The 57,671-nt window shown below is 68.3% G+C and carries 49 protein-coding genes, 2 tRNA genes and 1 riboswitch (2 of these 52 cut by a window edge); of the genes, 27 read left to right on the forward strand and 24 right to left on the reverse strand.

The window, feature by feature from the left end; genetic code table 11:
• The 8 genes from AMYHA_RS08695 to AMYHA_RS08730 all read left to right on the forward strand — a co-directional run.
• Nucleotides 1-795, forward strand: the 3' portion of a protein-coding gene (locus AMYHA_RS08695; RefSeq protein WP_407919907.1) for a transglycosylase family protein. Its footprint begins 615 nt before the window's first position; 795 of the gene's 1,410 nt are visible here — the last part of the coding sequence; its start codon lies off the left edge, out of view; the stop codon is at nucleotides 793-795.
• A 104-nt stretch (nucleotides 796-899) separates the two neighbouring features.
• Nucleotides 900-1,874 carry a 16S rRNA (adenine(1518)-N(6)/adenine(1519)-N(6))-dimethyltransferase RsmA gene (rsmA, locus tag AMYHA_RS08700; RefSeq protein WP_034269831.1) on the forward strand — a complete coding sequence of 325 codons (975 nt, stop codon included), beginning with the start codon at nucleotides 900-902 and terminating at the stop codon, nucleotides 1,872-1,874.
• A 155-nt stretch (nucleotides 1,875-2,029) separates the two neighbouring features.
• Nucleotides 2,030-2,120, forward strand: a riboswitch (SAM riboswitch).
• Between the two features lie 173 nt (nucleotides 2,121-2,293).
• Nucleotides 2,294-3,328, forward strand: coding sequence for an ATP-binding cassette domain-containing protein (locus AMYHA_RS08705; RefSeq protein ID WP_084036990.1), 1,035 nt, complete (start codon nucleotides 2,294-2,296; stop codon nucleotides 3,326-3,328).
• Between the two features lie 142 nt (nucleotides 3,329-3,470).
• A complete protein-coding gene (locus AMYHA_RS08710) occupies nucleotides 3,471-4,433 on the forward strand; it encodes a 4-(cytidine 5'-diphospho)-2-C-methyl-D-erythritol kinase (RefSeq protein WP_034269834.1) in 963 nt (320 codons plus the stop codon).
• A 60-nt stretch (nucleotides 4,434-4,493) separates the two neighbouring features.
• Nucleotides 4,494-6,251 carry an ABC-F family ATP-binding cassette domain-containing protein gene (locus AMYHA_RS08715; RefSeq protein ID WP_034269837.1) on the forward strand — a complete coding sequence of 586 codons (1,758 nt, stop codon included), beginning with the start codon at nucleotides 4,494-4,496 and terminating at the stop codon, nucleotides 6,249-6,251.
• A 72-nt stretch (nucleotides 6,252-6,323) separates the two neighbouring features.
• Complete coding sequence (locus AMYHA_RS08720) at nucleotides 6,324-8,012, forward strand: fatty acyl-AMP ligase (protein WP_034269840.1); 1,689 nt, start codon at nucleotides 6,324-6,326, stop codon at nucleotides 8,010-8,012.
• A gap of 48 nt (nucleotides 8,013-8,060) precedes the next feature.
• Nucleotides 8,061-8,276 carry a ribbon-helix-helix domain-containing protein gene (locus AMYHA_RS08725; RefSeq protein ID WP_034276432.1) on the forward strand — a complete coding sequence of 72 codons (216 nt, stop codon included), beginning with the start codon at nucleotides 8,061-8,063 and terminating at the stop codon, nucleotides 8,274-8,276.
• On the forward strand, nucleotides 8,273-8,680 hold the full coding sequence (locus AMYHA_RS08730; RefSeq protein ID WP_034269844.1) for a PIN domain-containing protein: 408 nt from the start codon (nucleotides 8,273-8,275) through the stop codon (nucleotides 8,678-8,680). The genes AMYHA_RS08725 and AMYHA_RS08730 overlap by 4 nt, the downstream gene beginning before the upstream one ends.
• Nucleotides 8,681-9,171: 491 nt before the next feature.
• Here AMYHA_RS08730 and pth read toward each other — a convergent pair whose 3' ends face one another.
• From pth to AMYHA_RS08760, 6 genes are all read right to left on the reverse strand, one after another.
• Nucleotides 9,172-9,762, reverse strand: coding sequence for an aminoacyl-tRNA hydrolase (pth, locus tag AMYHA_RS08735; protein WP_034269847.1), 591 nt, complete (start codon nucleotides 9,760-9,762; stop codon nucleotides 9,172-9,174).
• A gap of 1 nt (nucleotide 9,763) precedes the next feature.
• Nucleotides 9,764-10,408 carry a 50S ribosomal protein L25/general stress protein Ctc gene (locus tag AMYHA_RS08740; protein WP_034269849.1) on the reverse strand — a complete coding sequence of 215 codons (645 nt, stop codon included), beginning with the start codon at nucleotides 10,406-10,408 and terminating at the stop codon, nucleotides 9,764-9,766.
• A 213-nt stretch (nucleotides 10,409-10,621) separates the two neighbouring features.
• Nucleotides 10,622-11,602, reverse strand: a complete 981-nt coding sequence (locus AMYHA_RS08745; RefSeq protein ID WP_034269852.1) for a ribose-phosphate diphosphokinase — start codon at nucleotides 11,600-11,602, stop codon at nucleotides 10,622-10,624.
• Nucleotides 11,599-13,089, reverse strand: a complete 1,491-nt coding sequence (gene glmU / locus AMYHA_RS08750; protein ID WP_034269855.1) for a bifunctional UDP-N-acetylglucosamine diphosphorylase/glucosamine-1-phosphate N-acetyltransferase GlmU — start codon at nucleotides 13,087-13,089, stop codon at nucleotides 11,599-11,601. Before glmU ends, AMYHA_RS08745 begins: the two co-directional genes overlap by 4 nt.
• Nucleotides 13,090-13,138: 49 nt before the next feature.
• Entirely contained in the window at nucleotides 13,139-14,773 is a 1,635-nt protein-coding gene (locus tag AMYHA_RS08755) for a GGDEF domain-containing protein (RefSeq protein ID WP_051400363.1), read from the reverse strand.
• 82 nt (nucleotides 14,774-14,855) lie between these two features.
• Nucleotides 14,856-14,927: transfer RNA gene (locus AMYHA_RS08760), tRNA-Gln, on the reverse strand.
• Between the two features lie 205 nt (nucleotides 14,928-15,132).
• On the opposite strand from AMYHA_RS08760, the gene AMYHA_RS08765 reads away from it, so the two are divergent.
• Nucleotides 15,133-16,086, forward strand: coding sequence for an acyl-CoA desaturase (locus AMYHA_RS08765; RefSeq protein ID WP_034276437.1), 954 nt, complete (start codon nucleotides 15,133-15,135; stop codon nucleotides 16,084-16,086).
• Nucleotides 16,087-16,275: 189 nt separating this feature from the next.
• Complete coding sequence (locus AMYHA_RS08770; RefSeq protein ID WP_034269858.1) at nucleotides 16,276-16,878, forward strand: TetR/AcrR family transcriptional regulator; 603 nt, start codon at nucleotides 16,276-16,278, stop codon at nucleotides 16,876-16,878.
• Between the two features lie 64 nt (nucleotides 16,879-16,942).
• Here the strand turns inward: AMYHA_RS08770 and AMYHA_RS08775 are convergent, their stop codons facing one another.
• Both AMYHA_RS08775 and AMYHA_RS08780 read right to left on the reverse strand, forming a co-directional pair.
• Nucleotides 16,943-17,362, reverse strand: coding sequence for a hypothetical protein (locus AMYHA_RS08775; protein WP_034269861.1), 420 nt, complete (start codon nucleotides 17,360-17,362; stop codon nucleotides 16,943-16,945).
• Nucleotides 17,363-17,499: 137 nt separating this feature from the next.
• Entirely contained in the window at nucleotides 17,500-18,696 is a 1,197-nt protein-coding gene (locus AMYHA_RS08780; protein WP_034276439.1) for a PQQ-dependent sugar dehydrogenase, read from the reverse strand.
• A gap of 178 nt (nucleotides 18,697-18,874) precedes the next feature.
• Between AMYHA_RS08780 and mfd the strand changes: the two genes are divergently transcribed.
• The 11 genes from mfd (at nucleotide 18,875) to AMYHA_RS25615 (ending at nucleotide 34,643) form a co-directional block, all read left to right on the forward strand.
• Complete coding sequence (gene mfd, locus AMYHA_RS08785; RefSeq protein WP_051400364.1) at nucleotides 18,875-22,435, forward strand: transcription-repair coupling factor; 3,561 nt, start codon at nucleotides 18,875-18,877, stop codon at nucleotides 22,433-22,435.
• A gap of 171 nt (nucleotides 22,436-22,606) precedes the next feature.
• Nucleotides 22,607-23,608 (forward strand): DUF3048 domain-containing protein, encoded by a 1,002-nt coding sequence (locus tag AMYHA_RS08790; protein WP_051399691.1) that lies wholly within the window; start codon nucleotides 22,607-22,609, stop codon nucleotides 23,606-23,608.
• A gap of 199 nt (nucleotides 23,609-23,807) precedes the next feature.
• Nucleotides 23,808-24,770, forward strand: coding sequence for a SurA N-terminal domain-containing protein (locus AMYHA_RS08795; RefSeq protein ID WP_157361960.1), 963 nt, complete (start codon nucleotides 23,808-23,810; stop codon nucleotides 24,768-24,770).
• Nucleotides 24,767-25,738 (forward strand): MazG family protein, encoded by a 972-nt coding sequence (locus AMYHA_RS08800; RefSeq protein WP_034269867.1) that lies wholly within the window; start codon nucleotides 24,767-24,769, stop codon nucleotides 25,736-25,738. Before AMYHA_RS08795 ends, AMYHA_RS08800 begins: the two co-directional genes overlap by 4 nt.
• A 45-nt stretch (nucleotides 25,739-25,783) precedes the next feature.
• Nucleotides 25,784-26,608: a hypothetical protein gene (locus AMYHA_RS08805; protein WP_051399693.1), complete on the forward strand. Its 825-nt coding sequence runs from the start codon at nucleotides 25,784-25,786 to the stop codon at nucleotides 26,606-26,608.
• 52 nt (nucleotides 26,609-26,660) lie between these two features.
• Nucleotides 26,661-27,128: a VOC family protein gene (locus tag AMYHA_RS08810; protein ID WP_034269870.1), complete on the forward strand. Its 468-nt coding sequence runs from the start codon at nucleotides 26,661-26,663 to the stop codon at nucleotides 27,126-27,128.
• A 180-nt stretch (nucleotides 27,129-27,308) separates the two neighbouring features.
• Entirely contained in the window at nucleotides 27,309-28,595 is a 1,287-nt protein-coding gene (eno, locus tag AMYHA_RS08815; RefSeq protein WP_034269873.1) for a phosphopyruvate hydratase, read from the forward strand.
• 6 nt (nucleotides 28,596-28,601) lie between these two features.
• Nucleotides 28,602-29,144: an FtsB family cell division protein gene (locus AMYHA_RS08820; RefSeq protein WP_034269877.1), complete on the forward strand. Its 543-nt coding sequence runs from the start codon at nucleotides 28,602-28,604 to the stop codon at nucleotides 29,142-29,144.
• Between the two features lie 109 nt (nucleotides 29,145-29,253).
• A complete protein-coding gene (locus AMYHA_RS08825) occupies nucleotides 29,254-29,754 on the forward strand; it encodes a DUF501 domain-containing protein (protein WP_034269880.1) in 501 nt (166 codons plus the stop codon).
• A gap of 68 nt (nucleotides 29,755-29,822) precedes the next feature.
• The gene (locus AMYHA_RS08830; RefSeq protein WP_034269883.1) at nucleotides 29,823-30,779 is read left to right on the forward strand and encodes a Ppx/GppA phosphatase family protein; all 957 of its coding nucleotides are present in this window, start codon (nucleotides 29,823-29,825) and stop codon (nucleotides 30,777-30,779) included.
• 261 nt (nucleotides 30,780-31,040) lie between these two features.
• Entirely contained in the window at nucleotides 31,041-34,643 is a 3,603-nt protein-coding gene (locus AMYHA_RS25615) for a S8 family serine peptidase (protein ID WP_051399694.1), read from the forward strand.
• Between the two features lie 219 nt (nucleotides 34,644-34,862).
• Here the strand turns inward: AMYHA_RS25615 and AMYHA_RS08840 are convergent, their stop codons facing one another.
• Entirely contained in the window at nucleotides 34,863-36,356 is a 1,494-nt protein-coding gene (locus AMYHA_RS08840; RefSeq protein WP_034276449.1) for a S10 family peptidase, read from the reverse strand.
• 32 nt (nucleotides 36,357-36,388) lie between these two features.
• On the opposite strand from AMYHA_RS08840, the gene AMYHA_RS08845 reads away from it, so the two are divergent.
• Both AMYHA_RS08845 and AMYHA_RS08850 read left to right on the forward strand, forming a co-directional pair.
• The gene (locus tag AMYHA_RS08845; protein WP_034269887.1) at nucleotides 36,389-37,261 is read left to right on the forward strand and encodes a uracil-DNA glycosylase; all 873 of its coding nucleotides are present in this window, start codon (nucleotides 36,389-36,391) and stop codon (nucleotides 37,259-37,261) included.
• A 58-nt stretch (nucleotides 37,262-37,319) separates the two neighbouring features.
• Nucleotides 37,320-38,675 (forward strand): NAD(P)/FAD-dependent oxidoreductase, encoded by a 1,356-nt coding sequence (locus AMYHA_RS08850; protein WP_051399695.1) that lies wholly within the window; start codon nucleotides 37,320-37,322, stop codon nucleotides 38,673-38,675.
• Between the two features lie 51 nt (nucleotides 38,676-38,726).
• Here AMYHA_RS08850 and AMYHA_RS08855 read toward each other — a convergent pair.
• Nucleotides 38,727-38,800: transfer RNA gene (locus AMYHA_RS08855), tRNA-Leu, on the reverse strand.
• A gap of 131 nt (nucleotides 38,801-38,931) precedes the next feature.
• Between AMYHA_RS08855 and AMYHA_RS08860 the strand changes: the two genes are divergently transcribed.
• Nucleotides 38,932-39,759: a rhomboid family intramembrane serine protease gene (locus AMYHA_RS08860; protein ID WP_051399696.1), complete on the forward strand. Its 828-nt coding sequence runs from the start codon at nucleotides 38,932-38,934 to the stop codon at nucleotides 39,757-39,759.
• Between the two features lie 142 nt (nucleotides 39,760-39,901).
• Here the strand turns inward: AMYHA_RS08860 and AMYHA_RS08865 are convergent, their stop codons facing one another.
• On the reverse strand, nucleotides 39,902-40,714 hold the full coding sequence (locus AMYHA_RS08865) for a class I SAM-dependent methyltransferase (protein WP_034269890.1): 813 nt from the start codon (nucleotides 40,712-40,714) through the stop codon (nucleotides 39,902-39,904).
• Between the two features lie 179 nt (nucleotides 40,715-40,893).
• Here AMYHA_RS08865 and AMYHA_RS08870 point away from each other — a divergent pair, with 179 nt between their 5' ends.
• Genes AMYHA_RS08870 through AMYHA_RS26945 form a run of 3 tightly spaced genes read left to right on the forward strand, consistent with a single transcriptional unit; the run spans nucleotide 40,894 to nucleotide 44,652 of the window.
• Nucleotides 40,894-41,133, forward strand: coding sequence for a hypothetical protein (locus tag AMYHA_RS08870; RefSeq protein ID WP_034269893.1), 240 nt, complete (start codon nucleotides 40,894-40,896; stop codon nucleotides 41,131-41,133).
• Nucleotides 41,134-41,139: 6 nt separating this feature from the next.
• Entirely contained in the window at nucleotides 41,140-44,394 is a 3,255-nt protein-coding gene (locus AMYHA_RS08875; protein ID WP_157361965.1) for a BTAD domain-containing putative transcriptional regulator, read from the forward strand.
• 30 nt (nucleotides 44,395-44,424) lie between these two features.
• Nucleotides 44,425-44,652: a hypothetical protein gene (locus AMYHA_RS26945; RefSeq protein ID WP_157361966.1), complete on the forward strand. Its 228-nt coding sequence runs from the start codon at nucleotides 44,425-44,427 to the stop codon at nucleotides 44,650-44,652.
• Nucleotides 44,653-44,693: 41 nt separating this feature from the next.
• On the opposite strand, the gene AMYHA_RS25620 is transcribed toward AMYHA_RS26945, so the two are convergent.
• From AMYHA_RS25620 to AMYHA_RS08940, 13 genes are all read right to left on the reverse strand, one after another.
• On the reverse strand, nucleotides 44,694-45,317 hold the full coding sequence (locus AMYHA_RS25620) for an enoyl-CoA hydratase/isomerase family protein (protein WP_051399697.1): 624 nt from the start codon (nucleotides 45,315-45,317) through the stop codon (nucleotides 44,694-44,696).
• A 12-nt stretch (nucleotides 45,318-45,329) separates the two neighbouring features.
• The gene (locus AMYHA_RS08885) at nucleotides 45,330-45,644 is read right to left on the reverse strand and encodes a hypothetical protein (RefSeq protein ID WP_157361968.1); all 315 of its coding nucleotides are present in this window, start codon (nucleotides 45,642-45,644) and stop codon (nucleotides 45,330-45,332) included.
• Nucleotides 45,645-45,750: 106 nt separating this feature from the next.
• Complete coding sequence (locus AMYHA_RS08890; RefSeq protein ID WP_034276461.1) at nucleotides 45,751-47,526, reverse strand: sigma-54-dependent Fis family transcriptional regulator; 1,776 nt, start codon at nucleotides 47,524-47,526, stop codon at nucleotides 45,751-45,753.
• A gap of 137 nt (nucleotides 47,527-47,663) precedes the next feature.
• Entirely contained in the window at nucleotides 47,664-49,142 is a 1,479-nt protein-coding gene (locus tag AMYHA_RS08895) for an aldehyde dehydrogenase (RefSeq protein ID WP_034269899.1), read from the reverse strand.
• A gap of 10 nt (nucleotides 49,143-49,152) precedes the next feature.
• On the reverse strand, nucleotides 49,153-49,482 hold the full coding sequence (locus tag AMYHA_RS08900) for a putative quinol monooxygenase (protein WP_034269902.1): 330 nt from the start codon (nucleotides 49,480-49,482) through the stop codon (nucleotides 49,153-49,155).
• 10 nt (nucleotides 49,483-49,492) lie between these two features.
• Complete coding sequence (gene groL, locus AMYHA_RS08905; RefSeq protein ID WP_034269905.1) at nucleotides 49,493-51,184, reverse strand: chaperonin GroEL; 1,692 nt, start codon at nucleotides 51,182-51,184, stop codon at nucleotides 49,493-49,495.
• 38 nt (nucleotides 51,185-51,222) lie between these two features.
• Nucleotides 51,223-52,248, reverse strand: coding sequence for an NAD(P)-dependent alcohol dehydrogenase (locus AMYHA_RS08910; RefSeq protein ID WP_034269908.1), 1,026 nt, complete (start codon nucleotides 52,246-52,248; stop codon nucleotides 51,223-51,225).
• 10 nt (nucleotides 52,249-52,258) lie between these two features.
• A complete protein-coding gene (locus tag AMYHA_RS08915) occupies nucleotides 52,259-52,984 on the reverse strand; it encodes an iron-sulfur cluster assembly protein (RefSeq protein WP_051399698.1) in 726 nt (241 codons plus the stop codon).
• 2 nt (nucleotides 52,985-52,986) lie between these two features.
• The gene (locus AMYHA_RS08920; RefSeq protein ID WP_034276464.1) at nucleotides 52,987-54,015 is read right to left on the reverse strand and encodes an amidohydrolase family protein; all 1,029 of its coding nucleotides are present in this window, start codon (nucleotides 54,013-54,015) and stop codon (nucleotides 52,987-52,989) included.
• Between the two features lie 162 nt (nucleotides 54,016-54,177).
• On the reverse strand, nucleotides 54,178-54,549 hold the full coding sequence (gene mimD / locus AMYHA_RS08925) for a propane 2-monooxygenase effector subunit MimD (RefSeq protein WP_034269911.1): 372 nt from the start codon (nucleotides 54,547-54,549) through the stop codon (nucleotides 54,178-54,180).
• Nucleotides 54,546-55,715 carry a ferritin family protein gene (locus AMYHA_RS08930; RefSeq protein ID WP_034269913.1) on the reverse strand — a complete coding sequence of 390 codons (1,170 nt, stop codon included), beginning with the start codon at nucleotides 55,713-55,715 and terminating at the stop codon, nucleotides 54,546-54,548. The genes mimD and AMYHA_RS08930 overlap by 4 nt, the downstream gene beginning before the upstream one ends.
• An 83-nt stretch (nucleotides 55,716-55,798) precedes the next feature.
• On the reverse strand, nucleotides 55,799-56,842 hold the full coding sequence (locus AMYHA_RS08935) for an NADH:ubiquinone reductase (Na(+)-transporting) subunit F (RefSeq protein WP_034269916.1): 1,044 nt from the start codon (nucleotides 56,840-56,842) through the stop codon (nucleotides 55,799-55,801).
• 127 nt (nucleotides 56,843-56,969) lie between these two features.
• On the reverse strand, nucleotides 56,970-57,671 hold the final stretch of the coding sequence (locus tag AMYHA_RS08940) for a ferritin family protein (protein ID WP_157361970.1). 951 nt of this gene lie beyond the right edge of the window; only the last 702 of its 1,653 coding nucleotides appear in the window; its start codon lies off the right edge, out of view; its stop codon occupies nucleotides 56,970-56,972.

The raw sequence follows: 57,671 nt of genomic DNA on the forward strand, positions 1-57,671 counted from the left end.
ACCGTCGACGAGGCCATGCGGCAGCTCGACATGGACAAGATGCTGTCGAACGGCGCGTGGCTGTCAGCGCCGCGCGACGGCTCGGTGCCGGTCGACGGCATGACCCTCGAGGTCAAGACCCAGAAGGACATCACGGTCTTCGACGGCGGCAAGCAGCCCCGCAAGGTCACCACCAACGCGGTGACCGTGAAGGAGTTCCTGCAGACGCAGGACATCAAGCTCGGCGAGCGCGACTCGATCGAGCAGGGCATCAAGCGCAAACTCGTCGACGGCGCTGAGTTGCACATCGTTCGCACCGGCGTCTCGACGATCAACCTCAAGGAACCGATCGACATCCCGGTCAAGACGATCGAGGACCCGGAGATGCCGGTCGGCACCGAGCGGGTGAAGCAACAGGGCAAAGCGGGCGAGAAGCTGGTCACCTACCGCGTGACCCGGCGCAACAACGTCGAGGTCAGCCGCGAGGAGATCAAGGTCAAGGTGCTGAGCAAGGCGGTGCCGAAGATCGTGATCGTCGGCACCAAACAGCCGGTGATCAGCGACGCCGCCGTGTGGGACCGGCTCGCGATGTGCGAGTCGAGCGGCAACTGGTCGATCAACACCGGCAACGGCTATTACGGCGGGCTGCAGTTCAACAAGCAGACCTGGGATGCCTACGGCGGTGGGCAGTACGCCGCATACCCGCACCAGGCGAGCCGTGAGCAGCAGATCGCCATCGCCACCAAGCTCCGCGACGCCAGGAACGGCTACAGCGCGTGGCCCCACTGCGCGCAGCAGCTCGGCCTGCCGACGTAGCAGCGGCCGTTGGCCCGGTGCCGCGGCCTGCCAAGCAGGCCGCGGCCCCGCAGTACTGGCGGTGACCTGCCGAGTTGGCCGGGTTCGCGACGACATAGGCTCCGATGGTGACTCAACCGGACGTTGCCCTGCTCGGGCCAGCTCAAGTACGCGCGCTGGCCGAGGAGTTCGCGGTGCGCCCGACGAAGAAGCTCGGCCAGAACTTCGTGCACGATCCGAACACGGTGCGGCGAATCGTGCAGCTCGCTGGCGTCAACGCTGACGACGTCGTCCTTGAGGTGGGGCCGGGGCTCGGGTCGTTGACACTCGGGCTGCTTGCCACGGGTGCGACGGTGACGGCCGTCGAGGTGGACCCCGTACTCGCCGAACGGCTCCCCGCGACGGTGACGTCCCAGGCGGGCTCGGCTGCGTCGCGGCTGACCGTGCTGACGGCGGATGCGCTCCGGCTGCGCGCGGAGGATCTGGCAGCCGCCGCTGTCACCACCGACACCGTGTCTGGCACTCAGGACGCCGTGTCCTGCGGTCCAGACACGCGGAGCCTGGCCGAGCCGAATCTTCTGGTGGCCAACCTTCCGTACAACGTCGCGGTGCCCGTGGTGTTGCACCTGCTCAGCGAGCTGCCGTCGCTGCGGCGGGCGCTGGTGATGGTGCAGACCGAGGTGGCCGACCGGATGGCGGCTGGCCCTGGCGGCCGGGTGTATGGCGTGCCGAGCGTCAAACTCGCCTGGTACGGCACAGCGCGTAAGGTCGCTCCGGTCCCTCGTGCGGTGTTCTGGCCGGTCCCGAACGTGGACTCGGCCCTGGTGTCGTTCGAGCGTCACCCCGACACCGATCCGCACCCCGGTTCCGGCGCCGGTCTCGGTTCGGCCCCACCGTCGGTGGCGGACCGCGACCGGGTGTTCGCCGTGGTGGATGCCGCGTTCGCCCAGCGCCGCAAGACACTCCGTGCGGCGCTGGCGTCCTGGGCTGGCTCGGCGCAGCGTGCGGAGGAGATCCTCCGCGCTGCCGACATCGACCCCAAGACGCGAGGCGAACAGCTCACCATCACTGATTTCGTCCGCATCGCCAACGCCGCGTGACATCGTGTCCCACACTCCCGACGTCATGTCCCACACCCACGACGCCCATGGCCGGCCCCTGTCGTGGCCCAAAACCGCCCCCAATCTGTGATCTGGAACATCCAGAGCCCGCCTGGTGTTGCCAACAGTGGTGGGTTTCCGATGTAATACTGGGGCATCCATCCCGAGCGGCCGAGAGACCTGGCTCGTCGACGCCGCAGCAACCACCCAGCGATGGGCAGGTGCTTCCGCCAGGACCGATGGAGGGATTTCCTGTGTATCGGTCACGAATGCTGACGAAGCGTCGCGTAGTTGATCAGTGTCGCCGCACCGTGTGCGCGTGTCGTCGCTGTCGCTGACACCCAGCTCGTCCTGACCACAGGCCTTGCCGCACGCCTGACACCGCGCTGTGCGAGGGCCGAACCACACTGGAGTTTTTCGTGATCACTGTCGAAAATCTGACCACATCCACCCCGTCCACCACGCTGCGCGACGTCTCCTTCGAGATCGACGCCGGCGCCGTGTTCGGCCTGCTTGGTCGTGCGAGATCGGGGACGTCGACGCTCGCGCGGCTGCTCGGGCTGGACGAGCAGCCCGAGGCTGGCGCCATCCGCGTCGACGACGTCGACACCACCCGCCTGGACGCCCGTTCGCTGCGGGACCTGCGAGAGCGGTTCAGTCTTCTGGAGGCGTACCCGTCACTGCGTGGCGAGCGCACCGTCGCGGGCAACATCGCTACCCCGCTGGAGCGGCGTGGCGTCGACGGACCGAGCAGGCGTGAGCGGGTGCTGCGGCTGCTCGACCTCGTCGGTCTGGCGCGCGCTGGTGCGCAACACCCCGGCGAACTGGACGACGGCCAGCGCAGGCGCGTCGCGCTCGCCCGCGCGCTGGCCACTGACCCCGCGGTGCTCGTCGTCGACGATCCGACGGCGGGGCTCGACGCCGAGCAGGCGGGCGGAGTCCTGGCGACGCTTGACCGCGCGCGGGCCGAACTCGGTGTGACCGTCGTGCTCGCGACGGCGGACGCGGACGTCGTGCGCAAGGTGTGCGACTCGGTCGCTTTGTTCGCGGACGGCAGGCTGCTGGAAACCGGCACGGTGTTCGATCTGATCACCGACCAGGACAGTCACCTGGCGAGCCGTGTGTTGCCGCGCACCGACGTCACCGGCACCGATGGCTACGACATCGTCGCTGACGTGACGCTCATCGGCCACGCCACGGTCGGCACGACTCTGCCCGCGGCGATGGATCGGGTCGGTGTGGAGATCGACACGCTGAACGGCGGCACCACCAGGATCGGTGAGGTCCCGGTCGCCCGGTACCGGATTGGGCTGCGCGGCGAGAAGGCCGCGATCGCGCTCGGTTGGATCGGCGAGCACGGCGGCCTGGTCACACCGGTGCGCCGCACGACGCGTGTCGCCACCATCGGCGGTCGCGTGACCCGCAAGCCGGCGCTGGCCAGCGTCGCGGCGTAGGCACGCGGCCTCGGGAGTGCCGGACACGGCGTCGGGAGTGCCGAACACAGCGTCCGGAGTGCCGAACACAGCGTCCGGAACGTCGGACACGGCGTCGTGGGCGCAACGGGTCACACACGCACGGTAGGCGTAGGCTGGCCACGTGCTTGCCGTTGTACCGCCACCGGTGACCGTCCGGGTGCCAGCGAAGGTGAACCTGCACCTCGGTGTAGGTGACGCGCGCGATGACGGCTACCACGAGCTGACCACGGTGTTCCAGGCCTTGTCGCTGGTGGACGAGGTCACCGTCGCCGCGAGCGAGGAGCCGGGCATCGAGGTGTCCGGCGAGGGCGCGAGCACCGTGCCACGCGGGGAAGCCAACCTCGCATGGCGGGCGGCCAACGAACTCGCCAACTACGTCGGCAGGACCGGCGATGAGCCCAAGGTCAGGGTCGTCATCCGCAAGGGCATCCCGGTCGCGGGCGGCATGGCGGGCGGCAGCGCGGACGCCGCCGCGACACTGGTGGGGCTCGCCGCGTTGTGGGACCTCGACATCGCCAGGGACGAACTCGCCGATATCGCCGCGAAGCTCGGCAGTGACGTGCCGTTCGCGCTGTCCGGCGGAACCGCGCTGGGTACCGGGCGCGGTGAGGATCTGGTGCCCGTGCTGTGCCGCCACACCTTCCACTGGGTGCTGGCGTTCGCGACGAAGGGCCTGTCGACGCCGAGGGTGTTCGGCGAGCTGGATCGGCTGCGCGACGGTGGCGACCCACCGCGCGTCGGTTCGCACGCCCCGCTGCTCGAGGCGCTGGCATCCGGCGATCCGAGACAGCTCGCCATGCTGCTCGGCAACGACCTGCAGTCCGCCGCCGTGTCGCTGCGGCCGTCGCTGCGCCGCACGCTGCGCGCGGGCGTGGACTCGGGCGCGCTGGCCGGCATCGTCTCGGGGTCCGGGCCGACGTGCGCGTTCCTGTGCGAGGACGAGGACGCCGCCGTCGACGTCGCCGCGCAGCTCGCGGGCACCGGCGTGTGCCGTACCGTCCGGGTCGCGCACGGTCCCGTGCACGGTGCGCGGGTCATCGGCGGCGAGGACAGCCGTCCGACCCCGCCCCAGGTGCACGCCTGAGGCCGTGCCCTAAGTTGGATAGGTCGTAACCCCGACCCCTGCTCAGGAGAGCACTCCTCCATGGTCAATTTGATCAACACCGAGGACGTCTCGAAGTCCTTCGGCGAACGCACCCTGCTCGACGCCGTCTCGCTCGGCGTCGAGGACACCGACCGGATCGGCGTCGTCGGCCTCAACGGCGGTGGCAAGACGACGTTGCTTGAGATCCTGGCCGGTATTGAGCCACCGGACTCCGGCCGGGTGGCACGGGCGCGCGACTTGCGGCTCGCCGTCGTCACCCAGCGGGTCACCATCGACGCCGATGTCACCGTGCGCGACGCCGTGCTCGTCGGGTACGACGCCGAGTACGAGTGGGCCGCCGACCCTCGGGTGCGCTCGATCGTCGAGGGCCTCGGCATCACCGCACTCGGCCTCGAGAACCGGGTCGGTGCGTTGTCCGGCGGGGAGCGGCGCAGGGTGGCGCTTGGCGCCGCGCTGGTGGGCGAGCTGGATCTGTTGATCTTGGACGAGCCCACCAACCATCTGGACGTCGAGGGCGTGCGCTGGCTCGCCGACCACCTGCTCGCCCGCAAGGTCGCGCTGGTCGTCGTCACCCACGACCGCTGGTTCCTCGACACCGTGTGCTCCCGGACGTGGGAAGTCGTCGGCGGTGGCGTCGAGCAGTACGAGGGCGGCTACGGCGACTGGGTGTACGCCCGCGCCGAACGCGCCAAACTGTCCGCCGCCGCCGAGGAGAAGCGGCGCAACCTGGCGCGCAAGGAGCTCGCCTGGCTGCGGCGCGGCGCGAAGGCGCGGACGTCGAAGCCGCGCTACCGGGTGGAGGCCGCCGAGGCGCTGATCGCCGACGTCCCGCCGCCCCGTGACCCGCGTGAGCTGCACGCTTTCGCCAAGCGGCGGCTCGGCAAGACGGTGATCGAGCTGGAGGATGTCACGCTGCACGCTGGGGAGCGGGAGCTACTGCGCGACGTCACGTGGCGGCTCGGGCCGGGCGACCGGATCGGCCTCGTCGGAGTGAACGGCTCCGGCAAGACGTCGTTGCTGCGGCTGCTCGCCGGTGAGCGTGACCCCGACGCTGGCAAGCGGATCGAAGGCACCACCGTGCGGCTGGCGTATCTGACGCAGGAGCTGGAGGACCTGCCCGGCGACCTGCGGGTGCTTGAGGCCGTCGAGCAGGTGGCCAAGCGCGTGGTGCTCGGGAAGCACGAGATGTCGGCATCGCAGCTCGCGGAACGGTTCGGCTTCCCAGCGCGGCGGCAGTGGACGCCGGTGGACGACCTCTCCGGCGGCGAGCGCAGGCGGCTGCAGCTCACCCGGCTGCTGATGGCCGAGCCGAACGTGCTGCTGCTCGACGAGCCGACCAACGACCTCGACATCGACACGCTGCAGCAGCTCGAGGACCTGCTTGACTCGTGGCCGGGCACCCTCGTCGTCGTCTCGCACGACCGCTACCTGGTGGAACGCGCGTGCGACACCGTGGTGGCGCTGTTCGGCGACGGCACGGTGACCGATCTGCCCGGCGGAATCGACGAGTACCTGGATCGCCGTGCGTCGCTGCTGAGCGCGCCCGTCGATGTGCCGCAGGCGGCGAAGCCGAAGTCCAGCGCCGCCGAGCAGCGTGCCGCCCGCAAGGAGCTGGCGAAGCTGGAGCGCAAGGTGGAGACGCTGCACCGCAAGGAGCGCGAGCTGCACGACGCGCTCGCGGACGCGGCCACCGAGCCAGACATGCTGCTCAAACTGGATAGCGAACTCAAGGCTGTTATCGCCGAGAAGGAGGACGTCGAGGCCCGCTGGATGGAGCTGGCCGACGCCGTCGAATAGTCGACGTCATACAAGCCGGGGTATCCGGGCTTGTGTGTCGGTACCAACCATGCGGTCTATAGGCTCGACGGTATGAGCAGGTTTGTCGACCAACTGATAGCGACCGCCCTTTCCGACGGCGGCAGCAAGCGCGGAATGACCACTGGCGAACCGCACGACCCGGTGCGGGCGACGTGGGCCGAGGTGCACGATCGCGCTCGGCGTATCGCGGGTGGCCTCGCCACGGACGGGCTGCGACCCGGCGGTTCCGTCGGCGTGCTCGCGGCCGCACCGGCGCTGATCGCGCCCGCCGTGCAGGCGGTCTGGTTCGCCGGTGGCAGCGTCACCATGCTGCACCAGCCGACCCCGCGCACCGATCTGGCCGAATGGGCGGCGGACACGCTGACCGTGCTGCGCATGATCGGCTCCGACCTCGTACTGCTCGGTGACCCGTTCGACCAACTCGCGCCGGTGCTCGCGGAGAATGGCATCCGCTACCTGATGATCAACGACCTGTTCGACGGCGAGCCGATCGACGAGCCGGTCACCGCGGGCGAGGACGACCTGGCGCTACTACAGCTGACCAGCGGATCGACGGCCGAGCCGAAGGCCGTCAAGATCACCCATGGCAACCTGTTCTCCAACATCTCGGCGATGATCGAGCGCTCCGAGGTCGACCCCGAGGTCGACACGATGGTGTCGTGGCTGCCGTTGTTCCACGACATGGGGATGGTCGGCTTCCTCACCGTGCCGATGACGTTCGGCATCGAATTGATCAAGATCACCCCGGTGGAGTTCCTCAGCGGGCCGTTGATCTGGCCCGAGCTGATCAGCCGCTACCAGGGCACCGTCACGGCTGCGCCGAACTTCGCGTACGCCATCGTCGGCAAACGGCTCGCTCGGGTGGGTGACGACGAGGCGTCCTACGATCTGTCCAGCCTGCGTATCGCGCTCAACGGCGCGGAGCCGATCGACGCTGCCGCCGTCCGGATGTTCACCGACGCAGGGGCCCGCTTCGGTCTCGACCCTGGCGCGGTGTTTCCCGCGTACGGTCTCGCGGAGGCGACGCTGGCGGTGTCCTTCGCGCCGCTGGGTGCCGGGTTCGAGTTGGACGTCGTCGAGCCGGACGCGCTGGAGAAGCACGATCGGGCGGTGCCGGTGGCCGAGGACGATCCACGGCGCGACACCGACAAGGCGCGTTCGTTCGTCGTGCTCGGCAGGCCGCTGTCCGGTCTCGAGGCGCGGATCGTCGCAGACGACGGCACCGTGCGCGGCGATCGCGAGGTCGGCGAGATCCAGCTGCGCGGCGAGGCCGTCACCCCCGGCTACCTCACCGTGGATGGGCCGCTGGACGCCCAGGACGCTGATGGCTGGTTCGCCACCGGCGACCTCGGCTACCTGGTCGACGGGCAGATCGTCATCTGCGGCAGGCGCAAGGACGTCATCATCATGGGTGGGCGCAACATCTTCCCGACCGACGTCGAGCGTGCCGCGCAGGCGGTGCCCGGGGTGCGCGCGGGGAACGCGATCGCGGTGCGGATCGACGCGGGCACCCGCAGGGAGCGCTACGCCGTGGTGCTTGAGTCCACGGTGGCGGGCACAGACGACGAACGTGCGCTGGCCAAGGAGGTCACCGCGCGGGTAACCGACGCGGTCGGTGTCCGGCCGTTCTCGGTGCTGGTGTTGTCGCCGGGTTCGCTGCCGAAGACACCGTCCGGCAAGGTCAAGCGCGCCGCGACCGCGACGACGTACTCGGACGAGATCGACAAGGCGAGCGCCTAGCGATGGCGACGCGTGCCCAGCTGGTGCCAGCGGTGGTACCATACGTCTATGGATAAGACTACCGTGTACCTTCCCGACGACCTGAAGGCTGCGGTGAAGCGTGCTTCGCAGGAGCGTGGGATCTCTGAGGCCGAGATCATCCGGGAGTCGATCCGGTCTGCGGTAGCAGGTGAGCGACCTCGGCCGAGGGGCGCGCTCTATGCGAGCAGGGAGCCAATCGCCCGGCGCGATGAAGAGCTGCTGGCCGGTTTCGGTGAGCGGTGATCGTTGACACCAGTGCGCTGCTGGCTTACTTCGACAGCAGCGAGCCCGACCACGATGCGGTACGGGACGTCATTGAGACCACGAGTGAGCTGCTCGTGGTCTCGCCTTACGTCGTGGCCGAAGTGGACTATCTTGTCGCCACTCGCGTCGGCGCTGCCGCTGAACTCGCGGTGCTGCGTGAGCTTTCTGGTGGCGCATGGGAGTTGCCCGCCATCGGCCCTCCCGAGCTTGAGCGGGCGACGTCAGTGGTCGAGAAGTACAGCGATCAAGACATCGGAGTCGCCGACGCGTCAAACGTCGTGCTGGCCGATCGCTACCGCACTCGCACGCTCGCAACGCTGGACCGCAAACACTTCACCGTAGTTCGGCCAATCGGCGGGGGACGATTCACCGTCCTGCCGTAGCTTGGCGCGCCTTCAATTCGCCGCCCGATGGGTACCGCACCGTCGTCAGGTAGGTCTGTGCCCTGCGCGCCGCGAGTTGATCAACTTACCTCAGGCTATTACCATATCGTGCCCGATTTGCACGGTTCTCGTGGTCGTAGCGTGAGGTAAGTTGATCGTTTTTTGGGCGAGGACGACGCCGAGGTTGCGTGCCCGTGGCCGCACGGTGCGTTCGCGTGCCGCCACCCGGCCAGCGCCACGGAGACGGACATTCTGGGCGCGAAAATGGCCCTCAGCGGGTGGACGGTCAAGGCGATGACATCGGCGTCAGTGCGCGGCCTGCACGAACGTCGTTCGGGTGCGACTTCCGCGATCTTCAGGCCTTTTGGCGATCCATATCGCCAAACAGCATCAAGATCGCCGGGGCAGTTGGACGGTAGTCAGCCTGGAAGGCGGCGTAAAAAGGACAAAGACGGCGCTGCGGGGTCGGCGCGCGCGCCAGCGCGCCGTCCTCAGTGGAACCGGTTCTGCGCCGACGCCAGGCCCTTGCTGACCAGATCCTCGACGGCGTCTGCGCAGCGGTCGACGTGGTATGCCAGGTCGCGGCGCTCGGCGCGAGAGAAGTCCTTGAGCACGTAGTCGGCCGCGGCCATCCGCCCCGGCGGACGGCCGACGCCGAAACGCACCCGGTAGTAGTCCCGCGTGCCGAGTGACTTCGAGAGGGAGCGCAGCCCGTTGTGGCCGCTCTCGCCGCCGCCCAACTTGAGCCGGACCTCGCCGAAGTCGATGTCCAGCTCGTCGTGGACGACGACGATGCCGCTGGCGTCGAGCTTGAAGAACCGCGCCAGCCCTGCCACGGGACCGCCGGAGAGGTTCATGAACGAGCGTGGCTTGGCCAGCACGACGGGCGTCCCGGCCAGTCTGCCCTCGACGACGTCGGCGCCTGCCTTGTGTGCCTTGAACTTCCCACCGATACGGGCGGCGAGCTCGTCGGCGACGAGGAAACCGACGTTGTGCCGGTTGCCCGCGTACGCGGGTCCCGGATTGCCGAGGCCGGCGAGCAGCACTCGCTCGCCGGCCCCCGGAATGTCCAGTTCGGACACGTTACTCGCTGGACTCCTCCGCGGCGGACTCCTCGGCGGCTGCCTCCGCGGGGGCCTCGCCCTCTTCCTCCTCGGTCGGCTCCTCGAGCGACTCGGCGGTCGGCGCCTCGTTGACGGCGGCGACCAGGGCGTCGCCCTCGGTCAGCAGCACAGCGCCCTCGGGCAGGGTGACGTCCGAGGCGTGGATCTGGGTGCCGATCTCGGCGCCCTCGAGGGAGACCTCCAGCTGCTCGGGGATGTGCAGCGCGTCGACCTCAACGGACAGGACGTCCTGGTCCTGGTTCACCAGCGTGCCGCTGACCGGGTCACCGGTCAGCACGATCGGGATGTCGACGGTGACCTTCTCGCCGCGCTTGAGCAGCAGCAGGTCGACGTGCTCGATGTAGTTCTTGAGCGGGTGCACCGTGATGGTCTTGGTCAGCGCGAGCTGCGACTTCCGCTCGCCATCGACCTTCAGGGTGATCACGGAGTTGCGGCCGTGGTCACGGATGACGCGGGCGAACTCGACCGCGGGCAGCGACAGGTGCTTCGGGTCGGAGCCGTGGCCGTAAAGCACGGCAGGGATCTTGCCTGCACGGCGAGTGCGGCGCGCCGCGCCCTTGCCGAACTCAGAGCGCTGCTCAACGGACAGACGTACCTCGTCCAACGGTCTTCTCCTTGAAAACTAGCCAGGGAAATGGGGCTTGCGGGGTCGACCCGGCGCGAGGGGCTTCGCGCATGACGGCGCGCGGCATCCGAAGACCACCACGTCGATCACGCCAGGCCGAAACCCGCCTCGCCGGGGTAACCCAGACAGTCTAGCCCTGCCGGATCACCCCAGCGAACGGGGGTTGCGACGGTCAGTGGTGCAAGCGGTGGCTCAGGCGTTGCCGTCGAACAGGCTGGTCACCGAGCCGTCCTCGAAGACCTGCTCGATGGCCCGCGCGATGAGCGGCGCTATGGACAGCACAGTCATGCCGGGGAACCGCTTCTCATCAGGGATCGGCAGCGTGTTGGTGAAGATCACTTCCCGCGCGCCGCAGCTAGACAGCCGCTCGGTGGCGGGGTCGGACAGCACGCCGTGGGTCGCCGCGACGACGACGTCAGACGCGCCGCTCTCCTTCAGCACCTGCACGGCGCCCGCGACCGTGCCACCGGTGTCGATCATGTCGTCGATGATCACGCACAGCCGGTCCTTGGCGTCACCGACGACCCGGTTCGCCATCGCCTCGTTCGGCCGGTCAGGGTCGCGGGTCTTGTGGATGAACGCGATCGGCCGGTTGCCCAGCGTCTGCGCCCACTTCTCGGCCAGTCGCACTCGGCCGGAGTCGGGCGAGACCACGGTGATCGGCTGGTCGCCGTAGTGGTCCTGCAGGTAGTCGCACAGCACGGTCTGCGCGAACAGGTGATCCACGGGGCCGTCGAAGAAGCCCTGGATCTGCGCGGTGTGCAGGTCAACGGTCATGATCCGGTCGGCGCCAGCGACCTTGAACATGTCCGCGATCAGCCGCGCCGAGATCGGCTCGCGACCCTTGTGCTTCTTGTCCTGCCTGCTGTACGGGTAGTACGGCATGATCACGGTGATGCGCTTGGCGCTGGCGCGCTTCAGCGCGTCCACCATGATCAGTTGCTCCATGACCCATTCGTTGATCGGCGGGCAGTGACTCTGGATCACGAACGCGTCGACGCCGCGCACCGACTCCTCGAATCGGACGAAGATCTCACCGTTGGCGAAGGTGCGCGCCTGCTGTGGCGTGATGGTGACGTTGAGGCACTTCGCGACCTCTTCGGCGAGTTCGAGGTGCGAGCGCCCTGCGAACAGCATCAGATTCTTTTTGGGCGTTCCCGACTTCGAACTCATGACCGCGACTCCGTGTCCTCGTTGTCTTGCTCTGCCGTGCCCCCTCCGGACTCGGCCTGCTGTGCCTTCTCAGCCGCGTCCGCCGCTGGGGTGCCTGGCCTGCGCCGGGCAACCCACCCCTCGATGTTGCGTTGTGGTGCGCCGGCGACGGCGAGCGCGCCAGGGGGCACGTTACGCCTGATCACCGACCCGGCGCCGGTGTAGGCACCATCGCCGATGGTCACCGGGGCCACGAACATGTTGTCCGATCCCGTCTTCACATGCGAGCCGATGGTGGTGTGATGCTTGGCAACACCGTCATAGTTGACGAACACACTCGACGCCCCGATGTTGCTGTACTCCCCAATGGTCGCATCCCCGACGTACGTCAGGTGGGGGACCTTCGATCCAGTGCCGATGGTGGCGTTCTTGGTCTCGACGAACGTGCCCAGCTTGCCATCGGCGGCCAGCACGGTGTTCGGCCGCAGGTAGGTGAACGGGCCGACCTTCGCTCCCGGTCCGATGGCGGAGTCCCTGCCGTGAGTGCGTACCACGGACGCGCCAGCGCCGACCTCGATGTTGGCCAGCGTGCAGTCCGGGCCGATCACGGCGTTCTCCGCCACCCGGGTGCCCGCCTTGAGCTGCACGCCGGGCTCGATCAGGACGTCCTGGGCGAGTTCGACGTCGCTGTCGATCCACACCGACGCCGGGTCGGTCACGGTCACCCCCGCGCGCTGCCAGTGCCGCACGATCCGCTGGTTCAGCTCGGCGCCGACTGTGGCCAACTGCACCCGGTCGTTGATGCCCTCGGTCAGCCACGGGTCGTCGACGACGAGCGCGCCGACCCTGCGGCCGTCGGTGCGGGCGATACCGAGCACGTCGGTGAGGTAGAGCTCACCCTGCGCGTTGTCGGTGGAGAGCCTGGTCAGCCCGTTCGCCAGCACGGCGGCGTCGAAGGCGTACACCCCGGAGTTGATCTCACCGATGGCGAGCTGATCCTGATCGCAGTCCTTGTGCTCGACGATGGCGCGCACCGAGCCGTCGTCGTCCCTGACGATCCGGCCGTAGCCGGTCGGGTCAGCAGGCACCGAGGTCAGCGCGGTGACCGCGTTGCCAGCCTCGGCGTGCTCCGCGAGCAGCGCGGACAGCGTCGCGCTGTCGAGCAGCGGCGTGTCCCCGCAGGTGACGATCACGGTGCCTGCCGGCTCATCGGACAGCGCGGCAAGCCCGCACCGCACCGCATCGCCGGTGCCGTCCTGGCGTTGTTGCACCGCCGTCGTGACGTCGCGGCCGAGCGCGCCTGCCACGGCGGCGACGTGCTCTCCGACTTGCTCCTTGGCGTGACCGATGACCACGACCAGGTTGTCGGGGTCGAGTCCCGCCGCCGCTCTGACGGCGTGCTCGACCAGCGATCGTCCCGCGATCGGGTGCAGCACCTTGGGGGTCGATGAACGCATGCGGGTGCCCTCGCCAGCGGCGAGGACCAACGTGTGCAGTGGGGTGGTCACGGCTCTCCCAACTCGGGTACCTCGTGTGGCCCACGATCCTACGACGTCGTCAGGACGGCTCGGGGGCGTCCTGTGTCGCCGCGGAGACGCGGTTGCCGCCGCTGCGTTTGGCCTGGTACATCGCGGCGTCGGCGCGGGTGAGCACCGACTCGGGGTGTTCGAACGGCGCCATCGACACCAGTCCGACCGACAGCGTCACCCCGCGGGAGAGGTGGCCGGGCAAATCGGACACCGCTGCCACCGTGCGGCTCATCGCCGCGGCGGCCGACGCGGCGGGGGCACCGGGCAACAGCACCACGAATTCGTCACCGCCGTAGCGGGCGACGAAGTCGTCCCCGCGCAGTGCGTCCCGCAGTGTGCTGGCGATCACCCGCAGCACGTCGTCGCCCTCGGCGTGGGACTGGTTGTCGTTGACACCCTTGAAACCGTCGAGGTCGACCAGCGCGACCGAGAGCGGCTGCATGTTCTTGTCCGAGGACAGGGTGCGGAGCCGTTCGTCGAGCGCGCGGCGGTTCGGCAGGCCGGTCAGCGGATCCTGCAACGCTTGCGCGGCTTGCGCCGCGATCGCGCCGTGCTCCGCTGAGAGCCGTTCGTGCTTGCGCCTGGTCTTCAGCGCGTCGGCGCGGGACTGGCGCATGTCCCACAGCTCCTGTTCCAGCGCGAGCGTGTACGCGGCGACGGTATCCGGCAGGCCGGGGTTGGCCGCCAGCTCGAACCGTGCCAGCTCCCGGTCGATGTTGAGTCGCGCACATGAGGGGGTGTTCGCCTCGTCGGCCTCTCGTCGCGCCGTGAGCAGTACATCGCGGGCCGCCTCACCCTGGCCGTCGCGCTCGAGGCAGCGGGCGAGCGCGATCGCGACGAGCATCTGCTCCTGATCGCCGCTGCGATGGGTGAACAGCCGGGTCAGCCGCTCGATGTGGCTGGGACCAGGGTCGTTGAACGCCACGGCTGCCGCGATGAGCCCGATCTGCTCGATCGCAGGGGCTTCCCGTAGCCGGAACAGCGACTCGGTGAACGGCGCCTCGACCGCGGCCGCCACCGATGCCGCTACCGCGAACTTTTCCTGGGCCTGCTCGGTGTGTTTGATGCGCTCCAGCCGGATCGCCCACGCCAGCAGCATCTCGATGAGGTTGAACATCTGCAGCGTGATCTCGTGTGGCCCCGCGCTTTCCCGCATCGCCCGGTGCGAGCGGGCGCTGACCTCCTCCGCGGTCTCGTACAGGCCGAGCTCGTTGAGTCCCTGCCAGCAGTCGACAAGCGCGGTGACCAGTGAGCGGTTGAAGATGCGCCGCTCGGAGCGGGTCGCGGGAGTCGGCGGTTCGTCCAGGATCGCCAGCGCGCGGGCGATCTCGGTCAGCGCGTCGTCCTCCTTCTCCGCGAGGATCATCCGCTTGCCCTGCAGGGCGTGCGCTCCCGCGCGCAGTATGGGGAGGCCGTGTTTGCGGGTGTGCGCCAGGAGCTCGTCGAGCAATGGTTCCGCCTGCGAGCCGAGGCCGGGCGTGGACAGGCGCGCCATCGCGGCGCTGCGCAGTAAGTCGGCCGCCATGAGCGGCTCGCCCCTTGTGCGGGCTTCTTCCAGCAGGACGTCGAGTTCGGCGACGATGCCGAGCTGCTCATCGCGGGTGGTGGACTGCACTGCGGCGCGTAGTTCGCGGGCGCGGCCAACCAGCCAGGCGTCGGACATATCGACGACAGCAGGCCGCCTGGCATCGCGGATGCGTTGTCCTTGGCGCAGCGGCCGCACCCCCTTGGTTGCTCGCGCGGTGCTCCGCCGCCAGGACTCGAACCTGAACCGTCAGAACCAAAATCTGAAGTGCTGCCCATTACACCACGGCGGATCGGGTGTTGCTGCCCATCTGCAGGGTAGACGGGATGCGGAGGGTGATCGATCCTACCCCCGTCTTCGCCTCATTTGGGACTGGACGTGACGCACGACTGGCTCACTACCAACGCCGTCACACTTCCGGTACCGTAACTTACGCCACCGTAGGTAGAAGCGGCCACGGTGAATCGTAACCAGCGATGTCGGAAGGCGGGATGCGCATGACGGCCACGATGCAGGAGCCAAGCCAGGCTGAGCGGAAGGGTCCGAAGCCGATCCTCGGCGAGCGGCGCTCGACGGGCGTGCAGGTCTCGGTGTACATCGGGGTGGTGGCGCCGCTGCTCGCGCTGCTCGCGGCGATCCCTTTCGCCTGGGGCTGGGGCCTGAGCTGGCTCGATGTCGGGCTGTTCGTCGCGTTCTACGGATTCGCCGCAGCGGGCATCACCGTGGGATTCCACCGCTACTTCACACACGGCTCGTTCAAGGCCAAACGGTGGCTGCGGATCACGCTTGCCATCGCGGGCAGCACCGCGCTGCAGGGTCCGCTGCTGGTCTGGGTCGCCGACCACCGCAGGCACCACGCGTTCTCCGACAAGGAAGGCGACCCGCACTCGCCGTGGCTGTTCGGCACGTCCCCGGTGGCGATCGCCAAGGGCTTCTGGCACGCGCATATGGGCTGGCTGTTCGATCGCGACACCACCAACATCGAGCGGTTCGCGCCTGATCTGGCCAAGGATCCCGACATGCGCGCGGTCGACAGGCACTTCTGGCTGTGGACGTTGCTCAGCCTGGTGCTGCCTGGCGTGCTCGGCGGGCTGCTGAGCTGGTCGCTGTGGGGCGCGGTGACCGCGTTCTTCTGGGCAGGACTGGTGCGCGTGTGCGTGCTGCACCACGTGACCTGGGCGATCAACTCGGTGTGCCACATGATCGGCGAGCGGCCGTTCTCGTCGAGGGATCGCTCCGCGAACTTCTGGCCGCTCGCGATCCTGTCGCTGGGCGAGTCTTGGCACAACCTGCACCACGCCGACCCGACATCGGCCCGTCACGGCGTCAAGCGAGGCCAGATCGACATCTCAGCGCGCATGATCTGGTTCTTCGAGAAGTTCGGCTGGGCGCACGACGTTCGCTGGCCCAACAGCAAGCGCCTCGCCCGGCTGGCCGTCGACACGCAGTAGCCCGTGTGCCGCCGCCGCTGTCGTCGTTGACGTCGCCCGCCCGCGTCGCCTCCCATGGCGACGGTCGTGCGGTTACCGGCGGGTACCCAGCGTTACGCTGCTGACATGGCTGGCAGGAGACGCGCACGCAGGGCAGCGGCGGCGAGCAACGCGGGGTCACGACCACCTGCCCCAGTGACCCGGGTCAGGATGACCGGCACCGAACGCAGGCAGCAACTGCTCGACGTCGCCAAGGCGTTGTTCGCGGAGAAGGGCTTCGACGGGACGTCGATCGAGGAGATCGCGCATCGGGCGAACGTGTCCAAACCGGTCGTCTACGAGCACTTCGGCGGCAAAGAAGGCATCTACGCCGTCGTCGTCGACCGGGAGACGCACACACTGCTCGACCGGATGGTCTCCAGCCTGCACGGCGGGCACCCCAGGGTGATGCTGGAGGAGGCCGCCATGGCGCTGCTCGGCTACGTCGAGGAGTCGCACGACGGCTTTCGCATCCTGGTGCGGGACTCGCCGGTCGCCAGTACGACCGGCACGTTCTCGACGCTGCTCAACGACATCGCCAGCCAGGTGGAGCACATTCTCGCGAACCAGTTCGCCGCGCGCGGCTACGACGTCAAACTGGCGCCGATGTACGCGCAGGCGCTGGTCGGCATGGTCGCGCTGACCGGCCAATGGTGGCTGGACGCCCGCAAGCCGAAGCGGGACGAGGTGGCCGCGCAGCTGGTGAATCTTGCGTGGAACGGACTGTCCCATTTGGAGCAGAAGCCCACGCTGCGATCGAATCCGCCGTTCTGAATCTCCGGCGCGCCCGTGGCCGCGCCGGGGCAGGTCAGTGGGGACCTGCCCCGGCGCGGGCGGATCAGCACATCACCCAGTTGCCATCCTCCTTGATGGCATCCTCGGTCGGCTCGAAGGAGTCCGGCGCACCGGCGTCCTTGAGTTCCTGCGGCATGTTCTCCAGGGCCAGCTTGAAGGTGAGTGTGGACTTGTCGCCGTCCGTCTCAGCGCTGACGAATTCGGCCGAGAACTCGAGATCCGGTGCGTTGAGCTTCTCCCGCGCCGTCTCGACGTCGAATTCCTCTGTGATGCTGTCTTTGTTCTTCTCGCACGTCAGTTCCTTGATGCCAGCGAGGTCCTGGTCATTGGCCGCCGTGGCGATGGCGTTGCCGAGGTCCTCGGGGCTGTCGTGGCCCGATCCGCCGCAGGCCGCGACGCTCGCGATCGCCGCGACTCCTGCCATGGCGCCGATGACGCGCGAGACAACACTGTTCCGGTACATCTGGGTCTCCCCTCGTTAATTGTGATGGCGGCCAGCATGGTCGGCGGTTGCCGTTCATGGGCCGCGCCTAGCGGAGGAGCGAACCTAGCAGAACAGGACGACCATTGTGGTCGTTTTCCGCGAGCAGGAGTAACCGGTCACGTCCTCGGCGTCACACGGAGCAACTTGTCGTCGTCGCCGTTGGTCGTGGTGATGTAGAGCGCGCCGTCAGGGCCGGTGCGCGCGGCGCGCAGCCTGCCGTACTCGTCGTCGAGTTCCGGTGGGTCGGTGCGGCCGATCGCGTTGCCCTCCTTGCCGATGGTGAGCAGGATGAGCTTCGCGCCCTTGAGCGCGACCACGGCGAGCGTGCCGTCCAGCGCGCCCCACTGCTCGCCGGACAGGAACGTCGCCCCGCACAGCGCCTCGGTCATGTCGCCGGTCGTCCACGCGGGCCGCATCGCGTTCGGGAACCGCTCGCGGTCGGTCATCGGCACGCTCTCGTCGTAGCTGTCGACGGTGCCGCCCTGCGACGGATCCCAGCCGTAGTTGCGGCCGAACTCGATCAGGTTCACCTCGTCGTCGACGTCAGGGCCGTGTTCGGAGACGTAGATCCGATCGGTGCCCGGCTGCACCGCGATGCCCTGAATGTTGCGGTGGCCGTAGGTGATGATCCGCCGTGTGTTGGCGTTGTCTGAGTCGGCGAACGGGTTGTTGTCCAGGCCCTTGCCGGTCTCCGGGTCCACCCGCAGCACCTTGCCGCCGAGGCTGGTCTTGTCCTGCGGCACGACGGGATCGGCGGAGTCACCGGTGCCGACGAGCAGCGCGCCGTCCTTGGTCACCACGGGGCGGCAGCCGGAGTGCCTGCCGCTTGGGTTGATCGGCAAGCCGGTCACCAGCGGCTTCACCTTCCTCGCCCGCGTACCGTCCTCGGACAGCCGCCAGGTCACCAGCCGGACGTCCTTCGGTTCGCCGTCCTCCTCGTGGGTCTGGCACGTGGTGAACTCGCGTGTCTCCGCGAAGTCGGGGTGGATCGCGATTCCCATCAGACCGCCCTCGCCGACGTCGTAGACATCGGAGAAGTCGGCGCGCACGGTGGTCATCTCCGCACCCTCATCGGCGCTGGAGAGCAGTCGCAGCCTGCCGCGTCGTTCGGTGACGAGTAGCTGGTCATCCGGCAGGAAGCCGATGTCCCAGCCGTGTTCCAGGCCGCCGGTTACCGTCACGACGTCGAGACCGACGGGCGCGGGTTTGCTCGGTGGGACGGAGGTTTGCTGCGTCCGGGTCGCTGGCGATGGCGTGCATGCGGTGACCAGCACGCTGGCGGTAAGCAGTGTCGCGATCATGCGTCGTGCCATGACGCCCATCATGCACATGCACGCTACCTCCTGGGCTAGTGCATCGCCCTCGTGTCGATCTCGCGTCGAACTCGCGTCGAACACTGCCTTGATGCCGGATTCGCCGGGTCTGATCGCGCCGCTGGGTGGTCATCCGCCGCCGCGTGCCCGCCCGTACCCTGGAGGCGTGCCCGCTGCGTTGTCTGGATTGCTCGCCGCCACCCTGCCCAGTTCCCCGCTCACCGCTGTCGTCGACCGCGCGGGCGCGCCGGAACTGGAGCTGCAGGGCCCGCCCGCCGCGCGACAGCTCGTCGTGGCCGCGATGGCGGCACAGCAGGGTGCTGACCGGCCGGTGCTCGCCGTGGTGGCGACCGGCCGTGAGATGGAGTTGCTGACCGCCGCCGTCGGTGACCTGATCGGCCACGACGCGGTCGCCTCGCTGCCGTCGTGGGAGACGCTGCCGCACGAACGGCTCTCGCCCCGTGCTGACACGGTGGGCAAACGCCTGGAAGTGTTGCGCAGGCTCGCGCAACCAGGCCACGGCGGGCTGCGGGTCGTTGTCACCGCCGTGCGCAGCCTGATCCAGCCGATGGCGCCCGGCCTCGGTTCGCTGGCGCCGGTCGAGTTCGTCGTGGGCGAGGAACTGGACTTCGAGGACTCTCTCGCGCGGCTGGTCGACCTCGCCTACGGTCGCGTCGACATGGTGGAGAAGCGCGGCGAATTCGCGGTGCGTGGCGGCATCATCGACGTCTTTCCGCCAACGGCCGCGCACCCGTACCGGGTTGAGTTCTTCGGTGACGAGGTCAGCGAGATCCGCACCTTCGCCGTGGCTGATCAGCGTTCGCTGCCGGAGGAGATCGACGCGGTCACCGCGCCCGCCTGCCGCGAGCTGCTGCTCACCGCCGACGTCAAGCAGCGTGCCGCGGACCTGCTCGCCGAGCACGAGGCCGACGCGGCGCTGAGCGAGATGCTGAGCAAGCTCGCCGACGGTATCCCGTGCGAGGGCATGGAGGCGCTGATCCCGGTGCTGCTGCCCGGCAAGCTCGACCTGCTCACCGACGCCATGCCCGATGGCACCCATGTGCTGCTCGCCGATCCGGAGAAGATCCGCGCGCGGGCCTCCGATCTGGTGCGCACCGGGCAGGAGTTCCTCGAGGCATCGTGGGAGGTCGCCGGTGACGGCGGACGGGCGCCGCTCGACCTCGGCATGTCCGCCTACCGCGACCTGGACGAGGTCCGTCGGCACGCCACCGACACCGGCAGGGCGTGGTGGACGCTGAGCCAGCTCACCGCCGAGGGCGCCGGGGTGGTCGACGTCGGGACCGGTATCCACGCCGCACCCACCTACCGGGGCGACATCGAGCAGGCCGGCAAGGAACTGCTCGCGCACACCAGCGCGGGCGGTGCCGCGGTGCTGGTGGTGGCTGGCTCCGGCACGGCGGACCGCGCGGTCGAGCAGCTGAGCGCGGCCGAGGTGCCTGCCGTCCACGCGGACGGCCTGCGGGAAACGCCGAAGCCCGGCATCGTCACGGTCACAACGGGCACGGTCACCGATGGGTATGTCGTGCCGGACTCCGCGCTTGTCGTGCTTGGCGAGGCAGATCTGACCGGCCGCGCCACCACGCCGGGCACGACGGACGGCGATCTCGGCGTCAAGATGCCGTCTCGCAGGCGTAACGCCGTCGACCCGCTGGCGCTCAAGGCGGGCGACTACGTGGTGCACGAGCAGCACGGCATCGGCCGGTTCGTGGAAATGGTGCAGCGCACCATCGGCGGTGCGACCCGTGAGTACCTCGTACTTGAGTACGCGCCGTCCAAGCGCGGCCACCCTGGCGACCGGTTGTTCGTGCCGACCGACCAGCTCGACGAGGTCTCCCGTTATGTCGGTGGCGAGCTGCCCACGCTGAACAAGCTCGGCGGCTCGGACTGGAAGAACACCAAGGCCAAGGCGCGCAAAGCGGTCAAGGAGATCGCCGCCGAGCTGGTGCAGCTCTACGCCGCAAGGCAGGCGGCGCCAGGGCACGCCTTCGGTGAGGACACGCCGTGGCAGGCCGAGCTGGAGGACGCGTTCCCGTTCGTGGAGACCACCGACCAGCTCGCCGCGATCGACGAAGTCAAGGACGACATGAAGCGCAGCGTGCCGATGGACCGCGTGATCTGCGGTGACGTCGGCTACGGCAAGACCGAGATCGCCGTGCGGGCCGCGTTCAAGGCGGTGACGGCCGGCAAGCAGGTCGTTGTGCTTGTCCCGACCACATTGCTGGCACAGCAGCACCACAACACGTTCGTCGATCGGATGGGCTCGTTCCCGGTGAACATCAAGACGCTGTCGCGGTTTACCGACCCGAACGAATCCGAGCAGATCGTCGCGGGGCTCGCCGACGGCGAGGTGGACATCGTCATCGGCACCCACCGGTTGCTGCAGACCGGCGTCCGCTACAAGGATCTCGGCCTGGTCATCGTGGACGAGGAACAGCGGTTCGGCGTCGAGCACAAGGAGCACATCAAGGCGCTGCGCACGCACGTCGACGTGCTCACCATGTCCGCGACCCCGATCCCGCGCACGCTGGAGATGAGCATGGCAGGCATCCGCGAGATGTCGACCATCCTCACCCCGCCGGAGGAACGCCACCCGATCCTGACCTACGTCGGCGGCTACGACGACAAGCAGGTCGCCGCCGCGATCCACCGCGAGTTGCTGCGCGAGGGCCAGGTGTTCTACGTGCACAACCGGGTGTCGTCGATCGAGAAGGCGGCCAAGCGCATCCGCGAGCTGGTGCCGGAGGCACGGGTTGCTGTCGCGCACGGCCAGATGAACGAGGACAAGCTCGAGAAGATCATCCAGGGTTTCTGGGAGCACGAGTTCGACGTCCTGGTCTGCACCACGATCGTGGAGACCGGGCTCGACATCGCGGCTGCCAACACCCTGATCGTGGAGCGCGCAGACATGCTCGGCCTCGCCCAGCTGCACCAGCTGCGCGGTCGTGTCGGACGCAGGCGCGAGCGCGGCTACGCCTACTTCCTGTACCCGCGCGAGACCCCGCTGACCGAGACCGCGCACGACCGGCTCGCCACCATCGCGCAGAACACCGAACTCGGTGCTGGCATGGCGGTGGCGATGAAGGACCTGGAGATCCGTGGTGCAGGCAACATCCTCGGCGCTGAGCAGTCCGGGCACATCGCCGGTGTCGGCTTCGACCTGTACGTCCGGCTAGTCGGTGAGGCGGTGAATGCCTTCCGCGAGCATGCTGGCGCGGAGCCGGTCGGGGAGCAGACCCCAGCCGAGGTACGGATCGACCTGCCGGTGGATGCGCACATCCCGCACGACTACGTACCGGGTGAGCGGCTGCGGCTCGAGGCGTACCGCAAGATCGCGGCGGCCACCGATGCCGATGGACTCGCCACGGTGCGCGAGGAGCTCATCGATCGTTACGGCCAGCCGCCAGCCCCAGTGTTGCGGCTGCTCGACGTTGCCACGTTCCGGCAAGTCTGCCGCGCGGCGGGCGTCACCGAGGTGACCAGCCAAGGCAACATGATCCGCTTCGCGCCGATGCCGCTCGCCGACTCGCAGTTGGTGCGGCTCAAGCGGCTCTACCCGAAGGCGGTGCACAAGTCGGTGACCAACACCGTCGCGGTGCCACGCCCGACCGAGGGGCCAGCCGGCGGCCGGATCGGCGCGCCGCCGCTCATCAACAAGGACCTGCTCGACTGGTGTACGTCGTTTCTCGAGTCGATGGCCCCTGCCGCCACGGCGAGCTGACACCGCCCGCGGTGAGCGCCTGCCCCGTGGCGAGCTGACGTCCGGTATGGCGAGTTGAGCTGGGCTTTTCGGGTGGTTACACCCCTGGTGTGAGGGTTTGGCGTGTGAATCGCTCACCCGAGTGGGTGAGTACTACTGACCTAGTGGCGATCAAGCACGTATCAAGGATTTGTGGCACGTCGATGGCGGGAGACCGGAATCGCGGTACTGGGCGCGGGCGTCGTCGTCGCGCTGGTCTTGGTGTTGCTGCAGTTCGTCGGCGACGACGAGCCAACGGACCAGGCGGTGCAGCCGTCGCCGAAACCGACGTCGAGCACGACGTCGGCGACGAAGGCCAAGCCGAAGGGGCCGCCCAAGCCGAGCCGGTGGCCGCGGGGCCTCGTCGTCAAGGTTGACAACGCACCGGCTGCTCGGCCGCACGTCGGTTTGCAGATGGCGGATCTGATCTTCGTCGAGCCCGTCGAAGGTGGATTGAGCAGGATGGCCGCTGTCTACTGGGGCAAACGGCCCAGCGCCGTCGGCCCGGTGCGCAGCGCCCGCGAGACCGACATACAGATGCTCGCGCAGATGCGGCGTCCGGTCCTGACGTATTCCGGCGCGGCCCCGGAACTGGGCCCGGCCCTCGCCCGCGCGCCTATCGTCCGGGCGACGCCGAGGACGAAGCCCGCCGCGTTCTACCGCGCAGGCGGGCGACCGAGCCCGCATAACCTGTTCGTCAACCCGCGACGGCTGCCGAAGACCAAACAGGTGTCCTCCCCGCTCCCGTTCGGCGGCGCGCCGAAGGGTGGCAAGAAGACCAAGCGCTTCGGCGTGTCCTACCGGTCGGCGTCGTACGGCTTCCGCTGGTCACCGCGCAAGGACAACTGGGCGATCACACTCAACGGCCGTCCGCTGACCTCGGCGGGTACCGGCAGGGTGCGCGCGGGCACCATCGTGGTGCAGCGGGTCACGATCACGCGGGGCCAGGGCATCGTCGACACGGCGGGCGACATGTCGCCGGTGGCGAAGACCGTCGGCAAAGGCAAGGCGACCGTGCTGCGTGACGGTAAGGCCTACGCCGCGAAGTGGTCTCGGCCGAACCCGAAGCGGGAGACGGTCTACCGCATCGCCAGGAACAACAAACGACTCCCGTTCGCCCCTGGGCGGGTCTGGGTCCTGCTCGTGCCCAAGTGACCCGCGAGTTCCGGTGCCGCGAGTCCCACCTTGCTGCGAAATGGATCAACTTGCCCTGGGTTAGCACCACCAGAAGTGGTCAAATCGGGCGCGAGATGGTCGTAACCCAGGGCAAGCTGATCAACTCGCGTAATGCGGCTTCGCGTTTTGCGGCCATGCCCTTCATCGCTCGAACCACCGCTGTGAGAAAGTACCCGATGTGATGGACCTCATCCGCCGCTTCGCGCTGCTTGTCACCGCCGCGACCACCGCCATCGTTCTCGCCGGATGCAGCGGTGAGCCAACGAAGGCCAACGCCGCCGCGATCATCGGCGACGACCGGATCTCGCTCGACTCGGTGCAGGACGAAGTGCAGTGGCTGCTCGACAACGTGCCGGACATGCAGCAGTTGCAGGAGCAAGACAAGGTGTCGCTGCTGTCCCGCCATATCGTGCAGACCAGGGTGCGCCACGAGTTGATCGGGGCCGCCGCGCAGCAGGAGGGCCTGAGCGCGGACGCGGGCGAGGTCGACGAGCTGTTGCAGCAGGTCGGCGGCGCGGAGCAGGCGCCGAGTCAGTTCGGCGTCCGGTCGTCACGGGTGCGCGAGTTCGCCTCGGATTATGTGCTGTTGCAGCAGCTCGCCGAGCGCAACCTGGACCGGATCTCCGTCGAGTTCGTCGGCGCGTACATCTCTGGCGAGTCGCCGGAGCAGACCGCCAAGGAGAAGGCGCTCGACCTCGGCAGGGAGATCGCGGCTGACCCGGACCAAGCCAAGGAACTGGCGCAGGAGAGCGGCACCGAGGTCATCGACCAGTCGGTCACGCTGCGCGAACTGGCATCCGGCCAGCAGACGGCGCTGCTCGCGGCGAGCCCGCTGTTCAGTGCGGACGAGGGCACCGTCGTCGTCACCCAGCCGAGCCCGCAGCAGGGTTCGCTGTGGCTGGTCGCGCTGGTCGAAGACCGTCTGGTCGGCGCTAGTTCGGGCGGCGAGTCCGGTCAGCCGGTCCCGCCGCAGCTGCTCGCGCAGATCGGCATCCAGCAACTCGCGCCGTTCGCTGCTGAGCAGGGCGTCGAGATCAGTCCACGCTTCGGCGTGTGGGACCAGGCGACGGTCGCCATCGCTGAGAATGAGGACGCCGTCGCGAGCTACCTGCTGCCCACAACGGCCAGCAGCGAGCAGTGACGTCGACACCGCACCCCGGCTGTGCCGTCGTCCTGCTGTCAGCGGCCTACCCCACGCTGCCCGCCAACGCGATTCCCACGGTGCGCGCGGCGGACGCGCTTTACGCCGCGGCTGACATCGATGAGTCCGTCGCGCTCGCCGCGGGCGCCAAGCCAGCGCCGGAGCAGGCTGTGCTCCTCGCCGAGGCAGCCCGTGGCGTGGTGGTGCTGCTCGCCGCACAGCGCACCGAGCCTGCCGCCGCCGCGCTGGCTGAAGCGGGCGTGTTGGTGATCGAACCGGAGCTGCCGCCGCTGCTGCGCGCCGTCGCCGTCATGGACCGGCTGCGCTCGCCAGGCGGCTGCCCGTGGGACGCCGAGCAGACCCACGACTCGCTGCGGCAGTACCTCATCGAGGAGACCTACGAACTACTCGACGCCATCGAGACGCGTGACCGGCCCGCGCTGCTTGAGGAGCTTGGCGATGTTCTGCTGCAGGTGCTGTTTCACGCCCGGCTGGCGGCTGAGGACGCCGACGAGCCGTTCGACATCGATGACGTCGCAGAGGAACTGGTGGACAAGCTCGTCGGGCGGCACCCACACGTATTCGCCGACGCCGAGCGGGTTCACACCGCGGAGCGGCAGCAGCACCGCTGGGAAGAGTTGAAACAGCAGGAGAAGCAGCGCGAGTCGATTGTGGACGGCGTCGCGCTCGGCCAGCCTGCCACCGCGCTGGCTGCCAAGCTTGCCTCACGCACCGGGAGGGCGAACCTGCCAGCCGAGCTGTTCCCACGGGGCGACGACGTCGGCCAGCGGCTGTTCCGCGCTGTCGCCGAGGCCAAGCGGGCAGGGGCAGAGCCGGAAGGCGAGTTGCGAGAAGCCGCACGGGCGTTCGCGGCCGACGTCAAGGCCGCCGAGGCCGCGGCGCGGGCGGATGACGTCGACCCGGCGACGCTTGATGCCGCGGGCTGGCGGCGATACTGGCCACGCTGACCGGGCTGCGAGACGACGCGCCATTTCGGACGGTAACCTGATCGAGTGACTGAACCGGTGGGCAGGACACGCACGAGCGCGTCCACGTCTGCCGGGAGCCGCGTCGCGTACGGCAAGATCGCCGGGACCGTCGCGCTGGTCGCTGCCGCCGTCGTGCTGATCATGACAGTCGGCGTCACTCCGCCGGACGATGCGCCTGCTTCCGACGACACCCGCACCGCCGCCCCGGTGCCAGGTGCGGCGGCACCCACCCCCGCGCCACCGGCGCCGATCGACCGGCCCAACGCCTCCGACGCCGCCAGGCTCACCTCGTGGGCCAAGCGCCTCGCCCGCAGGACCACGATCCCAGCCCGCGCGCTCGTCGCTTACGGCCGTACCGAGATGTGGATGCGCTCCGAGGCGCCGGACTGCCGGTTGTCCTGGGCGACGGTCGCCGGGATCGCCGACGTCGCCTCCGAGCACGGCACCGTGGACGGTGGACGCATCGGCCGCGACGGCTTGGCGACGACACCCATCCTCGGCCCGCTGCGCGACGGCACCAACGGCACGGCGAAGGTCCCGGACACCGACGACGGCGAGCTGGATGGCGCGGCGCGCTGGGACAGGGCCGTTGGCCTGCTGCAGATCATGCCGGAGCGGTGGCAGCGATGGCGCGCCCGCGCCGCCCGCGACGGCGAAGCCCCTGACCCGCATCACATCGACGATGCGGCCCTTACGGCTGGCCGCATCCTGTGCGACTCCAAAGCGGACTTGTCCACACCGAAGGGCTGGTGGCAGGCGGTGCGGTACTACCGCGGTGGCGGCGACGGTGTCGGCTTCGCGCGGAAGGTCTTCACCTCGGCGGATCGATACGCGACCCGCGGTCGCTGATCGCGCGCCACGTCGCATGACCGCGGCCCCGTCGCTGTAGGGTTCCGGGGCTATGAGCGAAGAAGACGGTGAGAGGAACGTGACACCCAGGTATCTCGGTCTCGCTCCCTACCTCTATTACGCCGACGCGGGGCAAGCGCTCGATTGGCTGGTCCGGGTGTTCGGCTTCACCGAGCGAGTCCGCTACGTCGACTCCGCGGGGAACGTCTTTCAGGCGTCGGTGCTGGCAGGCGACAACGAAGTGCAGATGGCCGGGGTCGGGGCCGACTACTGGGCGACCAAGGGCGTTGACGGGCCGGTCGGGCAGCTCAACATCATCTTCGTCGATGACGTTGACGCGCAGCACGCCAGAGTCCAGGCCGCGCTGCCCGACGTCGAGGTGTCGCAGCCGCAGGACCAGCCGTACGGCGCACGGGTGTTCACCGTTGAAGACGTCGGCGGCAACAGCTGGACGTTCTGGCAGCACATATCAGACACTGTTGAGCTGCCGACCGGTTGGCGTGAGATTCGCCCGGAGTGACGCCGTGCCCCGGTGACAGCGCTGTCGAGCCTGGCCGCCGCGTCCTGGTGACAGCGTCGCCGTGCCCCGGACGTGCTGGCCCTTCCGCGTGCCTCGTACGGGTGATCTGGATCGCCAGCTAGGCTCTGAGGGGGAGTGGAACCAGACCCACGAAGAGACTCGAGGCGTGAGGAGTGTGGCGTGGCGATCATCGATCAGGTAGGTGCGCGAGAGATTCTGGACTCGCGCGGCAACCCGACGGTCGAGGTTGAGGTGGCCCTCGACGACGGGACCCTGGCGCGGGCCGCTGTGCCGTCCGGGGCCTCAACCGGCGAGCACGAGGCGGTCGAGCTGCGCGACGGTGACCCGAAGCGCTACAACGGCAAGGGCGTCGACCGCGCCGTCGCCGCGGTGCTCGACGAGATCGGCCCGGACCTCGCCGGCGTCGACGCCGTCGACCAGCGCATCGTCGACCAGAAATTGGTCGACCTCGACGGCACGCCGGACAAGTCCCGACTCGGCGCGAACGCCATCCTCGGCGTGTCGCTTGCCGTCGCGAAGGCCGCCGCCGAGTCCGCGGAGCTGGAGCTGTTCCGCTATCTCGGCGGACCGAACGCGCACGTGCTGCCGGTGCCGATGATGAACATCCTCAACGGCGGTGCGCACGCCGACACCGACGTCGACATCCAGGAATTCATGATCGCGCCGATCGGCGCTGACACCTTCCGCGACGCGCTGCGCTGGGGCGCAGAGGTCTACCACGCGCTCAAGGGCGTGCTGAAGGGCAAGGGCCTCGGCACTGGTCTCGGCGACGAGGGTGGCTTCGCGCCGAGCCTGAGCAGCAACCGCGAGGCGCTCGACCTGATCCTGCAGGCGATCGAGAAGGCCGGGTACCAGCCCGGCAGCGACATCGCGCTCGCGCTCGACGTCGCGGCGACCGAGTTCTTCTCACACGGCAGCTACCGGTTCGAGGGCTCGAAGCGCAGCGCGGCGGACATGAGCGCCTACTACGGCGAACTGCTCGACGCGTACCCGCTGGTCTCCATCGAGGATCCGCTGTCAGAGGACGACTGGGACGGCTGGGTCGAGCTGACCAACGCCATCGGCGGCAAGGTACAGCTCGTCGGCGACGACCTGTTCGTCACCAACCCCGACCGGCTTGAGGACGGCATCAGCAAGGGCGCGGCGAACGCGCTGCTGGTGAAGGTGAACCAGATCGGCACGCTGTCGGAGACGTTCGACGCGATCACGCTGGCCGGTTCGTACGGCTACAAGAGCATGATCAGCCACCGCTCCGGCGAGACCGAGGACACCACGATCGCCGACCTGGCGGTGGCCACCGGCGCCGGGCAGATCAAGACTGGTGCGCCAGCCCGCAGCGAGCGGGTCGCCAAGTACAACCAGCTGCTGCGGATCGAGGAGAACCTGGCCGACGCCGCCAGGTACGCGGGTGACCTGGCCTTCCCCCGGTTCAACCCGAGCGCCTGATCGGGCATGGCCAGCCGAGGGCGTCCGCGCGACGGGAAGCGGCCGGGCGGGAGATCGTCCGGCCCCTCCCGGCGGCCCCGCAGGGTCGTCGGCTCCGGCTCGGCGCGGGCACGGCTGCGGGCCAGTCTGCGATCGAAGCGGATGGCTTCCGCCGCGCGCACGCTCGGGCTGTCCACCACGCGCCGGGCGGCCATCGCCGCGCTCGTGGTGTGCGCGCTCGCCTTCACGCTGGCCGTTCCGCTGCGCACCTACCTCGCGCAGCGGGCGGAGATCGCCGAACAGACCGAACGCGCCGAGGAACTGCGAGAACAGGTCGCGGAGTTCGAACGCCGCAAGGCTGAGCTGTCCGACCCCGCGCAGGTCGAGGCGGAGGCGCGGCGTCGGCTGCGCTACGTGATGCCTGGGGAGACGCCGTACATCGTGCAGTTGCCCGGTGACGGCGAGCATGGCGCCGGCGCTGGCGATGGCCGGGGCGACGGCTCGACGTCGACTTGGTACGAGGAGCTCTGGCGGAGCGTCACCGAACCGCAATTGAAGGACTCAGGCTGACGTCGTGTCCCCCGCTCCCGACGTCGTGTTCCACGTCTGCGGCTCCACGCCGCCGGTGACCTGGTGCCCCGAGGGCGCTGAGTGTGGCGCACTTCCGTAGTCTTCCGCTGTGCAGGACACCCGGTTCGAACCCGTCACCGATGCCGACCGCGCCATCGTCGCCGAGCAGCTCGGCAGGCCGCCCAGGGCGATGCGGGCGATCGCGGCGCGCTGTCCCAGTGGGCACCCCGCCGTGGTGCAGACCAATCCCCGGCTGGAGAACGGCACCCCGTTTCCGACGCTGTACTACTTGACCTGCCCACGGCTGTGCTCGCTCGTCGGCGGGCTGGAGGCATCCGGCATCATGCACGAGATGACCGACCGGCTCGCCACCGATGAGGACCTGGCTGCCGCGTATCGCAAGGCGCACGAGTCCTACCTCGCTGAGCGCGACGCGATCGAGTCGCTCGGCCACGACGTCTCCGCTGGCGGTATGCCCACGCGCGTGAAGTGTCTGCACGTCCACCTGGCGCACCGGCTCGCGGTGGGGCCCGGGGTGAACCCGTTCGGAGACGAGACGTACGAGTTGCTGCGCGGCGACTGGCCGTCCGGCGACTGCGCGGCTGGCTGACCGGCGAGCGTCACCCACGGCGCTGGCGTGACGTCGGTCCTACGGGCACGGCGTCTACCCTCATCAGCATGACTCGGGTTGCCGCGATCGACTGTGGAACGAACTCCATCCGCCTGCTCGTCGCTGAGCTGATGCCGAACTACGACGGCACGCTGTTCCTGCGGGATCTGCACCGCGAGATGCGCGTCGTGCGGCTCGGCCAGGACGTCGACGCCACCGGCAGGCTCGCGCCGGAAGCCATCGAGCGCACCAAGCAGGCGCTCACCGCCTATACCATCGCCGCCCGTCGCAAGGGTGCCGAGCGGGTTCGGATGGTGGCGACGTCGGCCACCCGCGACGCCAGCAACCGTGACGACTTCTTCGACATGACCGAGCAGATCCTCGGCGTCCGGGCCGAGGTGATCAGTGGCGATACCGAGGCGCGGCTGACGTTCACCGGTGCGGTCGGGGAGCAGGACCCGGATGATGGGCCCTTCCTCGTCGTCGACGTCGGCGGTGGGTCCACCGAGCTGGTGCTGGGCGAGTGGGACGGCAGGAAAGCCAACGTCCTCGCCGCGAAGTCGGTCGACATCGGGTGCGTGCGGATCACGGAGCGGACGCTGCCCTCCGACCCGCCGACGGCCGAGGAGATCCAGGCCGCGCGGGAGTTCGCCGCGGAGGTACTTGCCGAAGCGTTCGACGCGGTCGACGTCTCCCGCGCGAAGACATGGATCGGGGTGGCGGGCACGGTGACCACGCTGTCGGCGGTCGCGCAGGAACTGGATGAGTACGACGCCGAGCGCACCCACCTGTCGACGTTGACCCCGGCCGACCTGGAACGCACCGCGACGTCGCTGCTGGCGGCGAACCACGACACCCGCGCGGCCAACCCGGTGATCCACCCCGGCAGGGTCGACGTCATCGGGGGCGGCGCACTGATCGTGCAGGTCATCGCCGAGGAACTGGCCCGGCGGGGCGGACCGAGCGACTTGGTAGTCAGCGAACACGACATCCTGGACGGCATCGCGCTGAGTCTCGCCGACTAAGTTGTCGCTGGCGGACTGACGCGGCGCGAAGGGCGCGCTCGACTTCGCCGGGGGAATTGCGCCGAGAAACGGGCAGATCGTCAGGAATCAGGCGCGAATCACGCACTATCCCCGGCGAAGTCGTGCCGTCGCGCGCACCTGAGTGTGTGATCCACTTCTCGTCCGTGTAATCCGTTCGTTATCGTACGGTTCATTCGACTGGGTTACTCTCTACAAGTTTTCTTCGTTGTTCGGTTTCTAGTCTTCTGGGGGATCTCCGCCGTGTTACGCCGTTTTCTTGCTGCCTCGCTCGCGGTCCTGGTGGTGCCGTTAACGCCGGTTCCGGCGGCCGCCGCCGACCCGGGCTACGACGTCGAGCGGTTGGCGACGCCAGAACCTACCGCCAAGAACACCGACCACGCCGCCGATCCGGACACGCTGCTGGTGAAGTTCGCGCGCGGCGCGTCGGCGTCGGCGAAACGCGGCGCCGTGGCGAAGTACAGCGCCACGCGGGTGACGACGCGGCCGGGCCTGTCGTACGAGCTGGTCCGCGCGCCGGGCAGGGCGAAGGCCGTGGCGACGTCGCTGGCGAACGATGACGCGGTCGCGGACGTCGAGCTGAACCACATCCGCAGCGTGACCGCGCGCCCGAACGACCCGGCGTACACCCAGGGGGACCAGCGCTACCTGCGAAAGCTGCGCCTGCATCGGGCGTGGAACCGCGTCAAGGACGCCCGCAGCCAGGTGATCGCCGTCGTCGACACCGGCGTTGACGCGCGTCACCCTGACCTCTCCCGCAGGCTGGTCAGCGGCTACAACGTGCTCAACCCTGGCACCGCGCCGGTCGACGACAACGGCCACGGCACGATGGTCAGTGGCATCGCGGCCGCCCAGACGAACAACGGCGAGGGCATCGCGGGCGCGGCCTGGAACGGCCGGGTCATGCCGATCAAGGTTCTCGACCAGGACGGCAACGGCACCGACTGGGACATCGCCGAAGGCATCAGGGTCGCGGCCGACCGGGGTGCGCGGGTCATCAACCTGTCGCTCGGCGGCCCGGCGCACAGCGACATGCTGCGCGAAGCCGTGCGGTACGCGCGCGACAAGGGTGCGCTCGTCGTGGCGGCGGCAGGCAACACGAGTGGCAACGACCGGAACTACCCGGCCGCGTATCCCGAGGCGCTGGCCGTGGGCGCGACCGACCACTCGGCCAGGCTCGCGTGGTTCAGCACCTGGGGCAATTGGATCGACGTCGCCGCGCCCGGGTTCAACGTCGTGGCGACCTATCCAGGCAACCGCTACGTGATCGACAGTGGCACGTCGTTCGCCGCGCCGCTGGTGTCCGGCATCGCGTCACTGGTGCGGGCGAAGCGCCCCCGGAAGTCGCCGGGCTGGATGCACTGGAAGCTGCGCCGGACGGCGCGGGACGCGGGCCCGCGCGGCATCGACCCGTACTACGGCTGGGGCGTCGTGGATGCCTTCCACGCGGTCGGTGGCATCGCGACCAGGGACGTCAACCAGCCGCGGCTCGGCCCGTCGGAACCAAACGGCGTTCCGGCGCGCGCGGTCGAGCTGAGCGGCTCGGTGACAGGCACGATGGGCATGGCGGGCGACGTCGACTGGTACAAGATCGAGTCATCCCAGGTCGACAAGCTCAAGTTCACGCTCACGCCACCGAGCTACGACGCCGCGCGCCCTGGCAACGTCGACCCGATGCTGGCGGTGTACGACTCCGAACTCCGGCAGCTCAAGGACGTCGACAACGCGGGCCCGGGTGCCCCCGAGTCCGCCACGGTGACCGTCGAGGCGGGCACCACGTACGTCGCGGTGCGCAACTTCAACGGCGCACCCGACACCCGCTCGTACACATTGACGTCGAAGCGCACTCACGTCGGTATGTTCCCGACGAAGTGGGAGCGGCCGACCGCGGGCGACACGCGCAATGTCGAGGTCGGCGACGTCACCGGTGACGGCCGCCCGGACGTCGTCGTGGGCAGCGAGGAGAGCGCCGATGGCGCGGCCGACGGCGGGCTCACGGTGTTCCCGACGCAGGCTGACGGTTCGCGCGGTCCCGCGGAGACCTACGCCGTCACGAGCGGCAGGGTGGCGCCCACGTCATCGGGTCTCGCCCTGCTCGATGCGAACGCCGACGGCAAGCTCGACGTCGCCGTGGCGACGTGGACAGGCGTTGAGATCTTCCACCAGACCACGACCGGAACGCTGGCGAGCGCCGGTATCCTGCCGGAGACAGGCAGGACCGGGTATCTCGAGGCTCGTGACATCAGCGGCAATGGCCTCGATGACCTCGTTGTCTCAGGAGCCGTCGACACGGACGCGACTCGGTGGGCCTTGTCCGTCTTCCTGCAGCAACCGGATGCCACCTTCGTGAGAAGCGAGGTCGGGCGTGCGCTGAGTGATGACGTGGCCGTCGGCGACGTGACCGGGGACGGGCGTCTCGACATCGTCGGTTTCCGCCGGGAGACGGTGAGTGAGCAATACTTGCTGATCCACGAGCAGACGGCGGACGGCTGGACGTTCATGGAGCGCCACACGCCCAATGAGGGACTCATCGAGTCGATCGAAATTGACGATTTCACCGGAGATGGTCGTGACGACGTCATGTACGTGGTTGACGGTGGCGGGTATCTCAGGGTGCTCCAGCAGACGGAGACCGGTGAGCTGACCCGATTGCCGAAGTCCTACACACTGTCGTCCTCGACATTCACGACCGGGGATGTCAATGGCGATGGCCGTATCGATGTGGTGGGAGCTTCGGCGCGCGGCAGCGCGATCGTCGCGCTGCAGCGTGCGGACGGCACGCTCGGGCCACGGACCTTCTCGTCCGGCGGTGGTTCCTCACCACATAACGGGCTGGCGATCAGCGACCTCGACGGCGACGGCGATGCCGATCTCGCCTTCGCGGATCCTCGCGATGACCGGGTGGCCGTCCTGTACCAGGGGGAGCCGACCGTGACTCCCGCCGGCGAGCGGGAGTGGGTGCGGTCGGTGTGGCCGTTCGACTTCGCGCCGAACCGCGCATTGTCGAAAGTGCCCGCGGTGGAGTTCGAGCGCGATGTCGACCCGGCGTCGGTGACCGGCGCGACGGTGCGCCTGGTCGACGGCCAGAACAACCGGACCGTGCTCGCTACGGTCACGTACGACGCCACGGCGAAGAAGGCGACGATTCAGCCGGAAGCCCGGTTGCTGGAGGCACGTCCGTATCGCGTCGAGGTGAAGAACCTGCGCGACGTGTCGGGTGCGGCGCAAGCCGAGCCGTTCACGACGTCGTTCCGCACGCGGAATCTGGCCCCGTCGCGGGTAACCGGCCTGGTGGCCAAGGGACGGTTCAAGAAGGCGAAGCTGTCCTGGTCGAAGCCGGATATCCCGGACTTCCGCCGCGTGCTGGTGCGGCGCAAGGCGGGCTGGCAGGCACCGTCGCGGTCGGAAGGCAAGCGCGTGTACTCGGGCAGGCGCAACGCCGTCACAGCCAAGGGGCTGCGGCCCGGCCGGACCTACAGCTTCTCGATTTGGGTGCAGGACAAGGACGGCAAGTTCAGCCGCGCCTCGAAACGGCGGCTGAAGGGCACCTACGTCGTGGCGAAGGCGCGCCCGAGGGTCATTTCCGCAGGTGACAGGGTCAAGGTCCGGGGGAAGCTATTCCGGTCGGCCGGTGACAAGCCGATCGCCGGGAAGCGCGTCGTGATCCAGACGCGTCGCAAGGGCACGGCCAAGTGGTACGTGCTTGGTCGGCGCACCACGTCGGACACCGGCTACTACCAGATCGTGCACCGTACGAAGGTCGCTCGGCAGTACCGGGTGAAGTTCAACGGCAACCGGGCGTTCCTGGGCTCCCGCAGCCCGAAGCGCACGGTGCGGATCGGCTGATGCGTGTGGGGCGCTGCGGCTCGCCCTCGACGCCGTGCGTGCCGGGCGGCGTGCGGGTGCCTCCCTCTTCGCCGGGCTAATTGCCCCGGGAACCGGACAAAGCACCATGAGTCAGGCGCGAATCGCGCAACATCCCCGGCGAAGGCGGCCCGGCAGCCACGACGTCACGCCGAGGTCCGACGTCACGCAGCGCTGCCGCGCAGCCAGGCCCCGCCACCCTCAGCGGTTGGACGCCGTCCGCACGAACTCCGCCAGATCCGCCGACTGCCGCAGCCGCGACGGCTCGTGCACATACATCATGTGCCCCGCCGGGTAGTACGCCCGCGTGATGTTCTCCCGCAGCTCGTCCGGGATTGTCAGGTGCGCCAGGGTGTGCTCGGCCGCGAAGTACGGCGTCGCGCCGTCGGTGTAGCCGAGGCTGACGTGCAGCTTCAGGTGCGGGTTCGCGCGCATCGCAGCCGACACCTTGTCCACGGTCGACACGTACTGGTTCTCGAACTCCTGGTACGACCACGCCTTGTGGGCGGCCACGTTGATGATCTCGTACGGCAGGTCGTTCTCGTAGCCCAGTTCGCTGCGCACGTAGTGGTTCAGTGCCGCCGTGTACGGCCCGACCATCGCCGCCATCGAGGGGTCGTCGGTGAGCTGTTCCTTGCCGTAGTCGGTGTCAGGGCCGGTGAACCGCGAATCGAGCCTGCCGACGACGAGCTTGCGGTCCCGCAGCAGCTCCGCGAAGAACCGCAGATGCTCGATACGCAGGTCGACCCGGTCGACGTAGTCGGGCGACAACCCGGTCAGCGTGGCCAGTCGTGCGACGGTCTCGCGGCGCTCCTCGGCGGTCAGCCGCGCACCCCGCGCCAGCGCGAGCGGGTAGTCCCGCTCGGCGAACTCCTCCGCCTCCCGGAGGACGTCCTCGAGTTCCCTGCCGTCGTGCCGCCCGTGGTAGTGCGCGATCGACGCGTAGGTCGGCAGGAACAGGCTGTACGGCAGGTCGTTCTCGCCGGTGAACCGAATCGTGCTGAAGTCGAGCACCGCCGAGATCAGCAGCAGTCCGTTGAGGTACATGCCGTAGCGGCTCTGCAGGTGCTCGGCAAGCGCGGCCGCGCGCAGCGTGCCGTACGACTCGCCTGCCAGGAACTTCGGTGACAGCCAGCGCCCGTTCCGCGACGTCCACAGCCGGATGATCTCCCCGACGGATTCGATGTCGCCACTGAATCCGTGGTAGTCCTGCGGTTTCTCGCCCTCGGCTGGGCGGGAGTAACCGGTGGACACCGGGTCGATGAACACGAGGTCGCTGTGTTGCAGCAACGTCTCGTGGTTGTCCGTCAGTCGGTACGGCGGCGGCTCCGGTGCGCCGACGTCACCAGCGACGACCCGGCGCGGCCCGAGCAGGCCCAGGTGTAGCCACACGCTCGACGAGCCGGGCCCGCCGTTGAACGCGAACGTCACCGGACGCTCGGCCGCGTCGGCGTCATCGAGGGTGTACGACGTGAGGAACATCTCGGCTTTGGCGACGTGGCCGTCGAACGTGCCGTCGGTGACGCTCTCCTTGCGCAGCACCATTCGGCCGGTCCGCGCGGTGTAGCGCAGTTTCTGTCGCTTGATCGACAACGTGTGGTTGGTTGTGACGAAGTCGTCGGTGGGGGTGGGACGATCGTCTTTCGAGTCGGGTGCGGTCTGCTTCCCTGCGTCGGGTTCGGATGGGTTGGCCATGCTGATCACTCTATGACGATCACAATGGGAGTGTGGTCACTCAACCCGCCGCCGTCGCGGCACGTGCCGCCGACATCGACCAACTCGACGCCGACGTCGCCGAGTGCACGGCGTGCCCGAGGCTCGTGGCGTGGCGGGAGGAAGTCGCCCGCACGAAGCGTGCCGCGTTCGCGGACCAGACGTACTGGGGACGTCCTGTCCCCGGCTTCGGTCCCGCTGATGCCGCGCTGGCGATCGTCGGGCTCGCGCCCGCCGCGCACGGCGCGAACCGCACCGGACGGATGTTCACCGGTGACCGCTCCGGCGACTTCCTGTACTCCGCGCTCTACGATGTCGGGCTCGCCTCGCAGCCGACCGCGACCAGCGCCGACGACGGCCTCGAGCTGTTCGGCGTGCGGATCACCGCCCCGGTGCACTGCGCGCCGCCCGCGAACAAGCCGACCCCCGTCGAGCGCGACACCTGCCGCCCGTGGCTGGCCCGCGAGCTGGAGTTGCTCGCGCCGACGTTGCGCGCCGTCGTCGTTCTCGGCGCGTTCGGCTGGCAGGCTCTGCTTCCGGTGCTGTCCGACGCAGGGTGGCACATCCCGCGTCCGCGCCCCCGCTTCGGCCACGCCGCCCACCACGCCGTGTCCGGCACTCAGAACGCCGTGTCTGACGTTCCGGACGCTGTGTCTGACGTTCCGGACGCTGTGTCTGACGTTCCGGACGCTGTGTCTGACGTTCCGGACGCTGTGTCTGACGTTCCGGACGCCATGTCCGCCAGTCCCGACACCCTGCACCTGTTCGGCTGCTTCCACCCGTCGCAACAGAACACCTTCACCGGACGACTGACGCCGCGGATGCTGCGGGACGTCCTTGCCAGTGCCGCGAGCGCAGCGAGGTTACCCGTTCGTAACGTGACGTAGGTATCCCCGCTGAGGGTCCCCACAAGCGTCGTGCTCTGTGTGGTGCGACGATGTCCGTATGGGCGCAACGAAGTCGGAACCGACCCGCATCGTCATCCTCGGCGGCGGATATGTCGGGCTCTACACGGCGTTGGGGCTGCAGCGCATGCTGCGTGCCAATGAGGCTGCCGTGACCGTGGTCGATCCGCAGCCGCACATGACCTACCAGCCATTTCTGCCGGAGGCGGCAGCTGGCGCCATCGAGCCGCGCCACGTCGTCGTGCCGCTGCGGCGCGCGCTCAAGCGCTGCCATGTGCTTACCGCGCGGGTGCAGCAGATCGAGCACAAGCGCAAGGTCGTCACCGTCGAGGCCGCTGACGGGCACGTCGAGGAGGTCCCGTACGACCACCTCGTGGTCGCGCTCGGTTCCGTGGCGCGCCTGCTTCCCATCCCGGGACTCGCCGAGGAAGGCATCGCCTTCAAGACCATCGGCGAGGCGATCTACCTGCGCAACCACGTTATGTCGCAGATGGATCAGGCGTCGAGCACCCGTGACCCCGAGGTGCGCAAGCGCAAGCTGACGTTCACCGTCGTCGGCGGCGGCTTCGCGGGCATCGAAGCGCTGGCCGAGCTGGAAGACATGTCGCGGTTCGCTTGCCGCTACTACCCGAACATCGAGCCGGAAGACCTGCGCTGGGTGTTGGTCGAGGCGGCGCCGCGCATCCTGCCCGAGGTGCGCGAGACGCTCGGCGTCTACACCGTCGAGCAGTTGGAGAAGCGCGGCATCGAGGTGTACTTGTCGACGCTGGCGAAGTCGTTCGAGAAGGGCCACGTCGTGCTCTCCGACGGCACCGAGTTCGACTCCGACACGATCATCTGGACCGCCGGTGTCAAGGCCAACCCGGTGCTGGCCGACTCCGATCTGCCGCTGCACAAGTCCGGCAGGGTGCAGGCGACCCCCGCGCTCCAGGTGCTGGACAATCCGGACGTCTGGGCTGCCGGTGACTGCGCCGCGGTTCCGGACCTGTCGGTCACCGAGGAAGACCCGACGGCGATCTGCCCGCCCAACGCCCAGCATGCCGTGCGCCAGGCGAGGCACCTCGCGAAGAACGTCGTGCGCGCGTTGCGGGGCAAGCCGGTCAAGGACTACAAGCACAAGAACATGGGCTCGGTGGCTAGCCTCGGCCTACACAAGGGTGTGGCCGACACCCTCGGCATCAAGGTCAAGGGCTTCCCCGCGTGGAGCATGCACCGCATGTATCACGTCAAGGCGATGCCGACCTTCAACCGCAAGGCGCGCATTACGGCGGACTGGCTGCTCGGTGGCCTGTTCAAGCGCGAGGTGATCTCCATGGGGCAGATCCACTCGCCGCACGAGGAGTTCCATCGCGCGTCGGGCAAGGTGCCGGAGCGGAAGCCGGACGAGAAGGCCTGACGACGTCGGGAACGGGGGGACACGACGTCCCCCGACGAACCATCCCTGTAGTGCCCCCGACGGGACTCGAACCCGCACTTGATCGATTTTAAGTCGACTGCCTCTGCCGATTGGGCTACGGGGGCACCGCTGAGCCTATGCGTCGCGGCGCGCCGTGGCACCCGTGGGGCGTTTCGCCGCGGCGTGTCCCACATTCAAGATGGCGTGTGGGACGCGGCGCTCAGTAGCCCATGGCGTACGGGTATGGTCGCGGGCTATGCGATCGGTCGGTTCGTCACCTCTGCCGGATTCATCCCCGTCCGACAAGGCGACGCAGGAGAGCACACGGGCCCCGCATGACTGGGACATCGGGTCGTTGCGGTCGCCGCTCGGCAAGTCCGCGACCACGATGCTGGCCGTGCTGGTCCTGCTGTGGGCGGTGGACGTAGCCAACGCGCTGGGGGACCGGCGGTGGAACTTCGAGTTCGGCATCGTTGGCCGCGACCCCGGTCATCTTCTCGGCATCGTCACCGCACCGTTCCTGCATGGCAATATCGAGCATCTCGTGGCCAACGGCAGCGCGCTGTTCACCCTCGGTCTGATCGCCGGGTTGTACGGCATCTGGCGGTTTCTCGGGGTGGTGCTGGTCGTCGTCTTACTCGGCGGGCTCGTGGCCTGGGTCTTCGCGCCGGAGGGCACGGTCTCGGTCGGCGCTAGTGGAGTTGTCTTCGGTTTGTTGGGCTATCTCGTCGCGCGCGGGTTCGTCGAACGGAGACCTCTCGACATCGTCATCTCGCTCGGCGTCGGTGTCGCATTCGGCTACCACATCGTTTCTGGCGTGGTCCCGACTGAGGCGCGTGTCGCGTGGTGGGCACACTTGACGGGTTTTCTCGCCGGCATCGTCGCGGCTTGGCTTTTCCGCAGGCGTCGTAAGCCCGCCACTGCCGACACCACTTCCGGCGCCGCGCCACCCGCCGCCGGGTCAGCCGCAGGCGGGTCGGCCGCAGGCGAATCACCGGCTGTCGGCTCGGCCCCGCCAGTGGGTTCCGAGACCGGCACCGTTGACTCGGCGGTAGACGCCCCGCCAGGAACCGACTCCCGGTAGCGTCCTTTTCGTGTCGCGTGGGTCCACACTGTGGCCGATGTGGCGCGAGCCCGCAGCGTGATCACGGCACGTCTGCTCGTTCGCGGTGACAGCGTCGTCTGTCCGCTTCGGGAGCGACGGAACGTCCGCGATCGGACGTCCGTCAGGCCTTGGTTGCGACGGTCATGAGGTACTCCCAGTCGTGGATCACTGTCCCGTCGGTCGCGCGGTTCGCCCCGGTCGCCAGTGCGATCAGGTCGTCGCGGAAGGCGCTCCGGCCGTCGTCGGTGAGTCGCTGGGACGCCTTCAGCGTCGGCCCGTAGTGGGTGAGGAAGAAATCGGCGAAATGCTCCGGTGAGAGGAACCGCTGGGTCACGCTGGTCGTGCTGAAGGTCAGTTCGGACACCGCATCGCCCAGCATTTCGCGCACCGTGTTCTCGTCACCCCAACGGACTGGGGGGAGGGTGCCCGCGGGCGGTGGTGCGTGTCCGCCCACCGTCTTGAGCATCTCTCCGACGAATCCGGTCGGCGTCCAGCACGCGAGACCGATGCGTCCGCCCGGCTTGCACACTCGCACGAGCTCGTTCGCGGCCTGCTGGTGGTCGGCGGTGAACATCACTCCGAATACCGAGAGCACGTAATCGAACGACGCGGCATCAAACGGCAGATCCTCGGCGTCCGCCACGCGGAAGTCGACGGGAAGGTCTTCCGCTGCCGCGCGCCGCTCGGCTGCTTCGATCAGTTCGGGCACGTAATCGATGCCGGTGGTGTCGCAGAAGCGGCGGGCCGCCGCCAGTGCCACATGCCCGGTGCCGGTGGCCACGTCCAGCACCGCGGAGCCCGGTCGCAGGTCCACCGCGTCGCACACCGCATCCGCCAGTGGGACGGTCAACCACGCGACTTTGCCGTAGTTCCCGCTACTCCACGTCAGTTGCTGCTTCGTCTTGATCTCTGCGAAATCGTTCTGGACAGCCATCGCGACGCGGTCCCTTCTCGGTTGTGGTTTGTCTTGTTGGCCCGTTACAGAAGAAGACGTCCGAAATCGTCTCGCTGATTGCATCCGTCCGCCACCGCGCCCTGACCGCCGTCGTCAGCGAATCGTCAGCGCCGGGTGTCAACGTTGCGAGGGTGTCGCAGAGTGAGGAGACGAGAGCGGTGGACGCAGTGACGACGTGGTTGTTGTTCGTGCTGGTGATCGGCGGTATGACGGTGGGTCTCGGCCGGGCGATGTGGCCCCGGCGGTCCCGGCCGTTCGCCGACCGGACGCTGCGGAGTGACCTGGTGACCGGGCTGGCGGCCGCGCGCGGAATGGGCGCGAACTACCAGCGCACCATGGAGCGCTACCTGCACGAGCTGAACAGCAAGCCCGGCTCGGGCGGAAAAACGAGGTGCTGAGCGTCGGTGGCCGACCGTAATGTGGAGGGCATGCGGTTCCAGATCCTCGGCCAGCTCGCGGTCTGGGACGGCGATGTCCGGATATCGATCCCTGGAGCCAAGCAACGCGCGCTGCTCGGATACCTGCTGGTGCATCACGGATACCCGGTACCGGCTGACCGGATCATCGACGAGCTGTGGGGCGAGGACGTGCCGAGCAAGGCGCGCAACGCGCTGCAGGCCAAGGTATCCAGCCTGCGTGGCGCGCTGGCGCCCGGCGATCCGGAACGGGGCAGGGCACTGCTGCGCGCCGATGAAGGTGGCTACCGGCTCGCGGTGCCCGGCGACGCGGTCGACGCCGCTCGCTTCGAGAAGCTGGTGTCCGAGGGGCGCCGGGCCATCGATGGCGACCAGCTCGCCCGCGCGTACGGGCTGTTCGACGAAGCCCTGACGATGTGGCGCGGCGAGCCGCTGCCTGAACTGCACGACTACCGGTATGCCACGGTCGCTGCCGAGCAGCTCACCGCCCGCTACCTCACGGCGATCGAGCTGCACGCCACCACCTGGCTGTCGGTGGGTGGTAGCCGCGATCTGCCGGACAAGTTGCTGCGCATCCTCGCCGAGCACCCGCTGCGGGAGTCGTTGCGCGCGCTGGCGATGCGGGCGCTGGCCCGGCAGGGCAGGCAAGCAGAGGCACTCGCGGTCTACACCGATGGCCGCACGCTGCTCGCCGAGGAGCTCGGTGTCGACCCTGGCGCCGAGTTGCGGACCGCGCACGCGGACGTGCTCGCGCAGCACCCAGTGGCCGAGGGCTCGGGGCAGGGTGCGCGGGTCAGGCTGCCCGCCGAGTCGACCAGCTTCGTCGGCAGGCACCGTGACCGCAGGCGGCTGTGTGAGCTGATCGAGCGGGAGCGGCTGGTGACCGTGACGGGGCCCGGCGGGATCGGCAAGACCCGTCTCGTGGTGAACACGCTGAGCACGATGGCGCCGCCCGCGGACGGGATCTGGTTCGCCGACCTGCGTGGCGTCGCCGAGCACGACTGCGCCATCGACCGGCTGACCGAGATCGCCGACACGGTGCTGCGGACGGTCCGCGACCGCGACGGCGCCAGCCTCGGTAGCGACGAGCGAGTCGTCACCGACCGCCACCGGGCACCGCTGGACCGCATGTGTGCCGGTATCGGCGGCAGGGACGCGGTGCTCGTGCTCGACAACTGCGAACACATCAGCGCCGACGTCGCCACGCTGGCACGTGAGCTGCTCGTGCAGTGTCCCGGCCTGCGGCTGGTGACCACGACGCGGGTGCTGCTCGGCTTGCCGGAGGAGGCGATGCTGCGGCTGGAGCCGCTACCGGTGCCACCCGAAGGTTCCGGCCGGGACGCCTGCCTCGCCTCCGAGGCAGTGGCGTTGTTCTCTGCACGGGCACGGTTGAACGCCGAGTCGCTGTCCGACGCCGATCTGGACCGGGTCACCGCCATCGTGCGGCGCACAGAAGGCATCCCACTCGCGATGGAGGTCGCCGCGGGCCTGCTGCGCGGCATGACTCTCAAAGACGTGGCCGATCACCTGCGCGGCGACCGGCATCTGCTGCAGAACGGCAACGACTACACGCTCAACGACACCATCGCCCGCAGCTGGGGCCTGCTCGACCCCGCCGAGACCGACCTGTTGACCCGGCTCGCCACAATCGAAGGCCGGTGGGGGCTGGACGCCGCCTACGCGCTGGCGGGCACATCGGTGCCGCACGACGAGGTGGCCACCACCGTGGCCAGACTGGTCGAGCGGTCGCTGGTCAACTACGACCCGGCCAGCCCACTCGCACCGTACCGGTTGCTGGAGGCCATCCGCGATTACTCGGCGCGCAGGCTCGCGGGCCACCCTGAGCGCGATGGCATCGTGCTGGCGCACGCCGAGCATTTCCTGCGGCTGACCGAACGCACCGACCCGCTGCTCCGTGGCGCCGACCAGCCGGAGGCATTCGCGCTCCTCGGCGCTAACCACCCCGACGTGCTGACGGCGATCCGCACCTTCCTCGCGGCGGGGCGGGTCGAGAACGCCTTGCGCACGGCGACGGCGATGGGCTGGTACTGGTGGCTCAGCGGCAGGCGCCGCGAGGGTCGCGCTGTGCTGTGCGACCTGTTGACCCGGATCAAGGCCGACGGCGACATGCCGCTGGTCCGCACGGCGCGGGCGTGGGCGGGAGCGCTCGGTTTCACCGGCGGCGACGCGGAGGAAGCCGTCGAGGAGTGCATCGACGCGCTGGATGAGATCCCGTCGCGACAATGGGACACCGGCTTGTTGCTTGTGGCCATCCTGGTCGCCGACCGGTTGTATCTGCGCGGCGACCCGAACCGTGCGCGGCGGTTCCGTGAGCGGATCGAGGAGGTCGCCGAGCGGGAGGACGACCAGTGGTACACCGCAGCTGCTCGGTTCACCGCCGGCATGGAGGCCACGCTGCACGGCCGCGTGCCGGAGGCGCGCCACTTCGCGGAAGCGTCACACGCCGGCTTCGTCGACTCGGCGGACCTGTGGGGACAAGCGCAGTCGCTGGATCTGCTCGCTGGTCTGGACGAGAATGCAGGCGACTATCCCTCGTCCCGACGCGCGAGGGAGCGCGTGATTGAGCTCGCCGAGCGGTTGGGACTGCACGATGTGCACGCCTACCAGCTCGTCCGCATCGGTAACTTGTGCACGCTGACCGCCGACCTCGACGCGGCAGAGCGGCTGTTGCTGCACGCCCGCGACCTCGCGAAGCAGCTGGGTATCGCCAGCACCGTCGCCTACGCCGACAACGGACTCGGTCTCGTGCTGCGACGGACAGGCAAGCCACACCAGGCGCAGATCCGCCACGAGGCCGCGCTGCGGCACTACCGCCAGATCGGCTCGACCTCCGGGATCGCGTTCACCAGCGCGATGATCGGGCTGGCGGCCGGGGCGGCGGGCAACGTCGGCGACGCGGTGCGCTGGCAGCGCGACGCGCTGCACGCCTCGATCGCCAGCGGCGACCGCCGTGCCGTTGCCCTCGCATTGGAAGGGCTGGCCGTCGCGCTCGCGCCGTCGGAACGCGCCGCGGTGCTCTTCGGCGCCGCTCGCGCGCTGCGGGCGGAGGCTGGCACACCACGACCGGCGGGCGAGATCCCCGACGTCGACCGGGTCGAGACAGGGCTGCGCGACCGGCTGAAGCCCGACGTGCTGGAGCGGGCGGCGCTGACCGGCAAGTCGTGGGCCAGCGAGCTGGACGAGCTCGCCACTCATGTCGAGTCGATGCTCGACCATCAGTGATTCATCAGCCCGACCGGCGACAGTGGTGTCATGTTTACGGTCTACTGCCCCCGCCACGGCTCTGAGGTACTGCTCGGACTGAGCCGCCTGCGGCGGATGGTCAATCTCGAATCCGGCGTCATCCTGATGGAGTTCACCTGCTACGACGGTGAGGTCGTCGGGCTGCTCACCGGTGCCCGCGTTCCCCACGAACAGTCCGTGCCACCAGCAGACGCACTCGAGGACCACCCGGTTGGCGCTGCGGTACACCACGCCTAGCTGTTCCCGGCAGGGTAACCGTCGTGATCACGAACGGATACCTACATCCGCTGCGGGATCGGCACACCCGTCCTGGCGTGGTCCACGGCTTCGTCGAGCAGTTGCGTAAGCCGCCGGGGTCGTTCGACGAACCCGGCGGCTTCGGCCTCCGTCGCGGTGAACGCCAGCGCGCCGGACGGCATTGGCGCACCACAGCACGCGAATGCGTCGCGGACCAGTTCGACCCCGACGCCCGACAGTGGTGCGGTGCCCTGTGCGGCGAAGACCGTGCCGATCAGCCCGCGTTCCATCAGCCGGATATCCGCCGCCGCGGCGAGTGCGAAGCCAGTGTCGATGGCGTCGCCGTTCACCGCCGCGACGACGGGCGCCGGATGCTCGGCCACCGCGCGCAGCGCATCGTCCTGTGCCGTCAGCAGCTCCTCGATGGCCTGGGGCCGTGCCGGGCGCGTGGTGTCCCCGGCAGGGGATACGGCTGCGATCGGGGCTGAGATCTCGGCCCCGATCGCGAACGTCCTGCGATACCCCGTCAGCACCACCGGATGCGCTGGGCCGATGAACTCCATCGCCGCGGCGAGCCGCCGCAACAGCGGTGTGTCGAGCCGATTGTGCCCCCGGCCGTGCAGGTGGATCACGGCGACGCCGTCGCGTTCTTCGAGGTCGAGCATGCTCGAGTCTCCTCAGCTGGCTTTTCGCTCTGACATGGGCTCCGCGAGCCGCGCGACGTGCCGTCCCACCAGCGGCCCCGCCTGCTGAGCCAGCGAGGCGACACCCCGCGCGGTGAGCGTGACGGCGTGCCTGCCCGATGGCGTCGCGGGGCCGATGGGCCGGATGAGCTCCGCGTGGGTGAGGGTGTGGGCCAGCGCCTGGTCGCAGCAGGCAAGCCCGTCGATGAACATGTCCGGCTCGCAGCTGTCCGACACCTCAGCGCGGCCGTCGGCCACGGCGGCGAGCATCGCGCGTGTCCGTGGTGACTGCGGGACCGCTTGTGGCATCGAGTCCACCTCCGACTGCGGCTGCTGGGACCGGTTTCTGGATCGTTCGGTCCTAGGAAACCGCATCAGCGCAGGACCTGCGGTCGCAGTTTGAGACGTCCCGCCGTCAGCACGGCACGTCGATGCCGTACTCACGGATCTTGCGATAGATGGTGGCGCGCGAAACCCCAAGGGCTCGCGCGGCCGTTGTCTTGTTCCCCTCGGCATCGAGCAGCGCCTGCACGATGGCGTCCCGTTCCATTGACTCCAGCGGTGTCAGCACGCGCCGGGATACCGAGCGGCACTCCGGCGGCAGATCGTCCGGCTGCACCGTGCCCGAGCGGCGGTGCAGCATCACCTTGTGCAGCACGTGCCGCAGCTGCGTGATGTTGCCCGGCCAGCTCGACCGCATGAGCAACTGGATCGTGGTCCGCGCGCACATCAGCCGGGTGTCCTTGCTCAGCTGCAACAACAGGAACGGCACCAGCTCGTTCAGGTCATCGATGTGGTGGCGTAGCGGCGGTACTGTCACCGAGCTGGGGAAATGCCGGAGGACGTCGTGTCCGATCCGCTCCCGCCCCGAACTCGAGGTCGCGACCACCCACGGGGTCGCGCCCGCGCTCGCGGCCGACAGCTCCCTGCCAAGCCCAGGCCGGTACTCATCAGGTAGCGCGTCGATGTGGCGCAGCACCAGCGTGCCGTGTCCCTCGCTGAGGGCCTGCCTGACACGCTGCCGCCACTCGTCGCCGTCGCGGTCCCGCGCGGCGAAGTCGATCACGGTGTACGGCTCGGTCGGGCACGATCGCGCGTGCACGGCCTTCACTACCGCGTACTTGCCGACACCCGGCTCGCCCTCGACAAGCAGCCACTCGCCCGCGGTGTGGTTGTTGGTGATCTCGTGGCAGGCGTGCACCCACATCGCACCCGAACCGACGATGCCTGGCAGCATCGGGCGGTGCTCGATGTTGACGTTCGGTAGTTCGGCGTTGCGGGTCAGCTTGGCGCGGACGACGCCACCGGCGGGACCCGCCGAGCTCGCCACCGGCGTAACGGACATCCGTGCCTGGCCACCGCTCGGCAGGTTGACGGTCAGCGTGACGTGTTCCCGGTGGCACATGGCTTCCGCCGCTCTGGCGAGCAGCGCGTCCTGGTCCTGCGGGGAGAGCACTTCGCGAGCGTGCTCGTTGGTGACGACGAGATCGTTGTCGAGCGCGAATACCAAGCCGTGCCCTCGGCGGCACGCGCGAAGGTACTCGGTGAACAGGCTCAGCTCCCGCTGTCCGACCTGCGTGGTCAGCTCATGCTCGATGTCCTTGGCTGTCGCTTTCGCCAGCGTCAGCAGCAGCGGCCCTGCCTCCTTGCGCCAGCACGTGAGGTCAAGCAGGCCGAGCACCTGTCCCGACGTCGGATGCCGGATAGGCACCCCAGCACAGCCGAGCGTGTCCAGGCTCTCGGCGTAGTGCTCGTGCCCGAACACCGTCGCCGGTTGCAGCCCTTCCAGTGCGGTGCCGATGCCGTTGGTGCCGACGAACTCTTCCGCGTAGCTGAATCCCGGTGCCAGTTGCACCCGGTCGAGATAGCGCTCCAGGTTGGCGTCGTCCGTCCTGCGATCGAGGACGACGCCGTTGGGATCGGTGAGGATCACGCTGACCGGCAGGTCGTTGAGCTGGTCCTGCAGCCGCCGCAGGATCGGCGCCGCGCTGCGGGTCAGCGGCGTGTCCTGCTCGGGGTCCTTGACATAGGGAAGCTGGATGTGGTCCGCCGCGACACGCAGGCTCTTCGACCTGTGCCACGACTTCAGAATCGTATCGCGCACCTCGCCGGAGTGAACGTTCTCGGCGCTGAGGAACCGCTCCCGCGCCGTAGCAACATGCGTAGCGTCTCGACCCTCCAGCTGGGCCACGGTCTCACCTCCTCGGCGCGTCGCGACGCCGAAGGTCGCAGTGATGTGCATCACACGGAGTACCCTCGTCGAGGGTACGGCTCAGTCGTAGACAGATCTGTCTCATATTGAGACTTTCTTGTCGGCAAACGGGTGATTCACCCGAGCGTGAACGGGTCGCGGGTGTTACCGCTTAGTTCGACCCAGACTGCTTTGTTCTCGATGTACTGCTCGATCGCCTCCCATCCGTTTTCTCTGCCCAGCCCGGACTGTCCGTAGCCGCCGAACGGCACGCCAGGCGCCACCGCGCGATAGGCGTTGATCCAGACCGTGCCCGCTCGCAGTCGTGCGGCCACGCGGTGCGCGCGGTGGACGTCCTTGGTCCACACCGCGCCCGCCAGGCCGTATGGGGTGTCGTTGGCCAGCCGCACCGCCTCCTCTTCGTCGGTGAACGAATACACCGCGAGCACCGGCCCGAAGACCTCCTCCCGCACCACGGTGTCCTCGGGCGTCACCCCGGTGAGCACGGTCGGCCGCACGAACAGCCCGCCGAGTTCCTCGTCCGCCGCGCCGCCGGTGGCGACCAGCGTGCCGTCCGCTGTCGCTCGCCGCAGGTAGCCGAGCACCTTCTCGTACTGTGGCTGGTTGGCGATCGGGCCCATCTCGGTCGCCGGGTCCCGCGGATCGCCCAGCCGGATCGACGCCGCGCGGTCCGCCACCCGCTCGACCAGTTCGTCGTGCACGCTTTCGTGCACGATCAGCCGCGACCCGGCCATGCACGTCTGGCCCGCCGCGGCGAACACGCCCGCCACCACGCCGTTGGCCGCCGCCGCGAGGTCAGCGTCGTCGAAAACGACCTGCGGTGACTTGCCGCCCAGCTCAAGGCTCACCGCCGTCAGGTTCTCGGCGGCGGCCCGCGCCACCGCCAGACCGGTCGACGTCGATCCGGTGAAGGCCACCTTGTCCACGCCGGGATGGCCAGCGAGGTATGCGCCCACCTCCCTGGACTGGCTGGTGACGACGTTGACGACGCCGGGAGGGAAACCGGCCTGCTCGAACAGCTCCGCGAACGTGGGTGTGGACACCGGGGCGTGCTCAGACGGCTTGACCACGACGGTGCACCCGGCCGCGAGCGCCGGGGCGAGCTTCCAGCTCAGCAACAACAGCGGGGAGTTCCACGGCGTGATCGCCGCGACGACACCGATCGGCTCCTTGCGGGTATAGACGAGGTAGTCCGGATTCGGCGCCGGGATCTGGCGTCCTTCCAGCTTGTCCGCGAGCCCGGCGTAGTAGTGGTACCACCCGCCGAGCGCGCCGAGCTGGCCCTGCATCTCCCGGTACAGCTTGCCGGAATCGTTGACTTCGAGCCGCGCGAGCCGCTCGGCGTTCTCGTCGATCAGATCGGCGAGCCGTCGCATGAGCGCGGCCCGCCGCTGCCCGGTCGTGCTGCCCCACTCACTCTCGAAGGCGTCCCGCGCCGCCGCGACGGCGGCGTCGACGTCCGCGACGCCGCCGTCGGGGAGCACCGCCCAGCTCTGGCCGGTGTACGGGTTCCGCGACTCGAAGGTCGCACCCGATGTCGCATCGACGGTGTGACCGCCGATGAGCAGCTTGGTCCGTTCGAGCGTGGCAGTCATGAACGACTCGTCATGCGTTACTCGGTGAGAGTTCGCCCATCTTTGCCCACCCCTCGTTGGGAATCTGGGCATTGATGATCTCCGGCGTGGTCGCGATGTAGTCCGGCATCCAGTTCATCGCGGCCTTGAAGTGCGCGGAGTTCACGTGCTGCTCGCCAGCCTCCTGCGAGGCGAAGCCCTCCACCAGCACGTACTGGTGCGGAACCTCAACACTCTTGGACCACTCGAAAAACAGGTTGCCCGGCTCGGACCTGGTGCCCTCGGTGAACTCGGACACCGCGTCGAGCCAGCGCTCGCTGTACTCCGGGCGGATCGTGAACTTGACGACGATGAAAATCACGGCAGCCTCCTCAGCCGACCGACGGTCCGAGGCCGAGCGACTGCGGTGTGCTCGCATCCGGCGACGGCTGGTTCAGCCCCTCATCGAGCGGTCCGAACTCGGTCATCAACGCCGGACTGCCGCCCCACGGTGTCTGCTCCTCCGCGACCAGCGAGTTCGTCGTCAGTAGCAGGCCGGCGACCGACGCGCCGTTCTGCAACGCCGAGCGACAGACCCGGAGCGGGTCGATGATGCCTAGTTCGATCATGTTGCCGTAGCGCTCGTGCAGTGCGTCGAACCCTTCGTCGTTGCCCAGCGTCGCCGTGTGCGCGATGATCTCCTGCGCCTGATACCCGGCGTTGTCCGCGATCAGGTACGCGGGCTCGGTGAGCGCCCTGCGCACGATGTCGGCGCCGGTGGCGTAGTCGCCGGTCAGGCCATGATCGGCGAGCACCTTCTCGGCGTGCAGCAACGCGGCTCCGCCGCCGGCCACGATGCCCTCGGCCATGGCGGCGCGGGTGGCCGACAACGCGTCCTCCACCCGATGCTGGAGTTCCTTCAGCTCGGACGGAGTCGCCGCGCCGACCCTGATCACCGCGACCTTGCCGGTCAGCGCGCCGATCCGCTCGGTGAGCACGTCCTCGTCGACGCCGAACTGGGCACGCTCCAGCTCGGCCCGCAGCTGGTTCACGCGGAAGTCGAGCCGCTCGGGGCCGCCGGCCCCGCCGACGATGGTGGTGGAATTCTCGGTGACCCGCACTTGCCGCGCGCGACCAAGATGCTCCAGCGTCATCGTCTCCATCGAGAAGCTGGACTGCTTGGACAGCACCGCGCCGCCGGTGATGGCGGCGATGTCCTCCAGCTTGTGCAACCTGCGGTCACCGAAGCCGGGCGCCTGGACCGCGGTCGCCTGGAACGTGCCGTTGCGGTGGTTGTGCACCAGCATGCTCAACGCGGACCCCTCGACGGTCTCCGCGATGACCACCAGGGGCCTCGGGTCTCGCATGATCTTGTCAAGCAGCGGCATGAGCTGCTGGACCTTGCTGATCTTCTCGCTGCACAACAGGATGTACGGATCCTCGAGCACCGCTTCCATCCTGCCGGGGTCGTTGACCAGGTACGGGGACATGTAGCCGTTGTCGAACTCGAAGCCTTCCACGAAGTCGACGCTCATGCCGATCGTTGGCGACTCCTCCACGGTGACGACGCCGGTGTCGCCAACGGTGTGCAGTGCCCTGCCGATGACGGCGCCGACGTTGTCGTCGTCGTTGGCCGAGATCGCCGCGACCCGCGCGTAGTCCTGTTCGGAGTCGACGGGGTGCGCCACCTGCTGCAGGTGCTCCACCAGCACGGCCACCGCTTTGTCGATGCCACGCTTGACCAGCACCGGGTTGCCGCCGTTGCTGATCGCCTTCATGCCTTCGTGCACGATGGCCTGCGCGAGCACCGTCGCTGTCGTGGTGCCGTCACCGACGATGTCGTTCGTCTTGATGGCGGCTTCCTTGACCAGCTGCGCGCCCATGTTCTCGAACTGGTTCTTCAAGTGGATCTCGCGCGCGATGGTCACGCCGTCGTTGGTGACAACGGGGGATCCGGTGATCTGTTCCAGGATCACGTTGCGGCCCTTGGGGCCGAGTGTGGACTTGACCGCTTCCGCGAGCTTGTCCACCCCGCTCAGCAGTAGCTCGCGGGCTTGCGGTCCGAAGCGCAATTCCTTGGCCATGGTGCGATCTCCTCGTGACGAATGCGGATGGGCGGCGATCAGGGGGTGAGAATGGCGCGGCCCCGGACGCGACCGGCGTCGAGATCGGCCAGGGCGTCGAGTGCGGCATCGAGGGGATACTTCTTGGTGTGCAGCGTGACCTTGCCCGCTTGGGCGAGCACCATCAGTTCGACGAGGTCGTTGTAGGTGCCGACCAGGTTGCCGATGATGTTGCGCTCGGTGGAGATGATGTCGATCGTCGGGATGTCGATGTTGCTGCCGTAGCCGATGATGAAGTGCGAGCCGGCCCGTTGGGTCATCGCGAAGGCGTCCTGCTGCGCACCCTGTTCCGCGACGAAGTCGAGCACGACCTCGGCGCCGTTGCCGTTGGTGATGTCAAGCACCGTGTCGACATGTTTCCCGTCGGCGAGCACCGTCTGGTCCGCGCCCAGCTTCTTGGCCAGCTCAAGCGCCTCGGCATTCTGGTCGACGACGACGATCGTGGTCGCGGTCAGTGCGCGCAGCGACTGGATGCCGATGTGGCCGAGCCCGCCAGCGCCGTTGACGACGCACACCGTGCCTGGATACAGCAGCGGCGCGGCCTTGCGCACGGCGTGGTACGCGGTGATGCCCGCGTCGGCCAGCGCGGCGACGTCCTCCGGCCGGGTGCCGGGATCCAGTTTGATGCACGCTCGCGCCGAGGTGAGCAGGTACTCGGCCATGCCACCGTCGCTGTCGATGCCGGGGAAGGCGTTGTTGGAGCAGTGCATGTCGTCTCCAGCGCGGCACGCCCGGCACAGCCCGCAGGTGGGCGTGGGATGCAGGATCACGGTGTCGCCGACGGCCACATTGGACACCGCTGAGCCGACATCGTGCACCCAGCCCGCGTTCTCGTGACCGATGGTGTAGGGCAGCGCGACGCCGGTCTTGTCAGCCCATTGCTCCTCGATGATGTGCAGATCGGTGCGGCACACCCCGGCCCCACCGATCTTGACGACGACGTCGAACGGTCCCTTCACGGTCGGTTCGGGAACCTCGTCGATGGTTGGTTGCTGGTGGTACTTGTGCACCCTGACGGCCTTCATGGTGTTCTCCTTATTGCTTGCTACCGGGGTAGCGGGCGGCCAACATGCCCCGGCACACGCCCGAGTTGGCTTCCTGGCTGACGCGCGTCGCCCTGGCGAGGCCAAGATGCAGCCGCAGCGCATCGGGCTGGACAGCCTCGCCGGTCGCGGGGTCGACGATCAGCGCGTCGTGATCGGCGCAGGGCAGGCCGAGCTCGTGCCTGCGGTCGATGAGTCGCCACAGGTCCGGGCCCTCCGGCGCATCAGCGAGGGTGAGATCGGCGAGCCGGGCCGGGTCGACGCCCTCGGCCAGTACCGACCGGCACACCCGGTCGGTGCCTGCCAGCACCGCCTTGCGCAGGAAGTCAGCCCGCAGCTCGTCCAGCTCGTCGGCGGCCTCGCCGCGGAACGACTCGACGAAACCGGAACGCGCGGCGACGCCGGTGTTGATGGCGTCCGCCGCGAAATGGTCTTCCAGTCGCACGTCGGCCTTCGTCACGCCGGGGACCGCAGACACCGCGTCGTAGGCGTCGGCGACCATGAGGTAGGCGAAGTTCGGCGCGCAGAAGTAGGTGGGCAGCCGTAGCCGCACCACGGCCTCACCCTCCGGTGTCACGTCGTGGTGGGAGACGAACCCGAGTTCGGTGAGTGGGTCGTCCAGTTCTGGGTCGCGGACAGTGCCCAACGCCGACCAGACCGCCGCCGCGACATCGGCGGCCTGGTCGGAGATGGCGCCCGCTGAGCGTGCGGCCGTCATCGTCACGATGCAACCGGCTCCGCGGCCGGTTGCCCTTCGAGACGCAGCTCCGCGGGTACGTCGAGGTCGTACAGCTTGGCCGCGTTGAGGCCGAGGATCTTCTTCTTCGCCTCGACGCTGACCGGGCCGTAGTCGGAGTACTCCTCGGTGTCCGGCATCTTCCAGTCGACGAACCCCTCGACCTGCCACTTCGGCTCCCAGATGGCGTAGTCGGCGCCGAAGATCAGCTTGTCCTCACCGAGCCAGAACAGCAGCTCGCCCATGACCTTGTTGAAGAACCTCGGCCTCGCGTGCATCAGCCCGCCGACCACGACCGCGAGCCCGGCGTAGACGTTGGGTTCCTGCACCGCCATGAAGCAGAAGTCCTCGATCCGGGGCAGCCCGACGTGCTCGACGATGAAGTTCAACTCGGGGAAGTTGGTCGCCGCGTGGTCGATGTCGCGGACGTCGAACGCGTCCTTGTCAAGCGGCCAGATCGTCGGTCCTTTGTGGACGTGGATGTTCTTGATGCCCAGCTCGCGGCACTTCTCCAAGTAGCGAGCTGCCTCCGGGCTCTTGAGGTCCCAGCCGCGTGACTCGCCGCGCCATTCCGCGGTGTAGAGCTTCACACCTTTGCAGCCCCACCGGTCGACGTCGGCTTCCAGTTTGCGCAGGCCCTCGTCGCCATCGCGGGCGTCGAACGTGGTGTTGAGAATGAACTTGTCGGGATACTTCTCCTTCAGAAGCGCGTCGCGCTCGACGGTGTTGAAGCCCTCGGTGTACCACTGTTTCAGGTTGGTCGGCTGGAAGATCGCGACGTCGACGTAGCCGTCGGTGAAGACGTCCTTCATCATCCGTTCTTCGGAGTACTTCTGAAATTCCTCGAGCGACCAGTGGGTCTCGGGCGGACCGAGGCCCTGGTAGGCGTGGAAGCACTCGATCCAGCCCTTGGCATACTGCTCCTGGCCCGGTTTCCAGTTCTCCGGGCTGGCATCCCAGAAATGGGTGTGCCCGTCGACTACAAAGTATTTCTCGCCATTCTTTTCGTACACGGTGTTCCCTCCGGTGTTCATAAGCCGGGCGTGACTAGCCTTCTTCGGCTGGACCGAGTGCTACCGGCACGCGATTGCGGTGTTGGTAGGTTCCACTCCAGCCGGAAGCGGCCGAACGGGCAGGCCAGTGAGGTATGCCCCGGCGCGCTTCCGGCTGTCGTGTCATGTGACCGGCTGCAGGTCGAAATCGAGGAATTCGGCGGCGTCCTCGGGATTGGCGAACATGATGGTCCGGTCGTCCTCGTGGATCATCCGGCCGTAGTGGGTGGACATGCTTTCCTCGAACTCGGCCGAGTCGAACCAGCCTTCTTCCTCGCCAGCAGCCTCGTCGATCTCGTCGTAGACGACGTCGAGCCGCCCGGTGGCGTCCACCCGGATCATCGAAGGCAGGTAGGTGACGGTCGCGTTGGGTTTGGTCGCCATGACTTCGGCGACGACCGCCCCGACCTGATTGTTCATCAGGGTGAACCCACACATGTTGGATGCGGTGTTGTTGGATTCGAACGGGCTTTCCGCTGTTTTGAACGTGGTCACTGGTCCAGCTCCTTCGGTACTCGCAGATCCATGTCGGACAGAATTCCGCTGAAGCGGTTCTTCGAACGGTCGAGCGCGTCCTCGAAACGTGGCGGCTTCGCGTCCGGCAGTGACCACAACGGCTGCAACGTCCTGGCCGCGTTGAGGCAACGCGGCACCCAGGCGGCCAGCCACTGCTCGAGGTGCCGCCGGTTGTGCTCCGCGAACTCGCGATCGTCGATCAGCAGCTGGAACATCGGCTTGGTGTAGCGCAGGTCCCGCTCGGCGTAGTCGTACTCCTCCGCACCGATCAGCGTCGGGGTGACGAAGTCGCCGTTGCCCGGCGCTGCCTGCTGCACCAGGTTGGACCGGAACAGCTCACCGATGAGCGGCTCGAACACGATGTTCGCCGCGAAGATCGCCTCGCACCAGTCGTCGATGCCAGTCAGTTGCTCGGCGACCTCCCGCACGCCCTGCCACACCGGGTCGGAGTTCCATGCTTCGACGTGCGCGGTGCCATCGAAGCCATCGATCTCCTCGGACAACGTCAGGTTGTACAGCGCCAGATCCTGCGCGGAGCGGATCTTGTGCATGCTGTTCACCGAGATGGCGTTGTTGTGCATGTTGGTAGGCGCCCGCCGGTTGGCGTTGGCGAACAGGTACAGCCCGAGACCGTGGTTGACGTGCATCCACGCGCCGATGTGCTGGGCGACGAACTGGACCCAGTTACTGCTCCACTGCTCGAACGCCTTGGCGCGCTTCGCGGCCTCGATGTTCTGGTTGAGCTGACGCACCACGTTCGCGTTGTAGCGGTACAGCGTGAGTTCCCACTCCTCGTTGGGATCGCGGAACTCGTGCCAGCCGTGCGCGGGCCACTCGTAGCCTTGGCCGCCGGAGCCAGGTCCGCGTACCGGCTCGGGACGGTCGGTACCCCATGCCTTGAGCACGGTCCACTCCAGCGGGTAGCCACCCTTGCCGTCCGAGAAGCCATACAGCCAGCCCTGGGCGAGGTAGTGCCGCGGATCGGGCTGCACCTCGACGGTGACGTCCTCGTAGTGGCTCTGCTTGCGCTTGGCGGAGACGAAGTAGTTGAACTTGCGTGCGTTCGAATCGGGGAACTCTCGTGCGCCTGCCTCGGCGTCGGTGAACACCGGTTTCGGCACGCTGCGTTCTTGCGTGGTTGTCATGTGCTCGTTCCTTTACCGTTGGTGCTTGCCTCGTCGAGGCCGGTTGTCAGGTATGGATCGGCGTCTCATGTGGTGGCGTGGCGTCAGTCCTCTGGGTCTCCGGTCGTGGTGAACTTGTCGTAGAAGATCGCGTCCTCTGCGATCCCGAGCTCGGGCAGCAGTTCCAGCGCGGCCTCAACCATCGGCGGCGGTCCGCAGACGTAGCCGTGCACGCCGGAGAGGTTCTGCTCGCGTTGCCGCACGACGTCGGTGATCAGCCCGACCTCGCCGTCCCAGTCGTCGTCATCCGGCTCGGAGAGCGCTGGCACGTACCTGAAGTTCGGCAAGGTCTGCTCCAGCTCCCGCAGCTCCTCGTCGAAACACAGGTCACGACGAGTGCGAGCGCCGTAGTAGTACGTCGCCTTCCGGTCAATCCCACGCTCAGCCATGCAGCGCAGCAGCGACAGGATCGGCGCCATCCCCGCGCCACCACCGACGAAGATCAGCTCCGTGTCCGGCGCGTCCCGCAGCGTGAACACCCCGAACGGGCCGGTGATGTCGAGCCGGTCGCCGACCGCCACCTGGGTGTCGAGGAACTCCGAGAACCGTCCGTCCGGGTAGACCTTGATGACGAACTCCAGCAGGCCGCCTTCCCTGCTCGACGTGTTGGCCATCGAGAACGAACGGGACTCCTCGGTGCCGGGAATGGTGAAGTCGACGTACTGGCCTGGGAAGAACTTCAGCTCACCCGGTTCGACCAGCCGCACGACGAGATGCCGCATGTCGTGCGTGACGTTGTCGTTGGCGACAACTTCGACCACCGCTTCTTGAATCGGCAGCCCCGAGCGGATCATCTCCTCGTCGTAGTTGAGCAGCTCGATCGTCAGGTCCTCGTACGCGTGCGCCCGGCACAGCAGGGTGAAGCCGTCCTCCTTCTCGAAGTCGGGCAGCGCGAAGGTGGAGTACCGGTCGTGCTCGACGTCGTCGCCGTCGAGGATGAACGACTTGCAGGAACCGCACTGCCCTTCCTTGCAGCCGTGCATGAGCATCACGCCCTGCTCGGCCGCGGCGCGCAGGATGTTCTGGTCCTCGTCGACCTCGATCTCGACGCCTACCGGCTCGAACCGCACCCGGTGCTTGTCTGCCATGGCTGCCTCATCACGAATCGCTCAACAGGAATTGGCACCACGAGGGAGGGGGAGGGCCCTGAAGGGCAATGGATCGGGGCCCTCCCCGGGGTCGTGGTGATTACTCGACTCGACTGCTCAGGGCAGCTCAGGACACTGAGCCTGCCGGCCGGCCAGCCGGACCCTGCCGGTTGTAGTCGGCCTGGAACGCGGCCCTTTCCTCGTCGGTCATCTCGTTGAGCACGACGTTCGGGCTCTGCAACGGCGGGCACCTGCGCAGGTGGTCCAGCGTCCACATCTTCTTCGGATCGAGGTCCAGATGCGGCTGGGCGACCAGCGTCTTGCCGTCGTCGCGGACGAAGCCCATGTCGGAGACGATGTCGGCCCAGTTCCAGCCGTGGTACAGCGTCTCCCACTCGCGGGACCCGATGAGCTGACCCATGTTCGGCGTCGAGCGGCCCTGGTAGGTGGGCCGGAACGCCTCGGCGTCGGTCCAGCGGCAGGCCTCGTGGCAGTAGGTCCGCCATTGACCGTCGACCTTGTCGACCACCATGTCCTCACGCACGAGGCACGGCACCATGCAGGTCCAGCACCGGTGCGGGTAGACGTAGTCGACGTCCTCGAGGGCGATCGGGTTGTGTCCATTCGGGACGGACAAGCGGTTGTAGTTCTCCCACCACTTGCCGTACTTGTTGTACCAGCCTGGGTACTTGTGCTCGAACCACTCGAAGTCCTCGTCGGTCATCGGGTCGATGCGCCAGTAGTTGGCCAGCCACCCTGTCGCGAAGAACTGCGCCACCTCGTGCACGTAGCCCTTGTGCCAGATCTGGTTCCAGGACTCCTCGATGAG

The organism is Haloechinothrix halophila YIM 93223 (assembly GCF_000504245.1).
Taxonomy (GTDB): Bacteria; Actinomycetota; Actinomycetes; order Mycobacteriales; family Pseudonocardiaceae; genus Haloechinothrix_A; species Haloechinothrix_A halophila.

What these genes read in the sequence shown, in the direction of transcription:
- AMYHA_RS08770 (WP_034269858.1), top strand. Translation starts at nt 16,276, where the DNA reads ATGACCGGCACCGAACGCAGGCAGCAACTGCTCGACGTCGCCAAGGCG.
- AMYHA_RS08745 (WP_034269852.1), bottom strand. Translation starts at nt 11,602, where the DNA reads ATGAGTTCGAAGTCGGGAACGCCCAAAAAGAATCTGATGCTGTTCGCA.
- AMYHA_RS08935 (WP_034269916.1), bottom strand. Translation starts at nt 56,842, where the DNA reads ATGGCAGACAAGCACCGGGTGCGGTTCGAGCCGGTAGGCGTCGAGATC.
- AMYHA_RS08810 (WP_034269870.1), top strand. Translation starts at nt 26,661, where the DNA reads ATGAGCGAAGAAGACGGTGAGAGGAACGTGACACCCAGGTATCTCGGT.
- AMYHA_RS08895 (WP_034269899.1), bottom strand. Translation starts at nt 49,142, where the DNA reads ATGACTGCCACGCTCGAACGGACCAAGCTGCTCATCGGCGGTCACACC.
- AMYHA_RS08765 (WP_034276437.1), top strand. Translation starts at nt 15,133, where the DNA reads ATGACGGCCACGATGCAGGAGCCAAGCCAGGCTGAGCGGAAGGGTCCG.
- AMYHA_RS08865 (WP_034269890.1), bottom strand. Translation starts at nt 40,714, where the DNA reads ATGGCTGTCCAGAACGATTTCGCAGAGATCAAGACGAAGCAGCAACTG.
- AMYHA_RS08775 (WP_034269861.1), bottom strand. Translation starts at nt 17,362, where the DNA reads ATGTACCGGAACAGTGTTGTCTCGCGCGTCATCGGCGCCATGGCAGGA.
- AMYHA_RS08725 (WP_034276432.1), top strand. Translation starts at nt 8,061, where the DNA reads ATGGATAAGACTACCGTGTACCTTCCCGACGACCTGAAGGCTGCGGTG.
- AMYHA_RS08820 (WP_034269877.1), top strand. Translation starts at nt 28,602, where the DNA reads ATGGCCAGCCGAGGGCGTCCGCGCGACGGGAAGCGGCCGGGCGGGAGA.
- AMYHA_RS25620 (WP_051399697.1), bottom strand. Translation starts at nt 45,317, where the DNA reads ATGCTCGACCTCGAAGAACGCGACGGCGTCGCCGTGATCCACCTGCAC.
- rsmA (WP_034269831.1), top strand. Translation starts at nt 900, where the DNA reads ATGGTGACTCAACCGGACGTTGCCCTGCTCGGGCCAGCTCAAGTACGC.
- AMYHA_RS08910 (WP_034269908.1), bottom strand. Translation starts at nt 52,248, where the DNA reads ATGAAGGCCGTCAGGGTGCACAAGTACCACCAGCAACCAACCATCGAC.
- AMYHA_RS08715 (WP_034269837.1), top strand. Translation starts at nt 4,494, where the DNA reads ATGGTCAATTTGATCAACACCGAGGACGTCTCGAAGTCCTTCGGCGAA.
- groL (WP_034269905.1), bottom strand. Translation starts at nt 51,184, where the DNA reads ATGGCCAAGGAATTGCGCTTCGGACCGCAAGCCCGCGAGCTACTGCTG.
- AMYHA_RS08840 (WP_034276449.1), bottom strand. Translation starts at nt 36,356, where the DNA reads ATGGCCAACCCATCCGAACCCGACGCAGGGAAGCAGACCGCACCCGAC.
- AMYHA_RS08860 (WP_051399696.1), top strand. Translation starts at nt 38,932, where the DNA reads ATGCGATCGGTCGGTTCGTCACCTCTGCCGGATTCATCCCCGTCCGAC.
- AMYHA_RS26945 (WP_157361966.1), top strand. Translation starts at nt 44,425, where the DNA reads ATGTTTACGGTCTACTGCCCCCGCCACGGCTCTGAGGTACTGCTCGGA.
- AMYHA_RS08885 (WP_157361968.1), bottom strand. Translation starts at nt 45,644, where the DNA reads ATGCCACAAGCGGTCCCGCAGTCACCACGGACACGCGCGATGCTCGCC.
- AMYHA_RS08930 (WP_034269913.1), bottom strand. Translation starts at nt 55,715, where the DNA reads ATGACAACCACGCAAGAACGCAGCGTGCCGAAACCGGTGTTCACCGAC.
- AMYHA_RS08850 (WP_051399695.1), top strand. Translation starts at nt 37,320, where the DNA reads ATGGGCGCAACGAAGTCGGAACCGACCCGCATCGTCATCCTCGGCGGC.
- AMYHA_RS08720 (WP_034269840.1), top strand. Translation starts at nt 6,324, where the DNA reads ATGAGCAGGTTTGTCGACCAACTGATAGCGACCGCCCTTTCCGACGGC.
- AMYHA_RS08915 (WP_051399698.1), bottom strand. Translation starts at nt 52,984, where the DNA reads ATGACGGCCGCACGCTCAGCGGGCGCCATCTCCGACCAGGCCGCCGAT.
- AMYHA_RS08830 (WP_034269883.1), top strand. Translation starts at nt 29,823, where the DNA reads ATGACTCGGGTTGCCGCGATCGACTGTGGAACGAACTCCATCCGCCTG.
- AMYHA_RS08755 (WP_051400363.1), bottom strand. Translation starts at nt 14,773, where the DNA reads ATGTCCGACGCCTGGCTGGTTGGCCGCGCCCGCGAACTACGCGCCGCA.
- AMYHA_RS08780 (WP_034276439.1), bottom strand. Translation starts at nt 18,696, where the DNA reads ATGGCACGACGCATGATCGCGACACTGCTTACCGCCAGCGTGCTGGTC.